Here is a 55660-nt window from a genome sequence, read left to right as displayed (position 1 = left end):
GGCCTGCGCCTGCTCGCGCCCCGGGTTCCAGTCGCCGTCGCCGAACATCAGGATGTTGGGCCGCGCCAGCGCGCCGCAGTGCGGGCAGCGCGGCGGCGCGTTCAGCAGCCGGCAGTGCGCCTCGTCGACCTCGGGCTGCACCGCGTCGGCCGGCCAGATCGCGCCGCGGCAGTCGTGCAGGCACTGCAGGTGGTGGATCGAGCCATGGCATTCCAGCAGCGCCGCGGGGCGGCAGCCGGCCTGCTGGAAATGCCCGTCCACGTTGCTGGTGAACACGCTCCAGCCGGCCCGCATGCGCGCGCCCCAGCGGTCCAGCAGCGCGAAGCCGGGATGCGGCGGCGTGCGCCGGTACAGCGCCAGCCGGTGGCCGTAGAAGCCCCAGGCCAGCGCCGGGTCGCGCTCGAAGGTGGCCGGCGAGGCGACGCTGTAGAAGTCCAGCCTGGCGCGGCGCAGCGCCGGGTAGGCGCGCCAGAAGCCTTCGGGCCCGCGGAAGTCCGGCAGGCCGGAATCCACGCCCATGCCGGCGCCGGCCGCCACCAGCAGTGCGTCGGCACCGGCCAGCAGTTGGGCGGCGCGCTGGTAGGCGGGGTCGAGATCGTTCATGCGTGAACTCTACCGGACCGAAGGCCTGCGGCCAGCAGGGTCGTTACGCCACCGTCACACACGCTGCCTACACTCATGGCATGCACAAAGGCATCGTGATTGCGGTCGCCGCCGGAGCCGGCCGGCTGGTTCTGGAACTGGAAGACGGGCGCTGCGCCATCCTGCAGTTCATCAAGGGCGCCAGGGCGCGCGCCGGCGACGTGCTGTCGGGCCGCTTCTTCAACGTCGGCGGCGCCAGGTTGCGGCACCTGGACGGCCAGGCCGTCGTCTGCGCGATGCTGGGCTTTCGCTCGCGCAGCGCTGCGCTGCAGCTGCTCGCACAGGGCTGACCTACCCACGGCTGCCTGCCGTTCAGGCGGCCGCCTCTTCCGTGCCCCCGCGCGTGTTCTCCGTGTGCGCAACGCGCATGTCGCGCGACAGCGGCACGCCGTTCTTCACGGCCAGGATCTCGGCCATCACGCTGACGGCGATCTCCGCCGGCGCCCTGCTGCCGATGGGGATGCCGATCGGGCCGCGCAGCCGGGCCAGCGACGCCGCGTCCAGGCCGAAGTGCTCGGCCATGCGCTGGCGGCGCGCCGCATCGTTGCGGCGCGAGCTGATGGCGCCGACGTAGAAGGCCGGACTGTCCAGCGCCTCCAGCAGCGCCAGGTCGTCGAGCTTGGGATCGTGCGTCAACGCCACCACGCAGCTGCGTGGGTCGGGCCGGAACGCGCGCACCACGTCGTCCGGCATGCCGGACAGCAGCGCGACGCCGGGCACGGCCCAGGCGCCGCGGTATTCCTCGCGCGGGTCGCAGACCGTGACGGCGAAGCCGGTGAAGCGCGCCATGGTCGCCAGGCACTCGCCGATCTGGCCGGCGCCGATCAGCAGCATGCGGCGGGCGGGGCCGAAGGTGCAGGCCAGTTGCGCGCCGTCCACCTGCAGCCCGTCCGGCGCGTCGTCGGCCGGCGCGATCGTCACGCCGCCGTCGGCCAAGCGCACGGTGCGGCGCACCAGCCGGCCGGCGTCCAGCGCCTGCACCAGTGCGGCCAGGCTGGCAGCGTCGGGGTCGTGCTCCAGCAGCAGTTCCAGCGTGCCGCCGCAGGGCAGGCCGAAGCGGTGCGCCCGGTCGGCCGTGACACCGTACGTCACGAAAGCCGGCGGGGGCGGGGGCGCAGCGCAGGCCTGCGCGTAGCGCTGGGCCAGGTCGTCCTCGATGCAGCCGCCCGAGACCGAGCCGAGCACCAGCCCGTCTTCACGCAGGGCCATGATGGCGCCGGCGGGCCGCGGCGCGGAGCCCCAGGTGCGCACCACGGTGGCCAGCAGCGCGCGCCGGCCGGCCGCGCGCCAGTCGTGCAGGCCGCGCAGCACCGCCAGGTCGAGGTTCTCCACCGCCGGCTCCGGGCGGATCAGGCCGCCTCCCGGCCTTGGTCCTTGCGCCGGCCGGCCAGGCGCGCGAGCCAGCCGGCCTTCTGCGGCGCCTGGCCTGCGGCTGGCGCTTCGTCTCCGGCCGGACCGTGGCGCCGGCGCATCTCGTCGTCGAAGCGCCTGAAGAATTCGTCCGTCAGCGACCGGGCCACGCCGTCGACCAGCCGCCGGCCGAGTTGCCCGATCCGGCCGCCGGCATGGGCGGCGACGGCGTACTGCAGCTCGCAGCCGGCGCCGTTCGGCACCAGCCTGATCCTGGCGCTGCCCGCGCCGGAGCCGGCCGCACCGCCCTGCCCTTCGAAGGCGATGGTGCAGCACTCGGGCGCCTGGACGTCCGACAGCGTGATCCGGCCGCCGAAGCGGGCCGACACCGGGCCGGCCTTCAGTGCCATGCCGACGGTATAGCAGCCCTCGCCGGCCAGTTCGACCGTGCTGCAGCCGGGAATGCAGCGCTGCAGCACGCCGGGGTCGTTCAACCCGTCCCAGGCTTGCTGCTGGGTGGCGGCGAGTGGGCGGCTGCCTTGCATCTCCATGGGGGTCGTCCTCGGGGGTTTCGGGTCTCGATGCACCGGGCCTGGCGCGGCGTGCAAAGGTCCGGCGTCCGTGGATTGTGGCGCGAGCGGCCGGGTGGCGGCCGGGGATAATCCGCCGTTCACGATCCGGCCGAATCCCTTGGCCCATTCTTCCGTACAGGAACCCCAATGAACAAAGCTGTTGCTGCTCTGCTGCTGGCTGCCGCCGCCACCCTGGCCCATGCCGAGACCAAGAAGGACCTGGTGGACAAGGTGCTGCAGCTGCAGCGCCCGTTCATCGAAAACCAGGCGCGCGCACTGGCCGAACGCCCGCTCGCGGTGATGATGCAGTCCGCCAACGTCGTCGTGCAGCAGCGCGTGCCGCTGGAAAAGCGCGAGGCGCTGCTCAAGGACATCCAGGCCGAGCTGCGCAAGTTCGCCGAGGAGTCCACGCCCATCATGCGCGACCATGCGGTGCGGCTGATGCCGCAGACCACCGGCGCCGTGCTGGACGCCAAGTTCTCCGAGGCCGAGCTCAAGCAGCTGGTCGGGATTCTGGAGTCCCCGGTGTTCCGCAAGTACCAGCAGTCCACCGACGAGATGTTCCGCCCGCTGAACGACAAGCTGCTGCAGGAGGCCCGCGTCGACCTGGAGCCGCGCCTGAAGGCGCTGGAGCAGTCCATCCGCAAGAAGCTGGACGACGCAGGGCCGGCGCCGGCCACCAAGCCCTGAGAAGCTGATTCAGAGCGCGCAGCTGCGAAAGCCGACGAAGCGCAGGTCGTCCTCCGGCAGCGCGAAGCCCCGGAAGCGCGGATCGCGCAGCCGCGCGCGCGTGGCGAACGAGGCGCCGCGCAGCGCCCGCGCCCGCCCCATCCAGGGCGCGCTGTAGTCGGCCCAGGGCCCGGGCGCGAAGCCCGGCCAGGGCTGCAGCGTGCCGGCCTGCCATTCGTGCACCTCGCCCCAGTCGAAGCCGCGCTGCGCGGCCGTGTGCGCGGCGCAGTCCCACTCCGCCTCGGCCGGCAGCCGGCGCCCGGCCCAGCGGCACCAGGCGTCGGCCTCCCACCAGCTCAGGTGCACGGCCGCGTGGTGGGGGGCCATGCGCATCGGCTGGCCGAAGCGCTGCTGCAGCACCGCGCCGCTGGCCGCGCCGATCTGCTCCACGTAGCGCGGGCCGCAGCGGCCGTCGTCCTCGGCCTGGCGCTGCTCCAGCCAGGCCCGGCCCCGCGGATGCCAGTACGCCGGCTGGTCGTAGCCGCCGTCGTCGACGAACTCGACGAACTGGGCCCAGCTGACCGGCTGGGCGTCGATCTCGAACGCGGGGATCTCGACCTCGTGCGCCCAGCGCTCGTTGTCCAGCACCAGGCCGCCGGGCTCGGCGCCGAGCCGCCAGCGCGTGGCCGGCACGGCCAGCGGTGGCGCCGGCCGGCGCGCGGTACGCGGCGGCAGCGGCACCGGCACGCCGAGCCACTGCATCTGCGCCAGCATGTCCTCGCCGCGCAGGTCCTCGTGCAGCACGGCGAGGCGGTAGAAGTACAGGCTGGCGTCGTCCTCGCCCGCCTTGCCGAGCAGTTCCAGCGTGCTCTCCAGTTGCTCCAGCAGGTAGGCGCGCGTGCACGCCGGATCCGGCCGCTGCGCCGGCGGGTGCTGGCGCGCCGACTCGCCCCACCAGGCATCGGCCTGCGGCTCGATCGAGGCCATGCGCGTCGGCCGCGGCGGGCAGGCCTCGCCGCGCTGGCGCTGCGCGTTGCGGCCGATCCAGGACTCGGCGAACCAGCCGGCATGCCCGGCCAGCCACAGCGGATCGCCGGCCCGCCCCTCCAGCCCGGCGCCGTGCGCCTCGCACAGGCCCAGCAGGTGCAGCGTGTGGTTGCGCGCGTCCATCAGCGCCAGCGACAGGGCATCGCGCCCGGCACGGCGGAAGGCGGGGCTGTCGGCCGCCCGGGACAGCGCCGAGGAGGATGGCGAAGGCATCGTTCCATTATGGGCGTCAGCCGCTGCGCGCTGGTGCGCCGATAGAATCCCTGCGCCTCAAGCACCCGACCCGCTGGCGCACAACGCCGGTGCGTCGGGTGCAGTCGCATCAGAGGCCGACCAACGCACAAGAGGAAGACATGCAGGGCTTGTTAAAACTCTCGCGGGCCATCGACTGGCTCAACGCCCAGGTGGGCAAGTACGTGATCTGGCTGATTCTGGCGTCCACGGCCATCAGCGCCATCAACGCCATCGTCCGCAAGGTGTTCAACACCAGCTCCAACGCCTACCTCGAAGTCCAGTGGTACCTGTTCGCCTGGTCCTTCCTGGTGGCGGCGGGCTACACCCTGCTGAACCGCGAGCACGTGCGCATCGACGTGCTCAACAGCCGGCTGTCGAAGAAGACCCAGATCTGGATCGACATCGTCGGCTTCGCGCTGTTCCTGACGCCGCTGTGCCTGCTGGTGCTGTACTACACGGTACCGATGACGATCCAGCAGTACCAGAGCGGCGAGATGTCGGGCAACCCCGGCGGCCTGATCCGCTGGCCGGTGTGGCTGGCGCTGCCGGTCGGCTTCACGCTGCTGATGGTGCAGGGCTGGTCCGAGTTGATCAAGCGCATCGCCTTCCTGACCGGTGACGGCCCGGACCCGACCGTCAAGCCCGGCGAGAAGACCGCCGAGGAAGAGCTCGCCGAGATCCTGCGCGAGCGCGAGCAAGGCAAGGCAGCCGACGCCCCCGCAGTGGCCCGCTGAGCGCCGGAGACGACCACGATGGAATTCATCACCGCCAACTTCGCCCCGATCATGTTCGTGGGGCTGATCTGCTTTTTGCTACTGGGCTTTCCGGTGGCGTTCAGCCTGGGCGCCTGCGGGCTGACCTTCGGCATCATCGGCATCGAGCTCGGGGTCTTTCCCGCGTCGGTGCTGGCCTGGCTGCCGCAGCGCCTGATCGGCATCATGGCCAACGACACGCTGCTGGCCGTGCCCTTCTTCACGCTGATGGGCCTGATCCTGGAGCGCAGCGGCATGGCCGAGGACCTGCTCGACACGGTCGGCCAGGTGTTCGGGCCGATGCGCGGCGGCCTGGCGCTGGCCGTGGTCTTCGTCGGCGCGCTGCTGGCAGCCACCACGGGGGTGGTCGCCGCGTCGGTCATCTCGATGGGGCTGATCTCGCTGCCCATCATGCTGCGCTACGGATACGACCGGAAGTTCACGAGCGGCGTGATCGCGGCCTCGGGCACGCTGGCGCAGATCATCCCGCCCTCGCTGGTGCTGATCATCATGGCCGACCAGCTCGGCCGCAGCGTCGGCGACATGTACAAGGGCGCCTTCGTGCCGGCCTTCATGCTGGTGGGCTGCTACGTGCTCTACATCGCCGCACTGGCCATCTTCCGGCCCCGCAGCGTGCCGGCGCTGCCGGTCGAGGCGCGCGTGTACCGCGAAGACAACGGCAGCGGCGGCTATCCCTCGCTGCTGGTGGTGATGGCGATCTCGTTCCTGGTGTCCGTGCTGCTCGCGCGCCACATGGCGGCGGTACACAGCTGGTGGCTGGACCGGGAGATCACCTCGGTCGCCACGGACGAGAAGGTCGTGGTGGCCATGTGCGGCGGCGCCACCGTGGCGCTGGTGATCGCGCTGGTGAACAAGGCCACGGGCCTGGGCCTGCTGTCGCGCCTGGCCGAGCGCGTGACCTTCGTGCTGATCCCGCCGCTGCTGCTGATCTTCCTGGTGCTCGGCACGATCTTCCTGGGCGTGGCCACGCCGACCGAGGGCGGCGCCATGGGCGCGATCGGCGCGCTGATCATGGCCTGGATGCGCGGCCGCCTGGACCTGGCTCTGCTCAAGCAGGCGCTGGCCAGCACCACCAAGCTCGGCAGCTTCGTGATGTTCATCCTGATCGGCGCCACGATGTTCAGCCTGGTGTTCCAGGCGGCCGACGGGCCGGTCTGGGTCGAGCACCTGCTGGCCAGCCTGCCGGGCGGCCACATCGGCTTCCTGATCTTCGTGAACGTGCTGGTGTTCTTCCTGGCGTTCTTCCTGGACTATTTCGAGCTGTCCTTCATCGTCGTGCCGCTGCTGGCGCCGGTGGCCAACAAGCTGGGCATCGACCTGATCTGGTTCGGCGTGCTGCTGGCCATGAACATGCAGACCTCGTTCATGCACCCGCCGTTCGGCTTCGCGCTGTTCTTCCTGCGCTCCGTGGCGCCCGACAAGCCCTATGTCGACCGCGTGACCAAGAAAGTCATGGAGCCGGTCACGACCATGCAGATCTACAAGGGCGCGATTCCGTTCCTGCTGATCCAGCTGACCATGGTCGGCGTCATGATCGCGTTCCCGAACCTGGTCACGGGCAGCCTGGACAAGCAGCAGGACTACGACCTGAAGGCCGTCGGCGAGCAGATGCGCGAGGGCCTGTCGCCCGAGGGCGATACCGGCTACGGCTCCGACGGCGGCTATGGCGCCGACGAGCCGCCGGCCGAGCCCGACAACGGTGCCTCCGCGCCGGCGCCGGAGGCACCGGCCGCACCCGACGACGACCCGATGAAGGCCATGGAGGACGCGCTGAAGCAGCAACCCAAGCCCTGAGCGGCCCCCCCAAAAAGAAAAAGCCCCGCGGCCTGCGCCGCGGGGCTTTTTGCATGGGCGGGGTTCAGATCTTCACGCCGTTCATGTACTGGTTGAACGGGAACTCCGAGAAGCGGTTCCACAGGATCTGGTCGCGCTGGAAGGCACGCATGTCCTGGTGGATCTTCTTGAACTCGGGCGACTTGGCCTCATGCTCGGCGAACACTTCCATGCAGGCCTTGAAACCGGCGTCGATCACGGCCTTCGGGAAGGCCACGAGCTTGGTGCCCTCGGCCACGAGCTTCTTGATCGCGATCGGGTTGTAGGCGTCGTACTTGGCCGTCATGTCGGTGGCCGCGACGGCCATAGCCGCGTTCAGGATGGCCTTGTTCTCGTCCGACAGCGCGTTGTACTTCTTCAGGTTGATGAAGAACTCCAGGTCGGCGCAGCCCTCCCACCAGCCCGGGTAGTAGTAGTACGGCGCGACCTTGTTGAAGCCCAGCTTGGCGTCGTCGTACGGGCCGACGAATTCGGCCGCGTCCAGCGTGCCCTTCTCCAGCGCCTGGTAGATGTCGCCGGCCGGCATGTTCTGCGAGACCACGCCCAGCTTGGCCATGCCTTCGCCGAACACGCCGCCGCCCATGCGCATCTTCAGGCCCTTGAGGTCGGCGACGGTCTTGATCTCCTTGCGGTACCAGCCGCCCATCTGCGTGCCGGTGTTGCCGGCGCTGGCGGTGCGGAAGTTGTACTGCGCGAAGAACGCGTCCAGCAGCTTGCGGCCGTTGCCGTATTCCTTCCAGCTGGTGTTCTGGCGCGTGGTCAGGCCGAAGGGCACGGCGCAGCTGAACGCGAAGATCGGATCCTTGCCGGTGAAGTAGTACGCGGCCGTCTGGGCCATCTCGATGTTGTCGCCCTGCAGCGCATCGACCACGCCGAAGGCGGGCATCAGTTCGCCCGCGGGGTGGACGCTGATCTCGAACTTGCCGCCCGACAAGGCCTTGACCGTCTTGGACAGCATCTCGGCGCTGCCGAAGATGGTGTCCAGCGAGCGCGGGAAACTCGAGGCGAGGCGCCAGCGCACTGCCGCCTGCGCGTGCACGGCGGGAGCGATACCCGAGGCCAGCACCCCGGCGATGCCTGCGTTCTTGATGACGGAACGACGATCCATTGAAAAGCTCTCCAAAGGTCAACAAAGAAAACCCGCTTCCCTTGCGAGAAGCGGGGGACCGACAGATTGTAGAAAGCGGTTACAAGCGCCCCGTTGCGGGTTTACCCCCGCGCGCTGTGCACTACGCCACGAGCTTCAATGCCGCCTGCGCCTGCTCGACCAGGGAGGCGAAACGCGCCGACACCGAGCGCGCAATGCCCTCGGCGTCCAGCCCCTGCAGGGCCAGGAGCCGGGCCGGGTCGCCGTGCTCGATGAAGCGGTCCGGCAGGCCCAGCTGCAACAGCGGCCGGACGATGCCGGCGGCGTTCAGCGCCTCGGCCACCGCGCTGCCGGCGCCGCCCATGACGGCGCCCTCCTCCACGGTCACCAGCGCGTCGTGCTCGGCCGCGACCTGCCGCAGCAGTTCGTCGTCGAGCGGCTTGGCCCAGCGCATGTTGACCACCGTGGCGTTGAGCTGCTCCGCGGCCTGCAGCGCCGGGTACAGCAGCGTGCCGAAGGCCAGGATGGCGATGCGCCGGCCGGCGGCGGGCTGCTGCGCGCGGCGGCGCACCTCGCCCTTGCCGTAGGGCAGCGGCTGCAGGTCGGTGGACACGGCCGCGCCCACGCCGGCGCCGCGCGGATAGCGCACGGCGACCGGATGGTCCTGCGCGAACGCGGTGGTCAGCAGCGCGCGGCATTCGTTCTCGTCGGCCGGGCAGGCGATCGCCATGTTCGGGATGCAGCGCAGGAACGGAATGTCGTAGGCGCCGGCGTGCGTGGCGCCGTCCGCGCCGACCAGGCCCGCGCGGTCCAGCGCGAACACGACCGGCAGGTTCTGCAGCGCCACGTCATGCACCAGCTGGTCGTAGGCGCGCTGCAGGAAGGTCGAGTAGATCGCGACGACGGGCTTGAGCCCTTCGCAGGCCAGGCCGGCGGCGAAGGTCACGGCGTGCTGCTCGGCGATGCCCACGTCGTGGTAGCGCTTGGGAAAGCGCTTCTCGAACTCGACCAGGCCCGAGCCCTCGCGCATCGCCGGCGTGATGCCGACCAGCCGCGGGTCGCGCTCGGCCATGTCGCACAGCCACTGGCCGAACACCTGCGTGAACGTGGGCTTGCCGGGCGCGCCGGACTTGACCAGGCCGACGCGCGGATCGAACTTGCCAGGGCCGTGGTAGGCCACGGGATCGGCTTCGGCCAGCTTGTAGCCCTGGCCCTTCCTGGTGACCACGTGCAGGAACTGCGGCCCCTTGAGGTGGCGGATGTTCTCCAGCGTCGGGATCAGCGAATCCAGGTCGTGCCCGTCGATCGGCCCGATGTAGTTGAAGCCGAACTGCTCGAACATCGTGCCCGGCACGACCATGCCCTTGGCATGCTGCTCCAGGCGCTTGGCCAGCTCCAGCAGCGGCGGCGCGGCCTTGAGCACCTGCTTGCCGACGTTCTTGGCCCGGGCGTAGAAGGTGCCGGACAGCAGCTGCGCCAGGTAGCGGTTCAGCGCGCCGACCGGCGGGCTGATGCTCATGTCGTTGTCGTTCAGGATGACCAGCAGGTTGCAGTCGATGACGCCGGCGTTGTTCAGCGCCTCGAAGGCCATGCCGGCGGTCAGCGCGCCGTCGCCGATGATGGCCACGGCGCGGCGGTCGCTGCCCTGCTGCTTGGCCGCCACGGCCATGCCCAGCGCCGCCGAGATGGAGGTGGACGAATGCGCGGTGCCGAAGGTGTCGTAGGGGCTCTCCGAGCGCATCGGGAAGCCCGACAGGCCGCCGAGCTGGCGCAGCGTGGGCATGCGGTCGCGCCGGCCGGTCAGGATCTTGTGCGGGTAGGTCTGGTGGCCCACGTCCCAGACCAGGCGGTCCTCCGGCGTGTGGAAGACGTAGTGCAGCGCCACGGTCAGCTCCACCGTGCCGAGGTTGGAGCTGAGGTGGCCACCGGTGCGCGAGACACTGTCGAGCACGTAGGCGCGCAGCTGGTCGGCCAGCGCCTTCAGCTCGTGGCGCGGCAGCCGGCGCAGGTCGGCCGGATCGTTGATGCGCATGAGCAGCGGGTAGGCCGATGCGTCCGGGTTCGCCATGGGGTTCTCTCCGTTGTGCGGTGCGTGGCCGGTCATCGGGACCGGTTCACGACCATGTCGGCCAGCGCGCGCAGCGCGCGCGCGTCGGGCAGGCCGGCGCCGTCGAGCGCGGCCAGCGCCTGGGCCAGCAGTTCCTGGGCATAGGCCTGCGAGCGCGCCAGCCCGAGCACCGAGACGTAGGTGGGCTTGTCCTGCGCCGCGTCCTTGCCGGCGGTCTTGCCCAGCGTGGCCGAATCGGCCGTCACGTCCAGGATGTCGTCGACGACCTGGAACGCCAGGCCCAGCGCGGCGCCGTAGCCAGCCAGGCCTTCGAGCATGGCCGGCCCGCACGGGCGCGCCGGGTCGCAGCAGGCCGCGCCCATCATCACGCTGCCCTGCAGCAGCGCGCCGGTCTTCAGGCGGTGCATGTCGCGCAGCTGGTCTTCGGTCAGCGCCTGGCCGATGCTGGCCAGGTCGATGGCCTGGCCGCCGGCCATGCCCTCGTAGCCGGCCGCGCGCGCCAGCAGGCGGCACAGCCGCGCCTGCACGACCGCGGGCATCGCGGCCTGCTCGGCGGTCAGCAGCTCGAAGGCCAGCGCCTGCAGCGCGTCGCCGGCCAGCAGCGCCTGCGCCTCGCCGAAGCGCACGTGCACCGTGGGCTTGCCGCGGCGCAGCACGTCGTCGTCCATGCAGGGCATGTCGTCGTGCACCAGCGAATAGGCGTGGATCAGCTCGACCGCGCAGGCCGCGCGCATCGCGCCGTCGTCCAGCGCCTGCGCGACCTCCGGCGCCTCGCCGGCGGCGACGGCCCGGCGCGCGGCCAGCACCAGCAGCGGGCGCAGGCGCTTGCCGCCGTCCAGCACGGCGTAGCGCATGGCCTCGCGCAAGGCGGCGGGCGCCTCGTGGCCAGGCGCGCCGGCCGAGGCCGCGGGCTCCGGCGCGACCCAGGCCGACAGGGCGGTCTCGACGCTGTCCAGCGCGCTGCGGCTCCAGGCCGCGAGATCGAAGCTCATTCCTGCCCCCACGGCCTGATCTGGCCCTGCTGGTCCAGCACGCGGATCTGCTCCTCCACCGCGTCGAGCCGGCCGCGGCAGAACTGCAGCAGCTCGGCGCCGCGCCGGTAGGCGGCCAGCAGGCCGTCCAGCGGCATCTGGCCCGATTCCATCTGGCCGACCAGCGCCTCCAGCTCCTGCAGGGCGGCCTCGTAGCTGGCCGGAGAAGATGGGGGCGCGGTGGCGGCCTTGGGCATGTGTGTCGGGAAATGTGACAGGCGAAGGGCGGGATTTTAGGCGCTGCTGCCCGGCCGTTGCCTTACGCCGGGTCATGGCAAGGCCCCCGGCTACAATCGCCGGTCCCATTTTCACGCCGCCGGCGGCGGCGGTTCGCAAGGAGCCTCGGCGGCACAGCCGGTCCACCCTCCCGCGCAGCTCGCTCGCGCCTACCCTGCCCCTTCATAGGGGGAGTCTCTAGGTCAGGACACCATGTCTGATTTAAGTCTTCAATTCCAGCAGGCCCAAAGCCAACTTCCCGTTTCCAGCTATTTCGACGAGGCGCTGTTCCGGCGCGAACTGGAGACGATCTTCCAGCGCGGGCCCCGCTACGTGGGGCATGAACTCCTGGTCCCCGAGATCGGCGACTACCACGTGCTGTCGCAGGAAAACGACGGCCGCGCCCTGGTGCGCACACCCGGCGGCGTGGAGCTGCTGTCCAACGTCTGCCGGCACCGCCAGGCCGTGATCCTGAAGGGCCGCGGCTCGCTGGCCGCCACGCAGAGCGGCAGCGCCGGCGGCAACATCGTCTGCCCGCTGCACCGCTGGACCTACAGCGGCGGGCGCGGCAACCCGGCCGGCACGCTGCTGGGCGCGCCGCACTTCGCGCAGGACCCCTGCCTGGACCTGAACCGCTACCCGCTGCAGAGCTGGAACGGCCTGCTGTTCGAAGGCGGCACGCCCGGCCGCGTGGCGGCCGACCTGGCGCAGCTGGGCCCGCGCGCCGACCTCGACTTCGACGGCTACGTGTTCGACCGCGCCGAGCTGCACGTGTGCGACTACAACTGGAAGACCTTCATCGAGGTCTACCTGGAGGACTACCACGTCGGCCCGTTCCACCCCGGCCTGGGCAGCTTCGTCACCTGCGACGACCTGCGCTGGGAGTTCGGCGAGCACCACTCGGTGCAGACCGTCGGCGTGGCCAACCGCCTGGGCAAGGCCGGCAGCCCGGTCTACGAGCGCTGGCAGGCGGCGCTGATGGCCTACCGCAACGGCCAGGCGCCGCGCCACGGCGCGATCTGGCTGACCTACTACCCGACCGTGATGGTCGAGTGGTATCCGCACGTGCTGACGGTCTCCACGCTGCACCCGGTATCGCCGCAGAAGACCATCAACACCGTGGAGTTCTACTACCCCGAGGAGATCGCGGCCTTCGAGCGCGAGTTCGTCGAGGCCCAGCAGGCCGCCTACATGGAGACCTGCATCGAGGACGACGAGATCGGGCTGCGCATGGACGCCGGCCGCAAGGCCCTGCTGGACCGCGGCGACGACGAGGCCGGCCCCTACCAGAGCCCGATGGAAGACGGCATGCAGCACTTCCACGAGTGGTACCGCCGCCAGATGGCCGACGTGCCGCTGGCCCGGCCATTCCAGGCCGCCCTCGCCGGGCGCTGAACGCCCGCACCGGCCCTGCCGGCCGCGGGCGGCCCTGCCCGCGGCCGTTTTCATTGCCCCACCGGAACCAGAAGGACCCGACTTCCCATGCAAGCCCTGTGGATGGTGCTGTCGGCCTTCTTGTTCTCCGCGATGGGCGTGTGCGTGAAGTTCGCCTCGGCCTGGTTCACCAGCGCCGAGTTGCTGTTCTGGCGCGGCGTGATCGGCATCGTGTTCGTCGGCGCGCTGGCGCGGCGCCAGGGCGTGTCGCTGGCCACGCGCTACCCCGGCATGCACCTGTGGCGCAGCGTGATCGGCACCTTCTCGCTGGGCGCCTGGTTCTACGCCATCGCCCACATCCCGCTGGCCACGGCGGTGACGCTGAACTACATGAGCAGCATCTGGATCGCCACCTTCCTGGTCGGCGGCGCGCTGCTGGCCTGGGTACCGCTCCCCGGCCGCGACGGCCGCGTGCCGCTGCCGCCGCTGCAGCTGGCGCTGGCGGCGACCGTGCTGGCCGGCTTCGCCGGCGTGCTGCTGATCCTGAAGCCCGACGTGCACCCGGACCAGGGCTTCGCCAGCGTGGTGGGCCTGATCTCGGGGCTGACCGCCGCCTTCGCCTACCTGCAAGTGATCGCGCTGTCGCGCATCGGCGAGCCGGAGACGCGCACGGTGTTCTATTTCGCGGTCGGCGCGGCCGTCATGGGCGGGCTGTGGATGCTGCTGACCGGCACCTCGCCCTGGAACGGCTGGCACGCGCTGTGGCTGCCGCCGATCGGCATCCTGGCCGCGCTCGGCCAGCTGACGATGACGCGCGCCTACGCCCGCGCCAGGACGCAGGCCGGCACGCTGGTCGTCGCCAACCTGCAGTATTCGGGCATCGTGTTCGCCTCGGTCTTCGGCGTGCTGCTGTTCGGCGACGTGATCGACGCCGCCAGCTGGACCGGCATGGCGATGATCATCGCCAGCGGCGTCTGCGCCACCGTGCTGCGCCAGCGCGCCGTGCCCAGGGCCCCGGCCGAGGAGCACTGACGCACCCGCCCCGGCGCGCCACAATCGCACGTTCACGACCCGAGGGAGCGCCATGTACACCACCCTGATCTCCGCAGAACAGCTGCAGGCCCTGCAGCACGAGGGCCGACGCCTGATGGTGTTCGACTGCAGCTTCGAGCTGGCGCAGCCCCAGGCCGGCGATGCGCAGTACCGCGAGGCCCACATCCCCGGTGCCGTGCGCGCCGACCTCGACCGGCACCTGAGCGCCCGGCACGGCGCGCCCGGCCGGCACGGGACGCCGGTGGCCGCAGACGCCCCGGCCTCTGGCGGCCGCCACCCACTGCCGAACCGCGAGAAGTTCGCGATCTGGCTGTCCGACGCCGGCTTCGCCAACGACATGCAGGCCGTGGTCTACGACCGCCAGGGCACCAACTACTGCGGGCGCCTGTGGTGGATGCTCAAGTGGGCCGGCCACGAGGCCGCCGCCGTGCTGGACGGGGGCCTGCAGGCCTGGCAGGCCGCCGGCGGCGACGTCGCCGCCGGCCAGGAGCCCACCCATTTCCGCAGCAACTTCGAGCTGAAGCCACCCCTGGCGCGGCTGGCCGATGCCGACGAGGTGCTGGCGCATCTGGACGATGCGGCCCAGACCGTGCTGGACGCGCGCGCGCCGGCGCGCTACCGCGGCGAGACCGAGCCGCTGGACCCGGTCGCCGGCCACATCCCGGGCGCGTTGAACCGCCCGTTCAGCGCCAACCTCGGGCCGGACGGACGCTTCAAGCCGCCCGCGCAGCTGCGCGCCGAATTCGAGGAACTGCTGGCCGGCCGCGACCCGGCCGGCGTGGTGCACCAGTGCGGCAGCGGCGTCAGCGCCGTGCCGAACCTGCTGGCCATGGAGATCGCCGGCCTGCCCCGCGCCACCCTGTACGCGGGCAGCTGGAGCGACTGGTGCAGCGATCCCTCGCGGCCCGTCGCGCGCGGCTGAGCGGCTGGACGGCTGCGGACAGCCAACGGCCGCGCCGGCACCCCGGCGCAGCGGACTGCTGCGCTCAGCCCTGCTTCGCGCGCTCGGCGTCGCGCAGTCGTCGGATCTCGTCGTGGCTGCGCCGGGTGCCCTGCAGCAGGCGCTCGACCAGCGCACGCAGGTCCGCGGGCAGCGGCTGCTCCAGCGCCCGGCGGCAGCGGGCCAGCGCCGCGTCCTCGGCGCGTTCGCCCTCCTCCAGCAGGTCGAGGTCGGTCAAGGCGCCCACGCTGCCGCGCAGGCCGAGCCAGCCGCGGTGCAGCGCACCGCTCGCGCTGCCATGGTCGTGCACCGCGCCGCCCAGGCGGGTGACGGCCGCGGCGAGCTCCTCCGCGCCCTGCGCGCAGGCGTCGGCGCGCTCGCGCAGCACCTGCGCCAGTGCCGCCGTGCGCGTATGCCCGGCCGCTTCGGCGAAACCCTTCTGGCCGTCCCGGCTGCTCTTCAGCAGGTCGTCCAGCACCTCCAGCACGGCGTCCCGGTCGGCGGACTCGTCCGCGGGCTCGCGCGCCTGCACGCGGCTCCAGGCCGCGCGCGTGGCCGGGCGCGCCTGCGCCCAGGCCAGCGAGGACGTGCCGCGCTGGCGCTCCCATTCGCTGGCCAGCGCGGGCTCGATCTCGTCGAAGGCGCCGGGATAGGCGACCGAGGCATACCAGCCGTAGGCATAGGCCGGCCCGTAGTCGTCGTAGCCGCGGCCGGCCTCGTAGTAGGGCTCGCGCGTGTAGCTCTCGCGCCAGTAGGCCTCCTCGATGGTCGGATTGATGCGCTCGGCCGTGGCCTTGCCGGCCAGTCCGCCGACCACCGCGCCGGCCACCAGGCCGACCGCGGCGCCGAGCGGCCCGCCGACGGCGCCGATGGCGGCGCCCGCGACGCCGCCGCCGGCAGCGCCCACGCCGGTGCCGACCGGGTGCGCGCCGGGCGCCAGGGTGATGGGATCGAGGTTGCGGTAGGCACGTTCGTCGGCGTCGACCATGGTCAGCTCCTTGTCGATGGTTGCAGCGGCCCGTTCACGGGGCATGCCCCGATGCTGGCCGGCGCGCCCCGCGCGCGGCGTCGTCCGCACCCGGCGCATGGCGTAGGAGCAAGCCGGCGACTACCATGGCCGTTCCACCCGACGTACAGGAGACTTGCATGAACGACCACGTCTACAAGCACATCGAGCTGACCGGCTCGTCCAGCCTCGGCAGCGACGACGCGGTGAAGAACGCGATCGCCAAGGCCGGCGAATCGATCCGCCACATCCAGTGGTTCCAGGTGATCGACACGCGCGGCCACGTGAAGGACGGCAAGGTCGCGCACTGGCAGGTGACGCTGAAGGTCGGCTTCACGCTGGAATAGCCCGCGCCGGCGGCCCGGCGGCGTCAGAAGGTGTGCATGAATCGATCGCACCCACGACGCGGTGCGGCGGGTCGCAGGCGTAAGCGCTGGCCGCCGCCCTGGCCCGTGCCAGGGCAAGCACTGCAACGCCCGCATACGGCCTGGCGCATCCCGGCCCCAGGGGCAAGGCCCCGGGAGCACGCGCGATGCGAGAAGCAGGTGGTCATCGGGCCGCGCGTGGGTGTGAGCGGTTCGCGCACACCTTCAGTGCGCCTGTTCCCAGTTCGGCCCGACGCCGACCTCGGCCACCAGCGGCACCTTCAGCGCGGCCACGCCGGCCATCAGGCGCGGCACCTCGGCGCGCAGCCAGTCCACCTCGTCCTCGGGCACCTCGAACACCAGCTCGTCGTGCACCTGCAGGAGCATCTTCGTCCCGCGGCCCTCGGCGTCCAGCACCCGCTGCACCGCGTTCATGCTGAGCTTGATCAGGTCGGCCGCCGTGCCCTGCATCGGCGCGTTGATGGCCGCGCGCTCGGCCGCGCCGCGGCGCGGGCCGTTGGGCGAGTTGATCTCGGGCAGGTACAGGCGCCGGCCGAACACGGTTTCCACGAAGCCGCGCTCCTTGGCGCTGGCGCGCGTTTCGTCCATGTAGCGCTTGACGCCGGCGAAGCGCTGGAAATAGCGCTCGATGTAGTTCTTGGCGGCGGTGTTGTCGATCGAGAGGTTGCGCGCCAGGCCGTAGCTGCTCATGCCGTAGATCAACCCGAAGTTGATGACCTTGGCATAGCGCCGCTGCTCGGCGGACACCTCGGCCGGCGCCAGGCCGAACACCTCGGCCGCGGTCGCGCGGTGCACGTCCATGCCTTCGTGGAAGGCGCGCAGCAGGGCCTCGTCCTCCGACAGGTGGGCCATGATGCGCAGCTCGATCTGGCTGTAGTCGGCGCTGGCGATCAGCCGGCCCGCGGGCGCGACGAAGGCCTCGCGCACGCGCCGCCCCTCGGGCGTGCGGATCGGGATGTTCTGCAGGTTCGGGTCGTTGGACGCCAGCCGCCCCGTGACGGCCACCGCCTGGGCGTAGTGCGTGTGCACGCGGCCGGTGCGCGGATTGGCCAGCTGGCCCAGCTTGTCAGTGTAGGTGCCCTTGAGCTTCGACAGGCCGCGGTGCTCCAGGATGCGCGCCGGCAGCGGGTAGTCCTCGGCCAGCTTCTCCAGCACCTCCTCGTCGGTGCTGGGCGCGCCGCTGGGGGTCTTCTTGACCACCGGCAGCCCGAGCTTGCCGAAGAAGATCTCGCCGATCTGCTTGGGGCTGCCGAGGTTGAAAGGCTGGCCGGCCAGGGCGTGCGCCTCCTGCTCCAGCGCCAGGATGCGCTTGCCCAGGTCGTGGCTCTGCTGGGCCAGCCGCTCGGCGTCGATCAGCACGCCGTTGCGCTCCATGCGGTAGAGCGTCTCGCTGCTGGCGATCTCCAGTTCGTAGATGAAGCGCAGCCGCTCGTCGGCCTGCAGCTTCGGCCACAGCGCGCGGTGCACGTCCAGCGTCTGGTCGCTGTCCTCGCAGGAATATTCGGCGGCCTTGTCGATCGCGACCTGGCTGAACGGGATCTGGTGCACGCCCTTGCCGCACAGGTCCTCGTAGTCGATGCCGCTGCGGCCGAGGTGCCGCTCGGCCAGGCTGGCCAGGCCGTGCGGCTTGTGCACCTCCAGCACGTAGCTCTGCAGCATGGTGTCGTGGGCGTAGCCCTGCACCTCGATGCCGTGGTTGGCGAACACGTGACGGTCGTACTTGACGTGCTGGCCGAGCTTGTGGCGCGTGCCGTCCTCCAGCCAGGGCTTCAGGCGGGCCAGCACCTCTTCGCGCGGCAGCTGGGCCGGGCAGTCGGGGTAGTCGTGCATCAGCGGCACGTAGGCGGCCTCGCCCGGCTCCACCGAGAAGCTGACGCCGACGATCTCGGCGCGCATCTCGTCCAGCGAGGTGGTCTCGGTGTCGATGGCGACGAGCTCGGCGGCCTGCAGCCGGGCGAACCAGCGCTCGAACAGCTCCCAGTCGAGGATGGTGTCGTAGCGCAGGTTGGAGACGCGGGCCGCGGCGGCCACGGCCATGGATTCGGCCGCGGCCGGGGCGTCGCTGCCGGCCTGGCGCTCCGGCAGCTCGGGCGCCGCCGCATGGGCCTGCAGCGCCTTGGCCAGGCTCTTGAAGCCGTAGGCCTCGTAGAAGGCCTGCAGCGCCTCGGTCTGCTGGCCGCCGATGGCCAGCGCGTCCAGCGCCGGCAGGCCGGCCACGTGGGCGGCCAGGTCGCAGTCGGTCTTGATGGTGACCAGGCGCCGGCCCTGCGGCAGCCAGTCCAGCGCACGGCGCAGGTTGTCGCCGGCCTGGCCCTTGATCTCGGCCGCGTGGGCGATCAGCCCGTCCAGCGAGCCGTACTGCGCGAGCCACTTGGCGGCCGTCTTGGGGCCGACCTTGTCCACGCCGGGCACGTTGTCCACCGCGTCGCCGACCAGCGCCTGGTAGTCCACCATCAGCGCCGGCGGCACGCCGAACTCGGCCGTCACGCCGGCCACGTCGCGGCGCTTGCCGCTCATCGTGTCGATGATGGTGATGTGCTCGTTGACCAGCTGCGACAGGTCCTTGTCGCCGCTGGAGACGATGACCTCCACGCCCTGGCCGGCGGCCGCGGCGGCCAGCGTGCCGATCACGTCGTCGGCCTCGACCTCGGGCACACACAGCACGGTCCAGCCCAGCAGCCTGACGACGTCGTGGATCGGCTCGATCTGGCTGCGCAGGTCATCCGGCATCGGCGCGCGGTTGGCCTTGTAGTCCGGATACCAGTCGTCGCGGAAGGTCTTGCCCGGCGCGTCGAACACGCAGGCCGCGTAGTCGGCGCGGACCTCCCGGCGCAGGCTCTGCAGCATGTTGACCATGCCGCGGATCGCACCGGTCGCCGGGCTCCTGGGATCGCCCGGCACGGCGCGCAGGTCCGGCATGGCGTGGAACGCACGGTACAGGTAGCTGGAACCATCGACCAGCAGCAGGGTTTTGGGGTCGCTCATGCGGGCATTGTGCCCGCGCGTTCCGGGCATGGCGGCCCACCTACAATGCCTGTATGCGTGCCATCGCCCTTCCCTGCCTCTGCCTCGCCGCCACGGCCGCCGCCTGGGCGCAGGCCCCCGCGGCCGAGGGGCCGTCCGCCCCCGGCATCGACAAGCGCATCGAGCGCATCCACGTCGAGGACGAAGGCGCGCGCATCGACGAACTGCGCGTCGGCGGCGAGGCGCAGAGCCTGCGCGTGGAGCCGCGCAACAGCGCGCTGCCGGCCTACGAGATCGTGCCGAACAACGGCGCCCGCGTGCGCCCGGGCAACGAGCGCGATGCGGCGCCCGGCAACGCCGGGCAGCGCGTCTGGAAAGTCCTCGGCTTCTGACCCCGTGGCTGTCTTCACCGAGGTCTCCGACGACGATGCCCAGGCCCTGCTGAACACCCTGGGGCTGGGCCGGTTGCGCGCGCTGCGCGGCATCCAGGGCGGCATCGAGAACACCAACTACTTCGTCGACAGCGACAGCGGCCGCCACGTGCTGACGCTGTTCGAGCGGCTGACGTTCGAGCAGCTGCCCTTCTACCTGTACCTGATGCAGCACCTGGCGCACCACGGCATCCCGGTGCCCGATCCGGCGCCGGACGCCGACGGCCGCATCCTGCATGCCGTCCGCGGCAAGCCGGCCGCGCTGGTGAACCGGCTCGAAGGCCGCAGCGAGCTGGCGCCGCAGCCGGTGCACTGCGCCGCCGTCGGCGCCATGCTGGCCCGCATGCACCTGGCCGGACGCGACTACGCCCGCCACCAGCCCAACCTGCGCGGCCTGCCCTGGTGGAACGAGACCGCGCCGGTGGTCCTGCCCTTCCTCGACCCCGACCAGGCAGCGCTGCTGCAGAGCGAGCTGGCCTACCAGAACCACGTGGCCGCCTCCTCCGCCTATGCCGCGCTGCCGCGCGGGCCGGTGCACGCCGACCTGTTCCGCGACAACGTGATGTTCACCGGCCTGGACGAGGGCCGGCCCGTGCTGAGCGGTTTCTTCGACTTCTATTTCGCCGGCATCGACACTTGGCTATTCGACGTCGCCGTCTGCCTGAACGACTGGTGCATCGATCTGCCCAGCGGCCTGGCGGACGCGCCGCGCAGCGCCGCCTTCCTCGACGCCTACCAGGCCGAGCGGCCGCTGGCCGCGGCCGAGCGCCAGCTGCTGCCGGCCATGCTGCGCGCCGGCGCGCTGCGCTTCTGGATCTCGCGGCTGTGGGACTACCACCTGCCGCGCCAAGCCGCGCTGCTGACGCCGCACGACCCCAGCCACTTCGAACGCGTGCTGCGTGCGCGCGCCACGCGCTTCGACACGGTGGCCGCATGAACCGGCGCCCGCACCCGTCGCCGGCCCAGCAGAGGGCCGCCTCCACCACGCCTTCGAGCCACCGGGCGGCACGGCCATGAACCTGAACATCGTCCCGGCCCGCACCGGCGTGCAGTGGGTGCGCGAGGGCATCCGCACCTTCTTCCGCCAGCCACTGGCGCTGATCGGCCTGTTCTTCATGTACATGGCGGCGATGCTGATCATCTCGCAGCTACCGGTGGTCGGCATGCTGCTGGCCGGCGTGCTGGTGCCGGCCAGCACGCTGGGCCTGATGGCGGCCACGCGCGAGGCGGCGCAGGGCCGCATCCCGCTGCCCTCGGTGCTGGCCAGCGCGTTCCGGGCCGGCCAGCAGCGGCTGCAGGCCATGCTGGTGCTGGGCGTGGTCTACACGGCGCTGTCCCTGGCGGCCTCGCTGCTGGTGTCCGCGCTGCTGCCCGAGGCACCGGCCACGCCGGCCGCGGCGGATGCGGTGCAGCAGCATCTCGGCGGCGCCGCGCTGCTGACGCTGCTGCTGCACCTGCCGCTGTTCCTGATGTTCTGGCACGCGCCCGCGCTGGTGCACTGGCACGGCGTGACGCCGGCCAAGAGCCTGTTCTTCAGCTTTGTGGCCTGCCTGCGCAACGCGCGCGCCTTCCTGGTCTACGGGCTGGTCTGGACCGGCCTGATCATGGCCGCCGGGATGGTGATCGCGCTGTTCGCCTCGCTCGCAGGCAGCGCGCAGACGGCGAGCATGGTCATGATGCCGTTCGCCTTCGTGATGGCGGCGATGATGTCGACCTCGGTCTACTTCACGTTCCGCGACTGCTTCGTCGCCGGCGACGCACCGGCCGCGCCGCCGGCACTGCCGTAGGTCCGCCAGCCGGCGCGCCGCGCACTGGCCGCAGCCGCAGCCGCAGCCGCAGCCGCAGCCGCAAGCCCGATCCTCAACCGGCGGGCGCCCCGCCGGCATCCTGGGCCTCGCCGATGGCATAGAAGTGCCCGCCGGCGACGTAGTGCAGGCTGCGCCAGGCCGGGTCGGCCGTCTCGAAATGCCAGTGGCCGTCACGGAACACCCGGGCATCGGCCCAGGCGCCGACGATCTCGGCGATGAACAGGTCGTAGCGTTCCTGGTTGTGCGGCTCGGGCACCACGCAGCAGGCGAGCCAGGCCGAGCACCCTGCCACGAAGGGCAGGTCATGGCCGTCGAGGCCGAACAGCTCGACGCCGCAGCGCGCGAGCTTGTCCGGCTGTTCGGCCAGGCTGCGGTGCCCCACCTGGTAGGTGAGGTCGAGCTGGGCCACGGTCGGCACCTGGACCACCAGTTGCCCGCTGCGCTCCACCAGTTCCCGGGTCCTGGCGGCCTTGTCCAGCACCACGGTCAGCTTGGGCGGCGCGTAGTCCAGCGCGCAGGCCCAGGCCGCGGCCATGACGTTGTCGACGCCGCCGTGGCGGGCGGAGACCAGGACGGTGGGACCGTGGTTGATCAGGCGGAACGCCTTTTCCAGCGCCACGGGCGCGATGTGTGGGTTCATGACGGAGTCTACGGGCCCGCAGGGGGCATCCGGCCGCGGGCAAGCCATCATGCCTCGTCCGCCGCCCGGCCCAGCAGCATGCGCTGCAGGCGCCGATGCAGCGGCGGCACCGGCACCGGGCGCACGCCCGTCAGCGCCTGCTGGGCCAGCGCCGCCTGCGTGCCTGCCCGCAGGTCCACGCGGCGCACGATCCGGCCGTCCTCGTAGACGAATGCCACCTCGGCCAGCGCCAGCACGTCCTCCACGTCGTGGGTGATCATCAGCGCCGGAATGCCGGCACGCCGGCAGATGCTGCGCAGCTCGGCCCGCAGCTCGGCCCGCAGCTGCGGGTTCAGCGCCGCGAACGGCTCGTCCAGCAGCAGCAGTTCGGGTTCGCTGGCCAGCGCGCGGGCCAGCGCCACGCGCTGGCGCTGGCCGCCGGAGAGCGTGCCCGGCCGGCTGCCGGCCAGCGCGGCGAGGCCGAAGCCGTCCAGCAGGCCGTCGATGCGCACCTGCTGCGCCTGCGTCAACCGGCGGCGGCGCCAGGAGGTCAGGCCGAACGCCAGGTTCTCGCGCACCGTCAGGTGCGGAAACAGCGCGTAATCCTGGAACAGGTAGCCGATGCGCCGGGCGGCCGGCGGCAGGTCGATGCCGGCGGCCCGGTCGAACAGCGCGCGCCCGCCGATGCGCACGTGGCCGGCCTGCGGCCGGAGCAGGCCGGCGATGGCCTGCAGCGTCAGCGACTTGCCGGCGCCCGAGGGCCCGTACAGCGCGGTGAACGCGGCTTCGGTCGCGAACGCCGCGTGCAGTTCGAAGCGGCGATGCGCGTCGCCCACCGACAGGTGCACGTCGACGTCGATCAGCGGCGCGCCGCCCACTGGACGACCTTCGCCGTGGCGAGCTGCGGTGCGAGCCTCTTCGGGCGGCCGGGCGAGGCTCATGGGCGCCGCGCCAGCAGGCGGTTGGACAGCACCAGCACCGTGATCGACAGCACCGAGGTGATCAGCACCAGCAGCAGCGCCAGATCGTCCTGGCCGGCCTGGCTGGCGTCGTAGATGGCCATGGACAGGGTCTGCGTCTGTCCCGGGATCGACCCGGCCACCATCAGCGAGGCGCCGAATTCGCCCATCGCGCGCGCATAGGCCAGCAGCGTGCCGGCCAGGATGCCGGGCCAGGCCAGCGGCAGCGTCACGCGCAGGAACACCGACCACGGCGATTGCCGCAGCGTGGCCGCGGCGGCTTCCAGCGACCGGTCGACCCCCTCGAAGGCCGCGCTGGCCGAGCGGATGACCAGCGGCAGCGCCACCACGGCCGAGGCCACCACCGCGCCGTGCCAGCTGAAGATGATGGAGTAGTCGAAGTGCGCGCGCAGCCAGGCCCCCAGCGGGCTGCGGCGCCCGGCCAGCACCAGGATGCCGTAGCCGACCACCGTCGGCGGCAGCACCATCGGCAGCATGCACGCCGCCTCCAGCCACTGCCGGCCCGGAAAGCGGCAACGGCCGAACAGCCAGCCGAGCGCGATGCCCAGCAGCAGCGCGACCGCCGTGGCCCAGGCCGCCACCTTCAGCGAAAGCGCCAGCGGGAACCAGTCCATGCCGGCCAGGAGTGCACGCGTCGTGTCCATGGAGATACAGCGCGATTCTGGCACGCGCCGCCATCCCGCGCCCCGCCGGGGGCGTGAGCGGCTCGTTCACTCCATCTCTAGTTCTCCACGGCGCTGGCACGCTGCCTGCGTCGCACGGAACAGGGCTGCAAACAGCGGTTCGAACGGCCGCGGAGCAGACCATGCCAGCGGGCGCCGCGGGCCGGCTTGGCCGGACCGCAGGCGTGCCTTGCAGGACCGCGACTGCGCCCGAGGAGCAGCCTCGTCGGGTCGTCCAGGCCTGCGCAGGCAGGCCTGGAGCCGCGGCCCTCCGCCCCCGGGAGGGCGTTGGCGCAGCGCGCAGCGCACAGACCGGGGTACTTCATTTCAACCGGTCAGGGTGCCAGCAGCCGGGTCAGGGCGGCGATGTCGGTGGCGGCGGCCAGGCGCGCCGTGTTCTCGATCGCCCGGTAGCGGGTGACCAGTTCGCGGCCCACGTCGGTCAGCGCCGTGCCGCCGCCGTGCGCGCCGCCTGCGGCCGTGTTGACCGCGGGCTGTGCCAGCGCGCGGTTGGTCTCGTCGATCAGTACCCAGGCGCGCCGGTACGACATGCCCAACTGCCGCGCCGCGGCCGAGATCGAGCCGGTTTGCGCCACCGCTTCCAGCAGGGCTACCTTGCCGGGACCGATGGCGATCACGTCGTCGCGGTAGATCCGCAGGCGGAACAGCACTCTGGATTTCATGGGCCGCGATTGTGCCGGCGGCCGCGGCGCAGGGCCCGCCGCTCAGCGTCGCGCGCCGAGGCGGCCGACCAGCCAGCCCAGCGCCAGCGCGGCCGCCACGGCCTTCAGCGGGCGAGCGGCGACGTAGCCGCGCGCGCAGGCCAGCAGTTGCTCCGGCGTGTCGCGGACCCGGCCGAGCCGCCGGTCCACCTGCCCGGCGGCGGCGGCCACGCCGCCGGCCAGGCGGTCCACCGCCTGGTGCGCCGAAGCGGACGCGCGGTGGACCGCGCCGTGCGCCGGTGCGCTGACGCGGTCGATGGTGGAATGCAGCGATTCGCCGACCTGGTGCACGCCCCGCTGCACCGGGCCGTCGGCCGCGGAAAAGGTGGAAGTCGATCCGTTGTGCACGACATGCTCCTTTCGTCCCTGTGTCGCCGCGGGGCGTCGGGCCCCGGGAACGGCAAGCCTAGGGCACGGCCGGCGGCCCGGCTGTGGGACGCCATGGATACGGCTGTAGGACAAGGTGCAGTGCCGGGTGGAGTGGAGCCCGGCCGGCACCACGTGCGCCGCCGCCGTGAACGCATCGGTCGCGCCCGCGGCGGGATGCGCCGGGCCACGGGCGCAGGCCGCCGCCCTGGCCGATGCCAGGGCACGGACGGCAACGCCCCCATGCGGCCTGGCGTGCCCCGGCGCGAAGGGCGAGGCCCCGGGCACGGCGATGGCGCCACACGCGCAGGCGCAGCGGCGACCTCGCCGGAAGTGCGGGGAATTCGCTCCCGGCGTCTCAGGGCACCGGCGTCAGCTTGGCCACCGACAGCGCCAGCCACTTGACGCCGTGGCGGGGAAAGTCGATCTGCGCGCGCGCATCGTCGCCCTGGCCTTCCAGCAGCTTGACCGTGCCTTCGCCGAACTTGTTGTGGAACACCTTCATGCCGGCCCGCAGCCCGTGCGCCGGCGCCTGCTTGCGCGCCGGCAGCGGCGCCGCGGCGCCCGGGAAGTTGCCGGCCTCCACGCCGAAGCGGCCGCCGGCCTGCGGCAGGCCGCCGCGCAGGCCGAAGCCCGCCTGGCGCGGCGTGATCCACTTCAGCGCGCCCTCCGGCAGTTCCTCGAAGAAGCGGCTGCGCGGGTTGTAGCGGGTCTGCCCGTGCAGCAGCCGGGTCTGCGAAAAGCTCAGGTACAGCCGGTCGCGGGCGCGCGTGATGGCCACGTACATCAGCCGGCGCTCCTCCTCCAGGCCGTCGCGCTCGGTCATGCTGTTCTCGTGCGGGAACAGGCCCTCCTCCATGCCGCCGATGAACACGCAATCGAACTCCAGGCCCTTGGCCGAGTGCACGGTCATCAGCTGCACGGCGTCCTGGCCGGCCTGGGCCTGGTTGTCGCCAGCCTCCAGCGCGGCATGGGTCAGGAAGGCCGCCAGCGGCGACAGCGTCTCGCCCGTCTCCGGCGCGACGTCCGGCAGCGGCGCATCGACCACCGGCTGCGACGGGTCCAGCCCCTGGCTGGCCGGCGACTGGCGCAGCGCGCCGGCCTGCTCGTCCAGCGGCAGCGCCACGGCGTCGCGGCCGAAGCCCTCCTGCGTCACGAAGCTCTCGGCCGCGTTGACCAGCTCCTCCAGGTTCTGGATGCGGTCCTCGCCTTCGCGGTCGGCCTTGTAGTGCTCGACCAGGCCGCTGCCGTCGAGCATCTGCTCGATGATCTCGCGCAGCGTGAGGCCGGTGGTCTGCTCGCGCAGCACGTCGATGCGCGCGACGAAGGCGCCGAGGTTGGCGCCGGCCTTGCCGCCGAGGCTGCTGACGGCGTCGTGCAGCGAGCAGCCGAGCTGGCGCGCGGCGTCCTGCAACTGTTCGACGCTGCGCGCGCCGATGCCGCGCGGCGGGAAGTTCACGACGCGCAGGAAGCTGGTGTCGTCGTGCGGGTTCTCCAGCAGCCGCAGGTAGGCCAGCGCATGCTTGATCTCGGCGCGCTCGAAGAAGCGCAGCCCGCCGTACACGCGGTACGGCATGCCGGCGTTGAACAGCGCGGTCTCGATCACGCGGCTCTGCGCGTTGCTGCGGTAGAGCACCGCGATCTCCCTGCGCGCCACGCCCCCGGCCACCAGCTGGCGGATCTCGTCCACCATCCACTGCGCCTCGGCGAAGTCGCTGGCCTGCTCGACCACGCGCACCGGCTCGCCGGGCCCCTGGTCGGTGCGCAGGTTCTTGCCCAGACGGCGGCTGTTGTGCTCGATCAACGCGTTGGCGGCGTCCAGGATGTTGCCGTGGCTGCGGTAGTTCTGCTCCAGCTTGATCTGCCGGCGCACGTCGAACTCGCGCACGAAGTCGGCCATATTGCCCACGCGCGCGCCGCGGAAGGCGTAGATGCTTTGGTCGTCGTCGCCCACGGCCAGCACGCTGCCGGCATGCAGGTCGGGCCGGTCCCGGTCGACCTCGCCCTTGCCGGCCAGCAGCTTGATCCAGGCGTACTGCAGCGTGTTGGTGTCCTGGAACTCGTCGATCAGGATGTGGCGGAAGCGCCGCTGGTAGTGCTCGCGCACCGGGTCGTTGTCGCGCAACAGCTCGTAGCTGCGCAGCAGCAGCTCGGCGAAGTCGACCACGCCCTCGCGCTGGCACTGCTCCTCGTACAGGCGGTACAGCTCGATCTTCCGGCGCGTGTCCTCGTCGCGGCCGTTCAGGTGGTGCGGGCGCAGGCCCTCCTCCTTGTTGCCCGAGATGTACCACTGCATCTGCTTGGGCGGAAAGCGCTCGTCGTCCACGTTCAGTTGCTTGAGCAGGCGCTTGATCGCCGACAGCTGGTCCTGCGTGTCCAGGATCTGGAAGCCCTGCGGCAGGTTGGCCAGCTTGTGGTGCGCGCGCAGGAAGCGGTTGCACAGGCCGTGGAAGGTGCCGATCCACATGCCGCGCACGTTGACCGGCAGCAGCGCCGCCAGCCGCGTCATCATCTCCTTGGCGGCCTTGTTCGTGAAGGTCACGGCCAGCACGCCGCCCGGCGAGACCTGGCCGGTGGCCAGCAGCCAGGCGATGCGCGTGGTCAGCACGCGCGTCTTGCCGGAGCCGGCGCCGGCCAGGATCAGCGCGTGCTCGTTGGGCAGGGTGACGGCAGCCAGCTGCTCGGGGTTGAGCTGGCGCAGCAGCGGCGAGGCGTCGCCGCCGGCGGGAACTTGCGAGAACATCCGGGGATTGTAGGAAGGCGCCCCCGGGGCCGGCCGCCGGCCCGCGCGGCGGACTTCACTGCAGCGTCAGCGAGCGCGCGCCCTTGCACTTGCCGGCGCGCGCCGGCGGGCGGCACAGGCCGCAGACGTAGCGGCGCGGATCCTCGTACGGCTCGGTCACGAACTTGCCGCCGCAGCGGCTGCACCCGGTCATGGCCAGCATGCCGGCGTCGACGAACCTGACCAGGCGCCAGGCCCGCGTGAACGACAGCAGCGGGTCGATATCGGCCGCGCCCACCTGCTCCAGGTACAGCCGGTAGGCCTTGGCCAGGCAGTCGACCGGGTCGATCTCCATGCCCTTGGACAGGTACTCGTGGACGTTCAGGAACAGCGAGGCGTGGATGTTCTCCTGCCAGGACAGGAACCAGTCCATGGAGAACGGCAGCTGGCCCCGGGACGGCGACCTGCCCGCCACCTCCTTGTACAGGCGCAGCAGCCGCTCGTAGGACAGGTCGGTCTCGGCCTCCAGCAGTTGCATGCGGGCGCCCATGCGGATCAGCATCGCGGCGCGCTCGATCTGGCGCGAGTGGTCCAGGACACTCTTGGCGGCGGCGGCCATGGGGCGTGCTCCGGATGTGGTGGCGGGGATCAGACGACTTCGGCGACGCGGCCGGCCATCAGGATGCCGGCGTGCAGCCTGCCGGCGGCCGCGCTGCCGGCCTTGTGCTCGGCGTCGCGGTGGGCCAGCAGTTGCCAGACCCGGTCGTCCTCCACGCGGAAGCGGCACAGCAGCAGGCTGCTGGAGGCCAGCCGGAGGAGCTGCGTCGCCGACAGCGCACCCAGCAGGTCGGCGGCCCGCTCGCTCAGGCCGAGCCGGAACAAGGCCTCGGCCTTGTCCTGGCGGATCAGGCTCTGCGCCAGCATCAGATAGGTGAGGTTGGCTTCGCGGATCTCGGCGGCGATTTGTTCGGTGTCCATGTTCATGGCGGCAACTCCTGTGCGCATGCCCCGCGCGGGTCGCGCATCGCACTGCGCGCCGCGTCGTGAAGCATGGAAAAGGATTGTGATGGCCGCCCTTTTCACCGGCGAGTCGGGGATCGGATGGACGCCGTGTCCCCGCGCCGGGCCGGCCGCGTCGGAAATCGGCTGACAGCGCCGCTGCACGCCGGCGTACCGGCCCGCCGCGGCCGGGCTCAGGCCGCCGGCTTGTCCGGGTGCGGCGGACGGCCGCCACCCCTGTCCTGGCGGTCCTGCTCGTCGTCGTCGAGCAGGAAGCGGTTGATCAGCAGGAACAGGCGGTCGTAGAAATCTTCCGACGAGATGGTCTCGCTGCCCACCCGCACCAGCGAATCGTCGCTGGCCGCGAACGGCAGCGACAGCGAGCCGACCGCGCCCACGCCCACGCTGGCCGCCGTGGCGCTCTTCTTCAGCGCGAAGCGGTCCTGCTGCGCCGTCACGAAGCCCAGCGTGGTCTTGCCGCTGTTCGTCTCCGGCGCGCAGACCACGCGGATCTCCATCTGCACGTGGGTGTCCACGCTGGGCTGGAAGTTCTTGCGGCCGTCCACCAGGTCCTTGGTGGCGGTGTTGATCAGGTAGCCCTGGCTCAGCAGCGCACGCCGCGCGGCCTCGCAGGTCTGCTCGGGCGTGGCGTCGAACACGCGCGAGAACGTGGAACTCGAATCGAACTGCTCCTGCGGCGGCAGCGGCTGGCGCGGCAACTGGCAACCGGCCAGCGCCAAGGCCAGGGCACAGGACGGGAGAAAGCGGGGGATCTTGAAAGGCATACGCGATGGAATGCAAAAGTGTAGGCCAGCGGCACGGCCCGCCGGTTCGCCCGTACGCGATGCCGGGGATCGCCAGGAGTTCCCGCGCGCGCCCGGTCAGCCCGCCCGCAGCGGCAACTGCACGTCCTCGTCCAGCCCGGCACAGGGCGTGGCGCGGGCCAGCGCCATCCACACGTGGAACGGCAGCGCCGCGCGCTCGCGCCGCGGCGCCGGGCGCTGCAACGCCAGGCCGCCGTCCTCGGCCAGCGCCAGCACGCCGCATTCGGGCGGCACGTCGTCGGCATCGCCGATGGCGCGTCCGCGCGCGTCGCGGCCCAGCACGTACCAGCATTGCCCGCCCAGGTCCAGGTAGGCGGCCCGCTTGGCCGGCTGGCGCAGGTCGGCCAGCAGGTCGGCGCGGCTGACCTTGATCTCGTGCACGACCGGCTCGACGTAGTGCGCCACCGAGGTGTTGCGGATCGAGAACACGTCCGGGCAGGCCAGGCACCAGCGCGGCGCCGCCGCGTCCGAGCCGGGCAGCAGCGCGCGCAGCATCAGCCCGCGCCAGGCGATGCGGCCGGCGCGCCCCATGTCGCGCGCCACGCGCTCGACCAGTTGCTCGTGCGCCGAGCGCGCGCGCTGCTGCCGCTGCACGTTCTGCGCCGCGGCCTGGACGCCGGCGTCGGTCAGCCGCACGGTTTCGCGGCCGTCGCCGGGCACGCGCTCCAGCAGGCCCAGGGCCAGCAGTTCGAGCTCCACCGCGTCCTGCCAGGGCCAGCCGGCCGAACGGTAGACCTCGCGCAGGCGCCGCGCGTGCGGGCGGGAAAGCGGTGTGGCGGGTGGCATGCGGGCGGTGCGGCAGGCGATGCGGAAGGCGCTGGCGGAGCGCCGATTGTGCCGCCGCCCCCGCCTGCCGGCGCGCGCCGGCGGCAGTGCATACTGTGCGCCTCACGCAAGGACGGACGGAGCACCGCATGCCCCATACCCATGACGATTCGGCGGGATCGCAGCTGGCGCTGCTGGCTGCCGTGAAGCTGCTGCTGGCCCCGCACCGCGGCGACCTCGACGCCATCCGCGGCCTGCGTCACGAGCTGGACCTGACGCGCGACCTGCTGGCCTCGCTGCCGGGCACCGAGCGCAAACTGCTGTCCTTCGAAGTCACCGCCGAAGCCCTGATGTCCGTGCTGGCGCCGCCCAGCCAGAGCCAGTATTGATGCCCATGAAGCACTGCCGACCCCTTGCGCGCGCGCTGGCGCCGCTCCTGCTGACGCTGCTGGCCGCGTGCGGCAGCACCCCGCTGCCGCCGTGGCCCGACCGGGCGGCGGACGGTGCCGCGCTCCGGAGCACGGCGCCGCCCGTGGTCGACCTGGGCACGGCCGCGCCGCCGGCCGGCGCGGCGTCGGCCCCGGCGGAGGCGGGCATCGTCGTGCTGCCCGTTCCGGCCTCGCCGGAAGCTGCCGCCGAACCACCAGCCCCGGCCATGCCCTACGGGCCGGAGGTGGCGGCCCGCTTCCCCGATCCCACCACCGTCTACCGGACGCCGGGCCTGGCGCCCGGGCGCGACAGCTTCAGCAGCGCGCAGGAAATCTCCGGCTGGCTGCACGATGCCGCCGCCAGCGCCGGCAGCCAGACGCGCACCGGCGTGCTGCCGCTGGGCACCTCGCAGGGCGGCGTGCCGCTGGAAGCCCTGGTGCTGACGCGCGCCGGCGGCACCGACCCGGCCGCGCTGGCCGCCAGCGGCCGGCCCACGGTACTGCTGGTCGGCCAGCAGCACGGCGACGAGCCGGCGCCGGCCGAGGCCCTGCTGGTGGTCGCGCGCGAACTCGCACGCGGCCGGCTGTCGCCGCTGCTGGACCGCATCAACGTGCTGCTGGTGCCGCGCGCCAACCCCGACGGCGCCGCCGACGGCAAGCGCGTGACGGCGGGCGGCATCGACATGAACCGCGACCACCTGCTGCTGCGCACCCCCGAGGCGCGCGCGCTGGCCCGGCTGCAGCGCGACTACCAGCCCACCGTGACCGTGGACGCGCACGAGTACACCGTGGTCGGCCGCTTCCTCGAGAAATACGGCGCGATCCAGAAGTTCGACGCGCTGCTGCAATACGCCACCACGGGCAACCTGTCCGAGTTCATGCCGAAGGCCTCCGAGGAATGGTTCCGCCGCCCGCTGGTGGCGGCCCTGAACCGCGAGGGCCTGAGCAGCGAGTGGTACTACACCACCTCCAGCGATCCGGCCGACCTGCGCATCTCCATGGGCGGCACGCAGCCGGACACCGGGCGCAACGTCTACGGCCTGCGCAACTCGATCAGCCTGCTGGTCGAGACGCGCGGGGTCGGCATCGGCCGGCTGCACATCCAGCGCCGGGTGCACACCCAGGTCACCGCCATCGCCAGCGTGCTGCAGAGCACCGCGCAGCGCGCCGACAACCTGCTCAAGGTGCGCTCGTACATGGACCGCGAGGCCGCCGGCCACGCCTGCCGCGGCGACATGGCCACGCTCACCGGCCAGACGCCGCAGCGCCGCACGCTGGTGATGCTGGACCCGGCCACCGGCGCGGACCGCCCCATCGACGTGGACTGGAATTCGGCGCTGGAACTGCGCACGCTCCAGTCGCGCGCCCGCCCCTGCGGCTACTGGCTGGCGGCCTCGGCCACGCAGGCGGTCGAGCGGCTGCAGCAGCTGGGCGTGCAGGTGATGCGCGTGGCCGAGCCGGGCGCCGTGCTCGGCGAGAGCTACCGCGAGACCGCGCGCGCGAGCGGCGCGCGCAGCGACGTGCGCGGCAGCATCGCCGATGCCGCGCCGGTGGTGCGGGTCGAGGTCGCGCTGATGCGCGGCGTGCTGGACACGCCGATGGGCAGCTACTACGTCCCGCTGTCCCAGCCGCTGGCCAACCTGATCGTGGCGGCGCTGGAGCCGGACACGCAGAACAGCTTCTTCGCCAACGGCCTGGTGGAAGGGCTGCAGAGCCAGGGCCGCGTGGTCGGCGATCCCACGATGCGGCTGGAACCGCTGCCCGCGGCGGCCTTCTAGTCCTACAGCCGGCCGCCACCGCGGCCGACAGCGCCGGCGCGGCCGCACCGCTGCAATGCAGGGAAGACCCTGGAGGCTTCCCATGCAACCCTTCTCGCTGCAACCCGGCATGCAGACGCTGTCCGGTGTGTTCTATCCCACCGGCTACGTCTTCGCGATGTTTCCCACCGAGGCCGACGCGCGCCGCGTCGGCGAGCGGATCGAACGGGACCGCCTGTCCAGAGAGCCGGTGATGCTGCTGCCGCCGCAGCAGATCCTGGAGCAGGTGGTGCGCACCGTCGGCAGCTCGGACATTCCGCTGCCGTCCACCGGCACCGAGGCGGCCACCGTGCGCCAGTACGCGACACTGGCCGGCCAGGGGCACTGGGCGTTGATGGTGCACGCGCCCGATGCCGGGGAGACCGAGGCCGTCATGCAGGTGGTGCGGCAGGCCCCGTTCTCGTTCGCCGAGAAGTACCGCCGGCTCGTGATCGAAGACCTGGCGTGATCAGGGCTGCGGCGGCAATGGCGCCGCCTTGCTGGGATTGGCGGCATTGCGCTCCTGCACGCGCTGCCTGCGTTCTTCGGCCGCGCGCACGCGGTCCTGGTGGCGGCGGGCGTCATCGGCGGCTTGCGCCGCCCGCTCGCTGCGCCGCGCGGCGTCCTCGGCGTGCTGCTCCTGCTTGCGCTGCATGCGCTGCTGGTGCTGCTCGACCTGGGCCGCGTCGGGCGTGCGCACGGGCTTGTCGTCGCGCGGCAGCTTGCCACCGGCCGGGCGCGGAGCCTGCCTGGTTTCGTGCCCGGACGCGGCGCCGTCCGGCGCGGGCACGCCCTGCTGCTCGCGCGCCTTCTCGTCCAGCTTCTCCAGCCGCTCCGCCCCCCGGCGCTGGCGTTCGCTGTCGTTCAGCAAGATCTCCTGGCGCCGCAGCGCGCCCAGCGCCTCGCGCTGCCACGCCAGGTTGCGCGCCAGGCAGTCGTTGACCGCGAACCGCTGGTAGCAGGCGCGCTCTTCGGCCTGGAAGCGTTGATCGATGCGTACCCGTTCGGCGGCGATGCGCGCGCGCTCGGCCGCCATCTGCTCCGGTCCGGTGGGCGTCGTGCCTTGCGCCCAGCTGGCCATGGCCAGCCCCAGCCATCCACCGGCCACCGCCCAGGCGCGCACGCTGCGTCCGCTGCTCACGTGAGCCCCGTGTCGACGGTGCGCCGTTCCAACGCCAGGAATTCGACCGATTGCATTTCGGTCAAGCGTGACACGGTACGCGGAAACTCGTGGGCCAGGGGGCCTTCGGTATACAGCTGCTCGGGCGGCGCCTCGGCCGAGATGATCAGCTTGACGCGCCGGTCGTACAGCACGTCCACCAGCCAGGTGAAGCGCCGCGCCTCCGACGCCATGCGCACCGGCATGACCGGCACGTCCGACAGCAGCACGGTGTGGAACTGGGTGGCCAGCTCCAGATAGTCGTTCTGCGAGCGCGGGCCGCCGCACAGCGTGCGGAAGTCGAACCAGACCACGCCGCCGGCCTTGCGCCGAGCGCGGATCTCGCGCGCTTCGATGTGCAGCACCGGATCCTCGTCGGCCGTCTCGGCCAGCCGGTCGAAGGCCTCGTTCATCTCCGCGTCGGCCTGCGCGCCCAGCGGCGTGTGGTAGAGCTTGACCTGCTCCATCGTGCGGCGGCGGTAGTCGGTGCCGTTGTCCACGTTGACGACTTCCATGCGCTCGTTCAGCAGCGCGATGGCCGGCAGGATGCGGTCGCGGTGCAGGCCGTCCGGGTACAGGCCGTCCGGTTCGAAGTTCGACGTGGTCACGAAGCCCACGTGGTTGTCGAACAGCGCCTGCAGCAGCCGGTGCAGGATCATCGCGTCGGTGATGTCGGCGACGTGGAACTCGTCGAAGCAGATCAGCTTGTGGCGCTTGGCGATGCGCCGGCCCAGCTCGTCCAGCGGGTTCACCGTGCCCTGCAGCTCGGCGAGTTGGCGGTGCACCTCGCGCATGAACTCGTGGAAGTGCAGCCGCGTCTTGCGGCGGATCGGCACGGCGTTGAAGAAGCAGTCCATCAGGAAGCTCTTGCCGCGCCCGACGCCGCCGTACATGTAGACGCCCTTGGGGACGGCCGGGTGGTTGATCAGCTTCTTCAGCGCGTTGGAGCGCTGGATCTTGTAGTGCGCCCACTCGGCCGCGCAGCGGTCCAGCGCGGCCACCGCGCGCAGCTGCGCGGGGTCGCTCTGGAAACCGCGGGCCCGGAGCTCCGCGTCATAGGCCGCGCGAACCGGCCCCGCCTGCGTCATCCGGCGACCGGTCAGAAGTTCAGCGTGCGCTTGTCGACGGCCAGCGCGGCTTCCTTGACGGCTTCGGACAGCGTCGGGTGCGCGTGGCAGATGCGCGCGATGTCCTCGCTGCTGGCCTTGAACTCCATGGCCACCACGGCCTCGGAGATCAGCTCGCTGGCCATCGGGCCGACGATGTGCACGCCCAGGATCTCGTCGGTCGCGGCGTCGGCCAGGAACTTGACCATGCCGGTCGTGTCGCCCAGCGCGCGCGCCCGGCCGTTGGCCAGGAACGGGAAGGTGCCGGCCCGGTAGGCCACGCCCTGCTGCTTGAGCTGCTGCTCGGTGCGGCCGACCCAGGCGATCTCCGGCGTGGTGTAGATCACCCACGGGATGGTGTCGAAGTTCACGTGTCCGTGCTGGCCGGCGATGCGCTCGGCCACGGCCACGCCCTCCTCCTCGGACTTGTGCGCCAGCATCGGGCCGCGCACCACGTCGCCCACCGCCCAGACGTTGGGCAGGTTGGTGCGGCACTCGCCGTCCACCGCGATGAAGCCGCGCTCGTCGAGCTGCAGGCCCACGGCCTCCACGTTCAGCCCGGTGGTGTTGGGCACGCGGCCGATGGAGACGATCAGGCGGTCCACCTCCAGCGTCTTGGCCGCGCCCTGGGCGTCGGTGTAGGCGATGCTCACCTGCTTCTTGCCCACCTGCACCTCGCCGACCTGCACGCCGAGCTGGATGTTCAGGCCCAGCTTGTCGAAGGACTTCCTCGCCTCCTTGGCGATCTGCTCGTCGGCCGCGCCCAGGAACGTGGGCAGGCCTTCGAGGATCGTGACCTCCGCGCCCAGGCGGCGCCAGACCGAGCCCATCTCCAGGCCGATCACGCCGGCGCCGATCACGCCCAGCTTCTTGGGCACGGCCGGGATGCGCAGCGCACCGTCGTTGGACAGGACCTTGTCCTCGTCGAACGGCACGCCGGGCAGCGCACGCGCGTTGGAGCCGGTGGCGACGATGACGTGCTTGCCGACCAGCGTCTCGGGCTTGTCGCCGTCGACCTGGATCTCGTAGCCACCGTCCACGGCCCGGGCGAAGGCGCCGCGGCCGTGGAAGAAGCTGACCTTGTTCTTCTTGAACAGGTACAGGATGCCGTCGTTGTTCTGCTTCACGACGGCGTCCTTGCGGCCGATCATCTTCGCCAGGTCCAGGTCCACGCCCTTGACCTCCACGCCGTGGTCGGCCAGGTGGTGGCGGGCCATCTCGTAGTGCTCGGAAGACTGCAGCAGCGCCTTGGACGGGATGCAGCCCACGTTGGTGCAGGTGCCGCCCGGCGCCGGGCCGCCCTTGCCGTTCTTCCATGCGTCGATGCAGGCGGTATTGAAGCCCAGCTGGGCTGCGCGAATGGCGGCGACATAGCCGCCGGGGCCACCACCAATGACGATGACGTCGAATTGTTTACTCACGAAATTCTCCAGTTAGCTTGCGCCCGAACGCTGACCCAGCCACGTACTCACCGCCACGAAGGCCATGAGCAGGTAGACGACCGAGAACCATTGCATCGGCACTCCGAGAATGCGGTGCTCGGCCCGGTCGCCCATCAGCCGCCCGAACAGGCCGCGGCGGTTCAGGTGGCGACCCAGAAGCCAGTTCAGGACCGCCGCCAGTGCCGCCCCGCACCCGAACGCCAGAGTCGGGTCCAGCAGCGGAATCCAGGCCACCGCGCCCCAGCTGCCAAGAAACACGAACACGGTCAGGAAGCCGGACCCTTCAAAGGGCGGGGCGGAGGGCGTCACGAGGGATGGACCCTCAGATGTCGAACAGCAGGCGCGAGGGATCTTCCAGCGCCTCCTTCATCGCGACCAGGCCCAGCACGGCCTCGCGGCCGTCGATGATGCGGTGGTCGTAGCTCATCGCCAGGTAGTTCATCGGGCGCACCACGATCTGGCCGTTCTCGACCACGGCGCGGTCCTTGGTCGCGTGCACGCCCAGGATCGCCGACTGCGGCGGGTTGATGATGGGCGTGGACAGCATCGAGCCGAAGGTGCCGCCGTTGGAGATGGAGAAGGTGCCGCCGGTCATCTCCTCGATGCCCAGCTTGCCTTCCTGCGCCTTCTTGCCGAACTCGGCGATCTTCTTCTCGATGTCGGCGAAGCTCATCTGGTCGGCATTGCGCAGGATCGGCACCACCAGGCCGCGCGGCGAACCCACGGCGATGCCGATGTCGAAGTAGCCGTGGTAGACGATGTCGTTGCCGTCCACGCTGGCGTTGAGCACCGGGAACTTCTTCAGCGCATGCACCGCGGCCTTCACGAAGAAGCTCATGAAGCCGATCTTGACGCCGTGCTCCTTGGTGAATGCGTCCTGGAACTTCTTGCGCATCTCCATGACCGGGGCCATGTTGACTTCGTTGAAGGTGGTCAGGATCGCGTTCGTGGCCTGCGACTGCAGCAGGCGCTCGGCGATGCGCGCGCGCAAGCGGCTCATCGGCACGCGCTGCTCGGGACGGTTGCCCAGGTCCGGCGCGATCGGCGCGGCCACCTGCGGCAGCACCGTCTTCGGCGCGCCGGTCGGGATCGCGGCCGGCGCGGCGGCCGCCTTGGCGCCTGCAGCCACGGCCGCCAGGGCATCGCCCTTGGTCACGCGGCCGTCCCTGCCGGTGCCGGCGACGTCGCTGGGCGACAGCTTGTTCTCGGCCAGCACCTTGGCGGCGGCCGGCATGGCCACGTCGCCCTTGCTCGCGCCGGCGGGGGCCGCCGCTGCCGGCGCGGCGGCAGGCGCCGGTGCCGCGGCGGGAGCCGGCGCAGGCGCGGCGGCACCGGCCGCGCCCTCGGTGTCGATCTTCGCGATCAGCTGGTCGGCCACCACCGTGGCCCCATCGGCCTGCACGATCTCGGCCAGCACGCCGGCGGCGGGCGCCGGCACTTCCAGCACCACCTTGTCGGTCTCGATCTCGATCAGGATCTCGTCCACCGCCACGGCCTCGCCGGCCTTCTTCTTCCACTGCAGCAGCGTAGCTTCTGCCACCGATTCCGACAGCTGCGGAACCTTCACTTCAACGATCGCCATTTCTCTGCTTCCGTTTGTTCTGTTTCAGTCGATGGATCACTTGGTCAGCACGAAGCCCTTGAGCTTGCCGAAGGCGGCGTCGACCAGCGCCTTCTGCTGCTCCTGGTGCAGGTGGGCGTAGCCGACGGCCGGCGAGGCCGAGGCGGCGCGGCCGGCATAGCCGAGCTTCTGGCCGTCGAGCATGTTCTCGTGGATGTAGTGCTGCACGAAGAACCAGGCGCCCTGGTTCTGCGGCTCGTCCTGGCACCACACCACGTCCGCCGCGTTCGGGTACTTCTTGAGCTCGGCGGCGAAGGCCTTGTGCGGGAACGGATAGAGCTGCTCCACGCGCAGGATGGCCACGTCGTCGGCGCCCTTCTCCTCGCGCTTCTTGGCCAGGTCGTAGTAGACCTTGCCCGAGCAGGCGACCACGCGCTTGACCTTGTCGGCCTTCTTGGCCACGGCCTCGCTCTGGTCCGGGATCACGGTCTGGAAGCCGCCCTTGGTGAACTCGGACAGCGGCGAGGTCGCGTCCTTGTTCCGCAGCAGCGACTTGGGCGTCATGATGATCAGCGGCTTGCGCAGGTTGCGGACCTGCTGGCGGCGCAGCACGTGGAAGATCTGGCTGGCCGTGGTCGGCTGCACGATCTGCATGTTGGTGTCGGCCGCCAGCTGCATGAAGCGCTCCAGGCGCGCCGAGCTGTGCTCCGGACCCTGGCCTTCGTAGCCGTGCGGCAGCATCAGCGTGATGCCGTTGACGCGGCCCCACTTGACCTCGCCGGAGGCGATGAACTGGTCGATCACGACCTGCGCGCCGTTGGCGAAGTCGCCGAACTGGGCTTCCCAGATCACCAGCGTGCTCGGGTCGTTCGACGCATAGCCGTACTCGAAGCCCAGCACCGCCTCCTCGGACAGGATGGAGTCGATCACGACGAACGGCGCCTGGCCGTCGGCCGCGTTCTGCAGCGGCACGTAGGTGCCGGTGTCCCACTTCTCGCGGTTCTGGTCGTGGATCACGGCGTGGCGGTGCGTGAACGTGCCGCGACCGCAGTCCTCGCCGGACAGGCGCACCGGGTAGCCGCTGGCCACCAGCGACGCGAAGGCCATGTGCTCGCCCATGCCCCAGTCCACGTTGATCTCGCCACGGCCCATGGCGGCGCGGTCGTCGTAGACCTTCTTGACCAGCGCGTGCGGCGTGATGTTGGACGGAATCGTCGTGATGCGCTCGGCCAGGCGCTTCCACTCGGCCAGCGGGATCGCGGTGTCGGCCGCATCGGTCCAGCGCCGGTTCAGGTACGGCGACCAGTCGACCGCGTACTTGCTCTTGAAGTTGCTGATCGTGATGGCCTCGGCGTGCTTGCCGGCGTCCATGGCGGCGCGGTAGGCCTTGACCATCTCGTCGCCCAGCGTCGCGCCCAGGCCCTGGGCCGCCAGCTTGTCGGCATACAGCTTGCGCGTGCCGGGGTGCTGGGCGATCTTCTTGTACATCAGCGGCTGCGTCAGGCTGGGCGTGTCCTGCTCGTTGTGGCCCAGCTTGCGGAAGCAGACGATGTCCACGACCACGTCCTTGTTGAACTCCTGGCGGTAGTCCAGCGCCAGCTGCGTGCACAGCACCACGGCCTCGGGATCGTCGCCGTTCACGTGCAGCACCGGCGCCTCGATCATCTTGACCACGTCGGTGCAGTACAGCGTGGAGCGGCTGTCGCGCGGGTCGCTGGTGGTGAAGCCGATCTGGTTGTTGATGACGATGTGCACCGTGCCGCCGGTGTAGTAGCCGCGCGTCTGCGCCAGCGCCAGCGTCTCCATGATCACGCCCTGGCCGGCGAAGGCCGCGTCGCCGTGCACCAGCACGGGCAGCACGCTGTCGCCCTCGGTGTCGCCGCGGCGGTCCAGCCGGGCCTTGACCGAGCCTTCGACCACCGGGTTCACGATCTCCAGGTGCGAGGGGTTGAACGCCAGCGACAGGTGCACCGGGCCGCCGGGCGTGGACACGTCGCTGGAGAAGCCCTGGTGGTACTTCACGTCGCCGGCCGGCAGATCTTCCGGCGCGGTGTGGTCGAACTCGGCGAACAGGTCGGCCGGCATCTTGCCCAGGATGTTGACCAGCACGTTCAGGCGGCCGCGGTGGGCCATGCCGATCACGACTTCCTGCACGCCGCGCTTGCCGGCCTCCTGGATCAACTCGTCCATGGAGGCGATGAAGCTCTCGCCGCCTTCCAGCGAGAAGCGCTTCTGGCCCACGTACTTGGTGTGCAGGAAGCGCTCCAGGCCCTCGGCCGCGGTCAGGCGGTCCAGGATGTCCTTCTTCTTGTCGGCATTGAAGTTCGGCTTGCTGCGGATGTTCTCCAGCCGCTGCTGCCACCAGCGCTTTTCCGTCTGGTCGGTGGTGTGCATGAACTCGGCGCCGATGGTGCCGCAGTAGGTCTCGCGCAGCGCGTTCAGCAGCTCGCGCAGCGTCATGGTCTCGCCGGGGAAGAAGGTGTTGCTGGTGTTGAACACCGTTTCCAGGTCGGCGTCGGCGAAGCCGTAGAACGACAGCTCCAGCTCGGGGATGTCGTCGCGCACGTCGCGCTTGAGGGGATCGAGGTCGGCCCAGCGGGCGCCGACGTTGCGGTAGGCGGCGATCAGCTGCTGCACCGCGGTGCGCTTGCGGCCCAGCTCGGAGTCGGCGCCAGCCACGACCACCTTGGTCGTGCCCTGCTTGGCCATTTCGGAGAAGGCGTTGACGACCGGCAGGTGCGGCACGTCGCGCATGTTGCTGCCATCCACGGCCGGCACGTGCTGCAGCGCGTCGAAGTACTCGCGCCAGTTGTCGGGCACGCTGCCGGGGTTGGCGAGGTAGTTCTCGTACAGCTCTTCGACGTAGGGCGCGTTGCCCCCGAAGAGGTAGGTATTGTTGCGGTACGCCGTGTAGATCGACGGTGGCGTGGCACTCATCTTGCGCTGACCTCCGTTCCCCTCTGGGGAACATTAGCTGGTGTGAAAAACCTTCCGCGACACGGCTGAACCGTTTGGCGGATGCGACTGTGGCTGGGAAGGGCCGAAGTGGGGCGGGATTATCACACCGAAATCCCTGGGGATGTCCTGAGTCGTTGGCGGATGGATGGCGCAGCATGCGTCGCGATCGCGCGCCGCTGCGCAGGTCTCCTCGGGTTCGTCGCTGCAGAGGGTCCAGGGCCTTGCGGCACCGCCGGCGGCGGCATCGCGGCCCCTACCCTGCTGGGCCGCGATTCTAGAGAAAGAACATGCCGCGCTTCAGCGGCCGGCCGCGTCCCGGATTTGCTGCAGTGCAGCAGGATCTTCCATGGTCGTCAGGTCGCCCGGATCGCGGCCTTCGCAGACGGCCTGGATCGCGCGGCGCAGCAGCTTGCCGCTGCGCGTCTTGGGCAGGGCGGAGACGATCTGCACGCGGGCCGGCCGCGCCAGCGCGCCGAGCTGGCCGTCGACGACCTTCATGATCTCGCCTTCGAGCGCGGTCCTGGCCGCGTCGTCCGCCAGGCCACTGGCATCCTTGGCGACCACGAAGGCCACCGCGACCTGCCCCTTCAGCGCATCGGCCACGCCGACCACGGCGACCTCGGCCACGTTCGGATGGCTGGAGATGCTCTCCTCGATCTCGCGCGTGCCCAGGCGGTGGCCGGCCACGTTGATCACGTCGTCCGTGCGGCCCAGGATGAAGTAGTAGCCGTCGGCATCGCGCACGCCCCAGTCGAAGGTGCTGTAGACCTGCTTGCCGGGAATGCTCTGCCAGTAGGTCCGCACGAAGCGCTCGTCGTCGCGCCAGACGGTCTGCATGAAGCCCGGCGGCGTCGGCCCCTGCACCACGACCACGCCCTTCTGGCCGGGCTGCGTCAGCTCCTCGCCAGTGCTCTCGTCGAGCAGGCGCACGTCGAAGCCGTAGACCGGCACGCCGGGGCTGCCGAACTTGCTGGGCTTCTTCTCCACGCCGTTGGCGATCGTCATCAGCGGCCAGCCGGTCTCGGTCTGCCAGTAGTTGTCGATGATGGGCACGCCCAGCGCATCGGCGATCCAGCGGCCGGTCGGCTCGTCCAGCGGCTCGCCGGCCAGGAACAGCGCGCGCAGGCTGGAAACGTCGTACTTCTTCAGGTAGGCCGGGTCCTGCTTCTTCAGCACGCGCACGGCCGTGGGCGCGCTGAACATCACGGTGGCCTTGTACTTCTCGACCAGCGACCACCAGATGCCCGGGTCGTCCCGGCCGTCCAGGCCGCGCGTGGGCAGGCCCTCGTACAGCACGGTGGCCATGCCGCCGATCAGCGGGCCGTAGACGATGTAGCTGTGGCCCACCACCCAGCCGATGTCGCTGGTGCACAGGAAGGTCTCGCCGGGCTTGCCCATGAAGATGTGCGGCAGGCTGGCGGCCAGCGCCACGGCGTAGCCGCCGGTGTCGCGCTGCACGCCCTTGGGCTTGCCCGTCGTGCCGCTGGTGTAGAGGGTGTAGCTGACGTGGCTGGACTCGACCCAGGCGCAGGGCACCTGGGCCTCCAGGTGCTGCGCACGCAGCGCCGCGTAGTCGTGGTCGCGGCCGGGCACGCGCTCCATCGGCGCCAGGCCGCGGTCGACCAGCAGCACGGCGTCGGGCTTGTGGGCGGACAGGCGGATCGCCTCGTCCAGCAGCGGCTTGTACGGGATCACCTTGCCGCCGCGCGAGCCGGCGTCGGCGCTGACGACCACCTTGGGGCTGGCGTCCTCGATGCGCGAGGCCAGCGAGCCCGAGGCGAAGCCGCCGAACACCACCGAATGGATCGCGCCGATGCGCGCGCAGGCCAGCATCGCGAACACGGCCTCGGGAACCATCGGCATGTAGATCTGCACCCGGTCGCCCTGCCCCACGCCCAGCGACTGCAGCACAGCGGCCATGCGCTGCACCTCGGCCAGCAGTTCGCCGAAGCTGTAGGTCTTCTCGACGCCGGTCTCGGTCGACACATGGATCAGCGCGGCCTGGTCGGGGCGCGCGGCGGCGTGGCGGTCCACCGCGTTGTGGCACAGGTTGGTCGTGCCGTCGGTGAACCAGCGCGTGAACGGCGCCCGGCTGTTGTCGCAGATGACCGTCGGCGGGCGCTGCCAGTCGATCAGGCGCGCCTGCTCGGCCCAGAAGGCGTCGCGGTCGTCGATCGAACGGCGGTAGAACTCGGCATAGGTGGGCATGTGTCTTCCTCTCCTTGGTGGTCGTGTCCGGATCGGGCCGGGCGCGGCGCAGCATGCCCGTCGTCCCCTTCCGGTGCAAGGGAGGTGTTGCACTCGGATACATGGCTGGCACAATTTGCCGATGCCCGCCGCCTCCCGCCCTGCCGCCGCCCCGCACCGGAAACCCAGGACGTGAGCGCCCGCGTCAAGCCCGTCTTCGACCTGCTGGCCCTGCTGGAGGCCCGCTACGCGATGCGCGTGCTCTGGGCGCTGCGCGACGGCCACGCCCAGACCTTCCGGCTGCTGCAGGACAGCGTCGGCGGCGTCACGCCGAACACGCTGAACACCCGCCTGAAGGAACTGCGCGCAGCCGGCCTCGTCACGCACGGCGCCGAGGGCTACCTGATCACACCGTCCGGCGCCGACCTGGCCCGGCGGCTGGGCGAACTGCAGGCCTTCGCGCTCAAGTGGGCGGCCAGCCGCAGCCGCAAGCCACCTTCCCCCGCACCAGGAGACGACCATGAACCACCACCTGCAGCCTGAGTCCGTGCTGCCCGAGGACCATGCCGACGCCGTGCTGGTCGGCCGCGTCTGGCGTGCCGGCCAGGGCGCCGTGCTGGTGCGGGTCGGCGCCGAAGGCGTGTTCGACCTGTCACACCTGGCGCCGACCAGCAGCACGCTGCTGGAGCTGCCCGACCCGGCCGCGGCCGTGCGCGCGCACCCCGGCCAGCGCATCGCCGACACCGCCGCGGTGCTGGCCAACAGCGCCTGGAACGCGCGCGACCCGGCCCTGCCGTGGCTGCTGGCGCCGTGCGACCTGCAGGCCGTCAAGGCGGCGGGCGTGACCTTCGTGGCCTCGATGCTGGAGCGCGTGATCGAGGAGCAGGCGCGCGGCGACGCGGCCCGCGCCGAGAGCGTGCGCCGGGCCGTGGCCGGCGTGATCGGCGACGACCTGGCCGGCGTGCGGCCCGGCTCGCCCGAGGCGCTGCGGCTCAAGGACGTGCTGATCGCCCAGGGCGCCTGGTCGCAGTACCTGGAGGTCGGCATCGGGCCGGACGCCGAGATCTTCACCAAGTCGCAACCCATGAGCGCGGTCGGCACCGGCGCCGAGGTCGGCATCCACCCCGCCAGCGCCTGGAACAACCCCGAGCCGGAAGTCGTGCTGGCCATCGCCAGCGACGGCCGCGTCAAGGGCGCGGCGCTGGGCAACGACGTGAACCTGCGCGACTTCGAGGGCCGCAGCGCGCTGCTGCTCGGCAAGGCCAAGGACAACAACGGCTCCTGCGCGATCGGCCCATTCATACGGCTGTTCGACGCCGGCTTCGGCATCGACGACGTGCGGCGCTGCGAGCTGTCCATGCAGGTAGCGGGCGAAGACGGCTTCGCCATGGAAGGCGCCAGCAGCCTCGCGAAGATCAGCCGCGACCCGTTGGACCTGGCCGGCCAGGCGATCGGGCCGCACCACCAGTACCCGGACGGGCTGCTGCTGTTCCTCGGCACCATGTTCGCCCCCACACAGGACCGCCACGGCCCGGGCCAGGGCTTCACGCATGCCGTCGGCGACCTCGTCACGGTGGCCACGCCGCGCCTCGGCCGGCTGTGCAACCGCGTGAACCACTGCGACCGGATCCCGCGCTGGACCTATGGCGCCGGCGCCCTGATGCGCGACCTGGCGCGCCGGGGCCTGCTGGCATAATCGCTGGCTTTGCGCGCGGCCGCCGGCAGCGCCGAAACCCGAGGAGCCCGCATGACCACCACCACCGCCTCCGGCCTGCAATACCTCGACACGAGCGTGGGCTCCGGCGCCGAAGCCACGGCTGGCCAGCATGTCACCGTGCACTACACCGGCTGGCTCTACCAGGACGGCCAGCAGGGCGCCAAGTTCGACTCCAGCCGCGACCGCAACGAGCCGTTCGCCTTCCCGCTCGGCGCCGGCATGGTGATCCGCGGCTGGGACGAAGGCGTGGCCGGCATGAAGATCGGCGGCCAGCGCACGCTGATCATCCCGCCCGCGCTGGGCTACGGCGCGCGCGGCGCCGGCGGCGTCATCCCGCCCAACGCCACGCTGAAGTTCGACGTGGAACTGCTGGCCGTGTCCTGAGCGCGCGGCCCACGCCCACCCCAGGCCGGCTGATCGCCGGCTTTTTTTCGCGCGGCCGGCCGAACGCCCCTTGAAACGACAGGGTCACTCCCCACCTGCCAGCCGTCGTGAATTCCAACCCGAACCAGAACCGCATGACCGAGCCGACCCAACCGACCGACAAGTCCGCCGACCCGGCGCCCCCCGGCGCAGAGGAATCCGAGGCCGCCGCCTTCGCCGCCGAGGCCGATCTGCTGGCCCAGACCCAGGCCGAGCTGGCCACGCTGAAGGCCAAGAGCGCCGAGCTGGCCGACCAGTTCCTGCGCGCCAAGGCTGAGGCCGAGAACGCCCGCCGCCGCGCCGAGGAGGAAATCGCCAAGTCCCGCAAGTTTGCGATCGAAGGCTTCGCCGAGAGCCTGCTGCCCGTGCTGGACAGCCTGGAAGCCGGCCTGCAGCATGCCGACGCCACGGCCGCCCAGGTACGCGAAGGCGCCCAGGCCACGCTGCGCCAGCTGCAGCAGGCGCTGGAGCGCAACAAGGTGGTGCAGATCAACCCGGCCGCCGGGGAAAAGTTCGATCCGCACCGCCACCAGGCCATCAGCATGGTGCCCGGCACCCAGCAGGAGCCCAACACCGTGGTCGGCGTCCTGCAGAAGGGCTACCTGATCGCCGAACGCGTGCTGCGCCCGGCCCTGGTGACGGTGGCCGCGCCCCAGTGAGGCAGCGACCGGTCCACCGCGCATCCACTTGAATCCCACCCGGTTATCCACACGTTAGCAACAGCCGGCGGCCACCACGGCCCGCCGCCCCCAACAATCCAGGAGTAAGACATGGCAAGAATCATCGGCATCGACCTCGGCACCACCAACAGCTGCGTGTCCGTGATCGAAGGCAACACCCCCAAGGTCATCGAGAACTCGGAAGGCGCGCGCACCACGCCGTCCATCGTCGCCTACCAGGAAGACGGCGAAGTGCTGGTCGGCGCCTCGGCCAAGCGCCAGGCCGTGACCAACCCCAAGAACACGCTGTACGCGGTCAAGCGCCTGATCGGCCGCAAGTTCACCGAGAAGGAAGTGCAGAAGGACATCGACCTGATGCCCTACAAGATCGTGGCCGCCGACAACGGCGACGCCTGGGTCGAGGTGCGCGGCAACAAGATCTCGGCCCAGCAGGTCTCGGCCGACATCCTGCGCAAGATGAAGAAGACCGCCGAGGACTACCTGGGCGAGCCCGTGACCGAGGCCGTCATCACCGTGCCGGCCTACTTCAACGATGCCCAGCGGCAGGCCACCAAGGACGCCGGCCGCATCGCCGGCCTGGAAGTCAAGCGCATCATCAACGAGCCCACCGCGGCGGCGCTGGCCTTCGGCCTGGACAAGCAGGACAAGGGCGACCGCAAGATCGCCGTGTACGACCTGGGCGGCGGCACCTTCGACGTGTCCATCATCGAGATCGCCGACGTCGACGGCGAGAAACAGTTCGAGGTGCTGTCGACCAACGGCGACACCTTCCTGGGCGGCGAGGACTTCGACCAGCGCATCATCGACTACATCATCGGCGAATTCAAAAAGGAACAGGGCGTGGACCTGTCCAAGGACGTGCTGGCCCTGCAGCGCCTGAAGGAAGCCGCCGAGAAGGCCAAGATCGAGCTGTCCAACAGCGCCTCGACCGACATCAACCTGCCCTACATCACGGCCGACGCCTCGGGCCCCAAGCACCTGAACATCAAGCTCAGCCGTGCCAAGCTCGAAGCCCTGGTGGAAGAGCTGATCGAGCGCACCATCGCGCCCTGCCGCACGGCCATCAAGGACGCCGGCATCTCCGTGTCCGACATCAACGACGTGATCCTGGTCGGCGGCCAGACCCGCATGCCCAAGGTGCAGGAGAAGGTCAAGGAGTTCTTCGGCCGCGAGCCGCGCAAGGACGTGAACCCCGACGAGGCCGTGGCCGTGGGCGCGGCGATCCAGGGCCAGGTGCTGTCCGGCGACCGCAAGGACGTGCTGCTGCTGGACGTGACACCGCTGTCGCTGGGCATCGAGACCCTGGGCGGCGTGATGACCAAGATGATCAGCAAGAACACGACCATCCCGACCAAGTTCGCGCAGACCTTCTCGACCGCCGACGACAACCAGCCGGCCGTGACGATCAAGGTCTACCAGGGCGAGCGCGAGATGGCCAGCGGCAACAAGCTGCTGGGCGAGTTCAACCTGGAAGGCATCCCGCCAGCGCCGCGCGGCCTGCCCCAGATCGAGGTGAGCTTCGACATCGACGCCAACGGCATCCTGCACGTGGGCGCCAAGGACAAGGGCACGGGCAAGGAAAACAAGATCACGATCAAGGCCAACTCCGGCCTGAGCGAGGCCGAGATCCAGCAGATGGTCAAGGACGCGGAACTCAACGCGGCCGAGGACAAGAAGAAGCTGGAGTTGGTGCAGGCCCGCAACCAGGCCGAGGCCTCGGTGCACAGCGTGCGCAAGAGCCTGGCCGAGCACGGCGACAAGCTCGAAGCCGGCGAGAAGGACGCGATCGAGGCCGCCGCCAAGGCCCTGGAAGAAGCCGTCAAGGGCGAGGACAAGGCCGCGATCGAGGAAAAGACCACGGCGCTGATGACGGCGTCCGCCAAGCTGGGCGAGAAGGTCTACGCCGACATGCAGGCCAAGCAGGCCGCCGAAGCCGGTGCGGCAGCCCCGGGCGCGGCAGGCGCCGGCGAGCAGCAGGCTTCGGCCAAGGCCGGCGATGACGACGTGGTCGACGCCGAGGTCAAGGAAGTCAAGAAGGGCTGATCCGCCTCCCCCGCTCGCCGCGCCGCAGCCGCTCACGGGCTGCGGCGCGGCGTTCCTGTTGGATGCCTAGCCGTGTAGCCGAACCATGTCCAAACGCGATTACTACGAAATCCTCGGGGTGCCCAAGAACGCCTCGGAGGACGAAGTCAAGAAGGCCTATCGCAAGCTGGCGATGAAATACCACCCCGACCGCAACCAGGGGGACAGCGCCAAGAATGCCGAAGAGAAGTTCAAGGAAGCCAAGGAGGCCTACGAGATCCTGACCGACTCGCAGAAGCGGGCCGCCTACGACCAGTTCGGCCATGCCGGCGTGGACCCGAACATGCGCGGCCCCGGCGGCGGCGACGGCTTCGGCGGCTTCGCGGAGGCGTTCGGCGACATCTTCGGCGACATGTTCGGCGGCGGCAGCGGCCGTGGCCGCGGCGGACGGCAGGTGTTCCGTGGCAGCGACCTGTCCTACGCGATGGAGATCACGCTGGAGGAAGCCGCGCGCGGCAAGGACGCGCAGATCCGCATCCCCAGCTGGGAGGCCTGCGACGCCTGCCACGGCAGCGGCGCCAAGCCCGGCACCCAGCCCAAGACCTGCAGCACCTGCCACGGCCAGGGCGCGGTGCAGATGCGCCAGGGCTTCTTCAGCGTGCAGCAGACCTGCCCGACCTGCCGCGGCACCGGCAAGATCATCCCCGACCCCTGCACCGCCTGCCACGGCCAGGGCAAGATCAAGAAGCAGAAGACGCTGGAGGTGAAGATCCCCGCCGGCATCGACGACGGCATGCGCATCCGCTCGGTCGGCAACGGCGAGCCAGGTTCCAACGGCGGCCCGCCGGGCGACCTGTACATCGAGATGCGCATCAAGAAGCACGAGATCTTCGAGCGCGACGGCGGCGACCTGCACTGCACCGTGCCGATCAGCTTCATCACGGCGGCGCTGGGCGGCGAGATCGAGGTACCGACGCTGACCGGCAAGGCCGCCATCGACATCCCCGAGGGCACGCAGGCCGGCAAGCAGTTCCGCCTGCGCGGCAAGGGCATCAAGGGCGTGCGCGACAGCTACCCCGGCGACCTGTACTGCCACATCGCCGTGGAAACGCCGGTCAAGCTGACCGAGCACCAGCGCAAGCTGCTGCGCGAGCTGGAGGAATCGCTGCAGAAGGGCGGCGGCAAGCATTCCCCGACCGGCGACAGCTGGACCGACCGCCTGAAGAAATTCTTCAGCGCTTGAACGACGCGGGCCTCCAGCCCGCGTTTTTCATTCAGAACAGGCTGCCCTGCCCGTCCGCCGACGGACGGCGGAACCGCGAGAAATCCTCCTCGGCCCGCTCGCGGTTGAAACCCAGCCGCGCGCAGGCCTTGTGGAAGCGCTGGCGGATCAGGTCTGCCCAGATGCCTGCGCCCTGCATGCGCGTGCCGAAGCGGCTGTCGTTGTCGCGGCCGCCGCGCATGTCCTGCACCCGAGCCATCACACGCTCGGCCCGGTCCGGCAGATGCAGCGCCAGCCATTCGCGGAACAGCGGCGCCACCTCCCAGGGCAGGCGCAGCACGGTATAGAAAGCGCTGCGCGCGCCCGCCTCCCAGGCGGCGGCCAGCACCTGCTCCATGTCTTCCGTGACGAACGGGATCTGCGGCGCCACGCTGACGCCGACCGGCACGCCGGCATCCGCCAGCGCGCGGATCGTCCGCAGGCGCCGCTGCGGCGATGCGGCACGCGGCTCCAGCGTGCGCGCAATGCCGGCGTCCAGCGTCGTCACGGTCACGTAGACGGCGGCCAGGCGCTGCGCGGCCATCGGCGCCAGCAGGTCCAGGTCGCGCTCCACCCCGCTGGACTTGGTGATCAGCGAGAACGGGTGCCGCGCCTCGTGCAGCACCTCGACCACGCCGCGCATGATCCGCAGTTCGCGCTCCACCGGCTGGTAGCAGTCGGTCGCCACGCCGACCACGAGGCTGCGCGGCACATAGCGCGGCCGCGCCAGCTCGGCCTGCAGCACGGCGGCGATGTTGCGCTTGGCGATGATCCTGGTCTCGAAGTCCAGCCCTGGCGAGAGGTTCAGGTAGCTGTGCGTGGGCCGGGCGAAGCAGTAGATGCAGCCGTGCTCGCAGCCGCGGTAGGGATTGACCGACTGCTCGAAATAGATGTCGGGCGACTGCTGCCGGGTGATGGCGCTCCTGGCGTCCTCGAAGATCACCTCGGTCGGCACCGGCGCGCCCGCCGCGGCGCCCTGCTCCGCCAACGAGCCCCAGCCGTCGTCGAACGCCTCGCGCGTGTCCCGCGCGAAGCGGTGCGCGAGGCGCGTGGCCGCGCCGCGGCCGCGCAGGGCAGACAGGGGGATCAGGGTGTGGGTGGGCATGGGCGAACGATACTGTAATTCGATACAGCATCCGGCGCTCGTCCTCGCAGTCCGGGAATGGCTGCGCCGAGACGTTCTGCATGTACCCAACGCCAGCCACACGAGGCTCGCGTAGGGAGACATTCGTCGCGGGAGAAATGGTCGATCCATTCAGTGGCGACATTTGCGTCTCGGATTAAGGAAGGTCTGCGCAATGCGCTTTGAGATGTGCTGATGCGGAGCCGCCAAGCCAATTGGCCTTCTCAGCTTCGCCAGCACGCGGGGCGACGCCGTTTTCGGCCCATTTCCTGGCCGTTGGGCTGTTTGCAGACGCACTCATGCCTGCGCTCCCATCAGAGTGCTCCGCGCCATCCACAGGTTGGACAGGGCGAACAGCGTGTGCAACTGCGCGGTGTTCTTCACCAGCCCGCGGTAGCGCACCTTGACGTGGCCGAACTGGCGCTTGATAACCCGAAATGGGTGCTCGACCTTGGCCCGGATGCTGGCCTTGAGGCGTTCGAGTTGGTCGGTCAGCTTGTCGACCGGACGAGCCTTGTCCAGCAGCTTGCGCTTGCCTGGGCGCATGGCGATGTTCCAGCGCACCCCGTCGTGGGCATCAGCTCGCTTACCAGCACCCTGGTAGCCGGCATCGCCCCAGGCCTCGGTTTCCTCGCCGTGCAGCAGCGTGTTGGCTTGGACCACGTCGTTGACGTTGCCTGCCGTGCCGCGCACCGTGTGTACCAGGCCCGAGTCCGCATCCACACCAATGTGGGCCTTCATGCCGAAGTACCACTGCTTGCCTTTCTTGCTCTGCTTCATCTGCGGGTCGCGTTCGCCCGAGGCGTTCTTGGTCGAGCTGGGCGCGGCGATCAGCGTGGCGTCCACCACCGTGCCGGCACGCAGCATCAAACCTTTGGCGACCAGCAATTCGTTGACCAGCGCAAGGACCTGCGGGGCCAGCTTGTGTTCCTCCAGCAGCCGGCGCAATCGCAGGATCGTGGTCTCGTCGGGCAGTGGTGTGTCCCAGTTCAGACCCGCAAACTCGCGGAACAGCGGCACGTCGTGCAGCGACTCTTGCATGGCCGGATCGCTCAGCGTGAACCACTGCTGCATGAAGTAGATGCGCAGCATCGTCTCCACGGCAAACGGCGGGCGACCGCGTTTGCCTTCGGGCGCGTACGGCGTGATCAGACCGACCAGGGCTGCCCACGGCACCACGCGCTCCATCTCGGCCAGAAACTCGCGCTTGGTCGTCAGGTTCAGGCCCAGGTCCGCTTGCTTCATGGCGTCGATTGTCTTTGCTCGCATGTGCCCATCAGCACATCGCGGCGCGATTTACGCAGACCTTCCCTAATATCACCGTTGTTGCGACGCCTTCTCTTCGCTGGAATTCGGCTGCATCAGCGTCGGTGAAGACCGGCAGGCTCCCTGGATTTGCAGCGTCAGCCGCCAATACCCGCAATTCGAACTGGTTGAGCTCGTAGGCTCGAGCATGATTGCGGTAGTTGCGCGCGCGACCCGGATTTTGTGTATCCGCAGCCAACTTGAGCAGCCGCTCGTACTCCACCTTCTTGTCCTTGATCTCGCGAATCAGTTGCTGCTTTTCCATTCTGGTACGCGGACCAAGCAACCAGAATCCCGCGTGCGAATCATGGACATAGCGGTCGAAGAAGTCACTTACCGAGGCTGGAACATCCGGTGCTCGCGCAACTTCTTCAAGAATCTTCAATTGCAACGGCGTTGCATGACTGGCTTTCTTGGAGGATCGGGCTGGCCCAGATATCGCCGGCACATGGTCGTCAGTAGGCTGCATCGCCTCTCGCGCTGCCTGAACGTCTCGGCGCCAATCGAGTTCGGACTCCCATAGATCCGTTCTGTCCTGTGCGTTGGCGTTCTGGTAGCTGCTCAGCGCCTTGAAGCTGTTGTCCGCCGAAACGCTGGCACGCCAACGCCAGTACAACTGCGTGTGGTAGCGCATCCGATCCTCTGGCGCATTCCCGGCCTTGGCCACGTCCTGACGCTCGTCGAACTTGTCGGTCCATCGTGCGTAGTCACTGAAGGCCTTGTCGAGTGCCGGCGCCACTGTGAAATCCGCTTTGATTCGAGGTTCCAAGCGGTCTTTCGTCAGCACCTTGACTCCCGCGTTCAAGGCCTCATGGTACATGTCGTTCAACGGAATCTGGGCAAGCAGCGACGCTCGTCCCGACATGGCCTTGCCCTGCTCGCCCGGGCTATATCCCCCACCCACGTCGGAGTGAGCACCTGGGAAGACGAACTCCTTCATGCCGACCGGCCAAGTCCCTCCGGCACGCGCGGTCGAAAGTGGGAAGGAGCGTCGAATCTCATGCGCCGCAACGAAATGCACACCATGCTCCATGCCGTCGATTCCCATGCTGCCGTCAGCCCAATCCATGAAGCCGCTGCCGCCCACTGGCGACGAATCGGCCAGTGCCACGGATGCCACCGTATCGAAGATGCCCAAGAACCGAAGATTGAAGGCCGCGCCGCCGACCGAACCACCGGTAGCGAGTCGAATCCAGCGAGAGAACGCACGCGCTTGGGCTGCTCCACGCGAAAAACCGATGACCGAGACATTTACCTTGGTCACCTTGGGACGCCTGCCTTCCACCGCCTTCAGCAAGCGCGCATCGAGCCATCGGAAGATGGAAATCATCTTGCTGTCACTCCAGCGCCATAAGGTACCCAGCCCAACCAGTGTAGAGTTAACCAGCCCCTTCATCTCCGACGGCGTCAATAGATCGGACTGAGTCGATGCACTGCAGACAGCGTTGAAGACTTGCAGCATGCCATAGTGGATGCGAGCCTCCCCGCCCTTGGCAAACGTGTTTCCGCTTGGATTGGACTCGGCATCTTCTCCGATTTCTGGAAAATGAGTACCTACGCCCGGAATGTAGTACCGGAAAAATGTTATCTTGTCTTCAATGTGCGCATCGAACAGTGTCACCACGTTCGAGTGGCCCCTGTCGGGGCGGTCGCGCATCATGTTGTTGTTGGTGCCATCGAAAAAGATCCCGACGTGAATTTCCTTGGTGCAGCACAATCCGTTGGCTGCCGCCGCATCGATGGCCGATGCACGCTGCGCGAGTTCCCTGGCCGTCGGTTGGCGATTGGCACGCGAGAATGCGCCCGGATTCTCCGGATCGGCCTTCGCGGAACTGCGCGGGTTGTCCCACCAGTCGCCGGCCGGGGCGAACGCCAGACGCGCATAGCTCGGCTGCCAACGTCCTGCCCGACCAGTGCCATTGATGCCTTGCGGATCCTGCCAAAGCAGGATCTGTCGACCATTGGGGTCGATCGTGCATCTGGCGGTGTAGGCCTCGGTACTGCGGAAGTACAGGCACGAGGTACTGCCGTTGCTCTGCTTGGCGACGGCATACCAACCGGGCGTGAAACTTGACATAAGGATGATTCCTGCAGTCAGTCGACCATGTCAATACGGAAAGCTGGCCGGCTTCTCCGGTGCCTTCGGACCGGGATAATTCGGATGGCCAGCGCGCATGCTGCTGATTACCAAGCGGACCTCACCCTGCGGCAGGAAGTGGACATTCAGGGTCGTTCCCGGTTCGTCGTACCGATCGATGGGGACGACCTTCTCATGCCACTTTTCAATGGTATCGTCGCCCGTGGCGTTCGGGTCGGAGCTCGACGTCGTCCATCGAACCTGCGCAGTCAGTCCGGGACGCCACTGTTTCGGGTAAGCGATGCAGCAGACAAAGCTGCCACCGCCGCCATAGGCGCGTGAATTACCGCCCCCTTGACCATCCACGTAGAACTGATGGATGTAGTCCGGCGTATGGTTGTAGGGGCTGATAGTGGCGATCATCTGATCGGGCTTGGTCTTTCCGTCCCCGGAGGACTTGGAACAGGCGACGAGCGGCAGGACTGCAAATGCAGCCATCACCAGCCAGAATTTGGATTTGGATTTGGATTTCATGGTCGTGCTCAACGGGGCGGAATTTCGTGTCGGGACTGCAACCGATCCCACAGTGCGTCACTCCACCCCTTCATTGCCTTCACCAAGGTGGTTTCGCCGCGTTCGATATCGTGCCACGTTGCTTGAAGCTCGGGGGTCCGGTCAAAATCCGGCCCACAGGAAAGGGCGAGGATCGCGAACTGCAAACGATCGTTCGGCGACGTGACGCCGCGCGCATCAGCCCGGCCGAGCACGGCATCGAGGTGATCCCTGAACGGGCCGAAGCCGTCGGCGGGAACAAGTTCCGGCGTGCTTTCGTTCAGCAAGCCGAACAGCGTATCGGGTTCGCTGGCGCGCAGCAGCGCGGAAAACTGTATTTTGTCGAGCTCCAGATGGGGCGCCATGTCGGCGTGCTCGGCCATGTCGACGTGACTTTCCCTTGACCAGAATCGGGCGCTGGCGTGGTGGTCGAACCAGGCCCATGCATTGACTGCATGCGACACCCGGGTCCGTTGCGCGGGGGTCAGATTCGACAGCAATTCGGGCAACACGCGTGTGTCCGCGAATCGGCAGTGCGCCAGCATGTCGCCGTCGATCAGCACTCGCGACAGATACGCGCCCAGCGCCAGAAGATCGGCTTGCGGAGCTGCGGTTTGCACGAGGCTCAGCGCAGATGCCCGTGCATCGAGTGCGAGAAGGCGCATCAAACCCTGAGCGGCCCGATCCTCGTCTGTTGGCAACGCAATCCATAGCGGCGCATGCTCGCCGTACACCTCGAGCGGGCTGCCCTGAAGCGCATTGATTGCGGACCAACCCAACGACACCAGAATCGATCTCAGCCGTTTGCCGTCGAGCAGTGCTGGATCGACGAGGGCCCAGAGTGGGCGTTCGTCAGGCTCGCGCAAGCCTTTCTGCATTTCACGCAGTGCCTCGGGTGAAGCCGCGTCTCTGGCGAAATCCATGACAGCCGACTATTGCAGCGCGGCAAACGGCGCACCCGCCTTGGCGGCCTTGAGAAGGCAAGGCACGCACACGCTCGAAGGCATTAAGGAAGGTCTGCGTAAATCGCGCCGCGATATGCTGATGGGCACATGCGAGTAAAGACAATCGACGCCATGAAGCAAGCGGACCTGGGCCTGAACCTGACGACCAAGCGCGAGTTTCTGGCCGAGATGGAGCGCGTGGTGCCGTGGGCAGCCCTGGTCGGTCTGATCATGCCGTACGCGCCCGAAGGCAAACGCGGTCGGCGGGAGAGTCCGAATTTCTGTGTTCGAGGCGCTGAGACTTTTGCACGGCGGCGGTCGGCGCTTGCGACGAGGCGAGCGACGCGGTGGGAAAGTCGGTCTTGATCCTACGCGACGGTCCTGGTGAACCGGTCTTCGTAGAGGATCGCGAACTGGTTCATCGCCTCCTTCCAGTTGTGCGCAGCACGACCCCAGTCGGCCGTGATGTTGCGCAGGGCCAGCCAGATCAGTTTGCTGGCCGCGTCGTCACCGGGGAAGTGCCCGCGGGTCTTGATGATCTTGCGCAGCTGCGCGTTGATGCTCTCGATGGCGTTGGTCGTATAGATCACCCGGCGCACTGGCGGCGGGAACGCGAAGAACGGGATCACGCGATCCCAGGCCCGGCGCCAGGCCGCCGCGACGGTTGGAAACTTCTGCCCCCAAGGGCCCTGCTCGAACGCATCGAGTTCGGCCTGCGCCGCCTCGGCGCTGGCCGCGGTGTGGATCGGCTTGATGGCCGCGGCCAGCAGCTTGCG

The 55660-nt window shown here is 70.0% G+C and carries 53 protein-coding genes and 1 pseudogene (2 of these 54 only partly in view); 21 read left to right on the top strand and 33 right to left on the bottom strand.

Annotated elements, in window-relative coordinates:
* A protein-coding gene (locus tag QM782_RS19550; RefSeq protein ID WP_415204552.1) for an SIR2 family NAD-dependent protein deacylase crosses the window boundary here: on the bottom strand, positions 1-603 show its 5' portion. Its footprint begins 273 nt before the window's first position; 603 of the gene's 876 nt are visible here — the first part of the coding sequence; the start codon lies at positions 601-603; its stop codon lies off the left edge, out of view.
* 80 nt (positions 604-683) lie between these two features.
* Between QM782_RS19550 and QM782_RS19545 the strand changes: the two genes are divergently transcribed.
* On the top strand, positions 684-932 hold the full coding sequence (locus QM782_RS19545) for a hypothetical protein (protein WP_415204551.1): 249 nt from the start codon (positions 684-686) through the stop codon (positions 930-932).
* 22 nt (positions 933-954) lie between these two features.
* On the opposite strand, the gene QM782_RS19540 is transcribed toward QM782_RS19545, so the two are convergent.
* Both QM782_RS19540 and QM782_RS19535 read right to left on the bottom strand, forming a co-directional pair.
* A complete protein-coding gene (locus QM782_RS19540) occupies positions 955-1974 on the bottom strand; it encodes an XdhC family protein (protein WP_415204550.1) in 1020 nt (339 codons plus the stop codon).
* Positions 1975-1991: 17 nt separating this feature from the next.
* The gene (locus QM782_RS19535) at positions 1992-2543 is read right to left on the bottom strand and encodes a CoxG family protein (protein ID WP_415204549.1); all 552 of its coding nucleotides are present in this window, start codon (positions 2541-2543) and stop codon (positions 1992-1994) included.
* A 168-nt stretch (positions 2544-2711) separates the two neighbouring features.
* Here QM782_RS19535 and QM782_RS19530 point away from each other — a divergent pair, with 168 nt between their 5' ends.
* Positions 2712-3254, top strand: coding sequence for a hypothetical protein (locus QM782_RS19530; protein WP_415204548.1), 543 nt, complete (start codon positions 2712-2714; stop codon positions 3252-3254).
* Positions 3255-3263: 9 nt separating this feature from the next.
* On the opposite strand, the gene QM782_RS19525 is transcribed toward QM782_RS19530, so the two are convergent.
* Positions 3264-4493 (bottom strand): SUMF1/EgtB/PvdO family nonheme iron enzyme, encoded by a 1230-nt coding sequence (locus QM782_RS19525; RefSeq protein WP_415204547.1) that lies wholly within the window; start codon positions 4491-4493, stop codon positions 3264-3266.
* 140 nt (positions 4494-4633) lie between these two features.
* Between QM782_RS19525 and QM782_RS19520 the strand changes: the two genes are divergently transcribed.
* Both QM782_RS19520 and QM782_RS19515 read left to right on the top strand, forming a co-directional pair.
* On the top strand, positions 4634-5248 hold the full coding sequence (locus QM782_RS19520; RefSeq protein ID WP_415204546.1) for a TRAP transporter small permease subunit: 615 nt from the start codon (positions 4634-4636) through the stop codon (positions 5246-5248).
* 18 nt (positions 5249-5266) lie between these two features.
* Complete coding sequence (locus QM782_RS19515) at positions 5267-7081, top strand: TRAP transporter large permease (protein ID WP_415204545.1); 1815 nt, start codon at positions 5267-5269, stop codon at positions 7079-7081.
* A 64-nt stretch (positions 7082-7145) separates the two neighbouring features.
* On the opposite strand, the gene QM782_RS19510 is transcribed toward QM782_RS19515, so the two are convergent.
* From QM782_RS19510 to xseB, 4 genes are all read right to left on the bottom strand, one after another.
* A complete protein-coding gene (locus tag QM782_RS19510) occupies positions 7146-8228 on the bottom strand; it encodes a TRAP transporter substrate-binding protein (protein ID WP_415204544.1) in 1083 nt (360 codons plus the stop codon).
* Between the two features lie 121 nt (positions 8229-8349).
* Positions 8350-10275, bottom strand: coding sequence for a 1-deoxy-D-xylulose-5-phosphate synthase (gene dxs / locus QM782_RS19505; RefSeq protein ID WP_415204543.1), 1926 nt, complete (start codon positions 10273-10275; stop codon positions 8350-8352).
* A gap of 32 nt (positions 10276-10307) precedes the next feature.
* Positions 10308-11267 carry a polyprenyl synthetase family protein gene (locus QM782_RS19500; protein WP_415204542.1) on the bottom strand — a complete coding sequence of 320 codons (960 nt, stop codon included), beginning with the start codon at positions 11265-11267 and terminating at the stop codon, positions 10308-10310.
* Positions 11264-11503, bottom strand: coding sequence for an exodeoxyribonuclease VII small subunit (gene xseB, locus QM782_RS19495; protein WP_415204541.1), 240 nt, complete (start codon positions 11501-11503; stop codon positions 11264-11266). Before xseB ends, QM782_RS19500 begins: the two co-directional genes overlap by 4 nt.
* 232 nt (positions 11504-11735) lie before the next feature.
* Between xseB and QM782_RS19490 the strand changes: the two genes are divergently transcribed.
* The 3 genes from QM782_RS19490 to QM782_RS19480 all read left to right on the top strand — a co-directional run bounded on the left by QM782_RS19490 (position 11736) and on the right by QM782_RS19480 (position 14871).
* Positions 11736-12917: an aromatic ring-hydroxylating oxygenase subunit alpha gene (locus QM782_RS19490; protein ID WP_415204540.1), complete on the top strand. Its 1182-nt coding sequence runs from the start codon at positions 11736-11738 to the stop codon at positions 12915-12917.
* A gap of 87 nt (positions 12918-13004) precedes the next feature.
* The gene (locus QM782_RS19485) at positions 13005-13928 is read left to right on the top strand and encodes a DMT family transporter (protein WP_415204539.1); all 924 of its coding nucleotides are present in this window, start codon (positions 13005-13007) and stop codon (positions 13926-13928) included.
* Between the two features lie 52 nt (positions 13929-13980).
* Positions 13981-14871: a sulfurtransferase gene (locus QM782_RS19480; protein WP_415204538.1), complete on the top strand. Its 891-nt coding sequence runs from the start codon at positions 13981-13983 to the stop codon at positions 14869-14871.
* A 64-nt stretch (positions 14872-14935) separates the two neighbouring features.
* On the opposite strand, the gene QM782_RS19475 is transcribed toward QM782_RS19480, so the two are convergent.
* On the bottom strand, positions 14936-15922 hold the full coding sequence (locus tag QM782_RS19475) for a PA2169 family four-helix-bundle protein (protein ID WP_415204537.1): 987 nt from the start codon (positions 15920-15922) through the stop codon (positions 14936-14938).
* Between the two features lie 113 nt (positions 15923-16035).
* Between QM782_RS19475 and QM782_RS19470 the strand changes: the two genes are divergently transcribed.
* Positions 16036-16242, top strand: coding sequence for a dodecin (locus QM782_RS19470; RefSeq protein WP_415204536.1), 207 nt, complete (start codon positions 16036-16038; stop codon positions 16240-16242).
* Between the two features lie 243 nt (positions 16243-16485).
* On the opposite strand, the gene polA is transcribed toward QM782_RS19470, so the two are convergent.
* Positions 16486-19266 carry a DNA polymerase I gene (gene polA / locus QM782_RS19465; RefSeq protein ID WP_415204535.1) on the bottom strand — a complete coding sequence of 927 codons (2781 nt, stop codon included), beginning with the start codon at positions 19264-19266 and terminating at the stop codon, positions 16486-16488.
* A gap of 53 nt (positions 19267-19319) precedes the next feature.
* Here polA and QM782_RS19460 point away from each other — a divergent pair, with 53 nt between their 5' ends.
* The 3 genes from QM782_RS19460 to QM782_RS19450 all read left to right on the top strand — a co-directional run bounded on the left by QM782_RS19460 (position 19320) and on the right by QM782_RS19450 (position 21463).
* The gene (locus QM782_RS19460) at positions 19320-19637 is read left to right on the top strand and encodes a hypothetical protein (RefSeq protein WP_415204534.1); all 318 of its coding nucleotides are present in this window, start codon (positions 19320-19322) and stop codon (positions 19635-19637) included.
* A gap of 4 nt (positions 19638-19641) precedes the next feature.
* Complete coding sequence (locus QM782_RS19455) at positions 19642-20613, top strand: homoserine kinase (RefSeq protein WP_415204533.1); 972 nt, start codon at positions 19642-19644, stop codon at positions 20611-20613.
* 76 nt (positions 20614-20689) lie between these two features.
* Complete coding sequence (locus QM782_RS19450; protein ID WP_415204532.1) at positions 20690-21463, top strand: BPSS1780 family membrane protein; 774 nt, start codon at positions 20690-20692, stop codon at positions 21461-21463.
* Between the two features lie 73 nt (positions 21464-21536).
* Here QM782_RS19450 and QM782_RS19445 read toward each other — a convergent pair whose 3' ends face one another.
* The 10 genes from QM782_RS19445 to QM782_RS19400 form a co-directional block, all read right to left on the bottom strand.
* Positions 21537-22124 carry a flavin reductase family protein gene (locus QM782_RS19445; protein WP_415204531.1) on the bottom strand — a complete coding sequence of 196 codons (588 nt, stop codon included), beginning with the start codon at positions 22122-22124 and terminating at the stop codon, positions 21537-21539.
* A 47-nt stretch (positions 22125-22171) separates the two neighbouring features.
* Positions 22172-22966: an ABC transporter ATP-binding protein gene (locus tag QM782_RS19440; protein ID WP_415205691.1), complete on the bottom strand. Its 795-nt coding sequence runs from the start codon at positions 22964-22966 to the stop codon at positions 22172-22174.
* 74 nt (positions 22967-23040) lie between these two features.
* A complete protein-coding gene (gene modB, locus QM782_RS19435; RefSeq protein WP_415204530.1) occupies positions 23041-23727 on the bottom strand; it encodes a molybdate ABC transporter permease subunit in 687 nt (228 codons plus the stop codon).
* A gap of 353 nt (positions 23728-24080) precedes the next feature.
* Positions 24081-24428: a winged helix-turn-helix domain-containing protein gene (locus QM782_RS19430; RefSeq protein ID WP_415204529.1), complete on the bottom strand. Its 348-nt coding sequence runs from the start codon at positions 24426-24428 to the stop codon at positions 24081-24083.
* Positions 24429-24470: 42 nt separating this feature from the next.
* Positions 24471-24815 carry a hypothetical protein gene (locus QM782_RS19425; protein WP_415204528.1) on the bottom strand — a complete coding sequence of 115 codons (345 nt, stop codon included), beginning with the start codon at positions 24813-24815 and terminating at the stop codon, positions 24471-24473.
* A gap of 376 nt (positions 24816-25191) precedes the next feature.
* Positions 25192-27576, bottom strand: coding sequence for a UvrD-helicase domain-containing protein (locus QM782_RS19420; RefSeq protein ID WP_415204527.1), 2385 nt, complete (start codon positions 27574-27576; stop codon positions 25192-25194).
* Between the two features lie 55 nt (positions 27577-27631).
* Positions 27632-28174, bottom strand: coding sequence for a flagellar transcriptional regulator FlhC (gene flhC, locus QM782_RS19415; RefSeq protein ID WP_415204526.1), 543 nt, complete (start codon positions 28172-28174; stop codon positions 27632-27634).
* 29 nt (positions 28175-28203) lie between these two features.
* On the bottom strand, positions 28204-28533 hold the full coding sequence (gene flhD / locus QM782_RS19410) for a flagellar transcriptional regulator FlhD (RefSeq protein ID WP_415205690.1): 330 nt from the start codon (positions 28531-28533) through the stop codon (positions 28204-28206).
* Between the two features lie 215 nt (positions 28534-28748).
* Positions 28749-29339, bottom strand: a complete 591-nt coding sequence (locus QM782_RS19405; protein ID WP_415204525.1) for a DUF2242 domain-containing protein — start codon at positions 29337-29339, stop codon at positions 28749-28751.
* 96 nt (positions 29340-29435) lie between these two features.
* Entirely contained in the window at positions 29436-30164 is a 729-nt protein-coding gene (locus tag QM782_RS19400) for a hypothetical protein (RefSeq protein ID WP_415204524.1), read from the bottom strand.
* A 128-nt stretch (positions 30165-30292) separates the two neighbouring features.
* Between QM782_RS19400 and QM782_RS19395 the strand changes: the two genes are divergently transcribed.
* From QM782_RS19395 to QM782_RS19385, 3 genes are all read left to right on the top strand, one after another.
* Positions 30293-30532, top strand: coding sequence for a hypothetical protein (locus tag QM782_RS19395; RefSeq protein WP_415204523.1), 240 nt, complete (start codon positions 30293-30295; stop codon positions 30530-30532).
* A gap of 5 nt (positions 30533-30537) precedes the next feature.
* Entirely contained in the window at positions 30538-32349 is a 1812-nt protein-coding gene (locus QM782_RS19390; RefSeq protein WP_415204522.1) for a M14 family metallopeptidase, read from the top strand.
* An 82-nt stretch (positions 32350-32431) separates the two neighbouring features.
* Positions 32432-32836, top strand: a complete 405-nt coding sequence (locus tag QM782_RS19385; protein WP_415204521.1) for a hypothetical protein — start codon at positions 32432-32434, stop codon at positions 32834-32836.
* Here QM782_RS19385 and QM782_RS19380 read toward each other — a convergent pair whose 3' ends face one another.
* The 7 genes from QM782_RS19380 to QM782_RS19350 form a co-directional block, all read right to left on the bottom strand.
* The gene (locus tag QM782_RS19380) at positions 32837-33508 is read right to left on the bottom strand and encodes a hypothetical protein (RefSeq protein ID WP_415204520.1); all 672 of its coding nucleotides are present in this window, start codon (positions 33506-33508) and stop codon (positions 32837-32839) included.
* Positions 33505-34614 carry a cell division protein ZapE gene (gene zapE, locus QM782_RS19375; protein ID WP_415204519.1) on the bottom strand — a complete coding sequence of 370 codons (1110 nt, stop codon included), beginning with the start codon at positions 34612-34614 and terminating at the stop codon, positions 33505-33507. Before zapE ends, QM782_RS19380 begins: the two co-directional genes overlap by 4 nt.
* A gap of 11 nt (positions 34615-34625) precedes the next feature.
* Positions 34626-36053 (bottom strand): dihydrolipoyl dehydrogenase, encoded by a 1428-nt coding sequence (gene lpdA, locus QM782_RS19370; RefSeq protein WP_415204518.1) that lies wholly within the window; start codon positions 36051-36053, stop codon positions 34626-34628.
* A 12-nt stretch (positions 36054-36065) separates the two neighbouring features.
* Positions 36066-36383, bottom strand: a complete 318-nt coding sequence (locus tag QM782_RS19365) for a hypothetical protein (RefSeq protein WP_415204517.1) — start codon at positions 36381-36383, stop codon at positions 36066-36068.
* A gap of 13 nt (positions 36384-36396) precedes the next feature.
* On the bottom strand, positions 36397-37656 hold the full coding sequence (odhB, locus tag QM782_RS19360; protein ID WP_415204516.1) for a 2-oxoglutarate dehydrogenase complex dihydrolipoyllysine-residue succinyltransferase: 1260 nt from the start codon (positions 37654-37656) through the stop codon (positions 36397-36399).
* A gap of 36 nt (positions 37657-37692) precedes the next feature.
* A complete protein-coding gene (locus tag QM782_RS19355; protein ID WP_415204515.1) occupies positions 37693-40572 on the bottom strand; it encodes a 2-oxoglutarate dehydrogenase E1 component in 2880 nt (959 codons plus the stop codon).
* Between the two features lie 318 nt (positions 40573-40890).
* On the bottom strand, positions 40891-42801 hold the full coding sequence (locus tag QM782_RS19350) for a propionate--CoA ligase (RefSeq protein ID WP_415204514.1): 1911 nt from the start codon (positions 42799-42801) through the stop codon (positions 40891-40893).
* A 171-nt stretch (positions 42802-42972) separates the two neighbouring features.
* On the opposite strand from QM782_RS19350, the gene QM782_RS19345 reads away from it, so the two are divergent.
* The 6 genes from QM782_RS19345 (at position 42973) to dnaJ (ending at position 48865) form a co-directional block, all read left to right on the top strand.
* Entirely contained in the window at positions 42973-43323 is a 351-nt protein-coding gene (locus tag QM782_RS19345) for a winged helix-turn-helix transcriptional regulator (RefSeq protein WP_415204513.1), read from the top strand.
* Positions 43301-44476, top strand: a complete 1176-nt coding sequence (locus QM782_RS19340) for a fumarylacetoacetate hydrolase family protein (protein WP_415204512.1) — start codon at positions 43301-43303, stop codon at positions 44474-44476. The genes QM782_RS19345 and QM782_RS19340 overlap by 23 nt, the downstream gene beginning before the upstream one ends.
* A 51-nt stretch (positions 44477-44527) precedes the next feature.
* On the top strand, positions 44528-44881 hold the full coding sequence (locus QM782_RS19335) for an FKBP-type peptidyl-prolyl cis-trans isomerase (RefSeq protein WP_415204511.1): 354 nt from the start codon (positions 44528-44530) through the stop codon (positions 44879-44881).
* Between the two features lie 134 nt (positions 44882-45015).
* On the top strand, positions 45016-45579 hold the full coding sequence (gene grpE, locus QM782_RS19330) for a nucleotide exchange factor GrpE (protein WP_415204510.1): 564 nt from the start codon (positions 45016-45018) through the stop codon (positions 45577-45579).
* Between the two features lie 111 nt (positions 45580-45690).
* The gene (gene dnaK, locus QM782_RS19325) at positions 45691-47643 is read left to right on the top strand and encodes a molecular chaperone DnaK (RefSeq protein ID WP_415204509.1); all 1953 of its coding nucleotides are present in this window, start codon (positions 45691-45693) and stop codon (positions 47641-47643) included.
* A gap of 85 nt (positions 47644-47728) precedes the next feature.
* Positions 47729-48865, top strand: a complete 1137-nt coding sequence (gene dnaJ, locus QM782_RS19320) for a molecular chaperone DnaJ (protein ID WP_415204508.1) — start codon at positions 47729-47731, stop codon at positions 48863-48865.
* Between the two features lie 31 nt (positions 48866-48896).
* Here the strand turns inward: dnaJ and QM782_RS19315 are convergent, their stop codons facing one another.
* The 5 genes from QM782_RS19315 to QM782_RS19295 all read right to left on the bottom strand — a co-directional run bounded on the left by QM782_RS19315 (position 48897) and on the right by QM782_RS19295 (position 54863).
* Positions 48897-49988: a PA0069 family radical SAM protein gene (locus QM782_RS19315; protein WP_415204507.1), complete on the bottom strand. Its 1092-nt coding sequence runs from the start codon at positions 49986-49988 to the stop codon at positions 48897-48899.
* A 315-nt stretch (positions 49989-50303) separates the two neighbouring features.
* Positions 50304-51251: an IS5 family transposase gene (locus QM782_RS19310; protein ID WP_415204506.1), complete on the bottom strand. Its 948-nt coding sequence runs from the start codon at positions 51249-51251 to the stop codon at positions 50304-50306.
* 31 nt (positions 51252-51282) lie between these two features.
* Positions 51283-53388 carry a T6SS phospholipase effector Tle1-like catalytic domain-containing protein gene (locus QM782_RS19305; protein ID WP_415204505.1) on the bottom strand — a complete coding sequence of 702 codons (2106 nt, stop codon included), beginning with the start codon at positions 53386-53388 and terminating at the stop codon, positions 51283-51285.
* A gap of 30 nt (positions 53389-53418) precedes the next feature.
* Positions 53419-53922: a DUF3304 domain-containing protein gene (locus tag QM782_RS19300; protein WP_415204504.1), complete on the bottom strand. Its 504-nt coding sequence runs from the start codon at positions 53920-53922 to the stop codon at positions 53419-53421.
* An 8-nt stretch (positions 53923-53930) separates the two neighbouring features.
* Complete coding sequence (locus tag QM782_RS19295; RefSeq protein ID WP_415204503.1) at positions 53931-54863, bottom strand: DUF4123 domain-containing protein; 933 nt, start codon at positions 54861-54863, stop codon at positions 53931-53933.
* A 153-nt stretch (positions 54864-55016) separates the two neighbouring features.
* Here QM782_RS19295 and QM782_RS19290 point away from each other — a divergent pair.
* A pseudogene (locus tag QM782_RS19290) lies at positions 55017-55160 on the top strand (IS5/IS1182 family transposase); the annotation flags it as partial.
* A 92-nt stretch (positions 55161-55252) separates the two neighbouring features.
* On the opposite strand, the gene QM782_RS19285 reads toward QM782_RS19290, so the two are convergent.
* Positions 55253-55660: the end of an IS256 family transposase gene (locus tag QM782_RS19285; RefSeq protein ID WP_415203341.1), read on the bottom strand. Its footprint extends 867 nt past the window's final position; 408 of the gene's 1275 nt are visible here — the last part of the coding sequence; its start codon lies off the right edge, out of view; it ends in the stop codon at positions 55253-55255.

Source organism: Pseudorhodoferax sp. (assembly GCF_047601025.1).
GTDB lineage: Bacteria > Pseudomonadota > Gammaproteobacteria > Burkholderiales > Burkholderiaceae_C > Pseudorhodoferax.
The sequence above is the reverse complement of the archived record's forward strand: the minus strand, read 5'-3'. Positions and strand labels throughout refer to the sequence as shown.

Excerpts from the sequence above, each read along its gene's own strand:
- QM782_RS19545 (WP_415204551.1), top strand. The coding sequence starts at position 684 with ATGCACAAAGGCATCGTGATTGCGGTCGCCGCCGGAGCCGGCCGGCTG.
- QM782_RS19535 (WP_415204549.1), bottom strand. The coding sequence starts at position 2,543 with ATGGAGATGCAAGGCAGCCGCCCACTCGCCGCCACCCAGCAGCAAGCC.
- QM782_RS19530 (WP_415204548.1), top strand. The coding sequence starts at position 2,712 with ATGAACAAAGCTGTTGCTGCTCTGCTGCTGGCTGCCGCCGCCACCCTG.
- QM782_RS19525 (WP_415204547.1), bottom strand. The coding sequence starts at position 4,493 with ATGCCTTCGCCATCCTCCTCGGCGCTGTCCCGGGCGGCCGACAGCCCC.
- QM782_RS19520 (WP_415204546.1), top strand. The coding sequence starts at position 4,634 with ATGCAGGGCTTGTTAAAACTCTCGCGGGCCATCGACTGGCTCAACGCC.
- QM782_RS19515 (WP_415204545.1), top strand. The coding sequence starts at position 5,267 with ATGGAATTCATCACCGCCAACTTCGCCCCGATCATGTTCGTGGGGCTG.
- QM782_RS19510 (WP_415204544.1), bottom strand. The coding sequence starts at position 8,228 with ATGGATCGTCGTTCCGTCATCAAGAACGCAGGCATCGCCGGGGTGCTG.
- dxs (WP_415204543.1), bottom strand. The coding sequence starts at position 10,275 with ATGGCGAACCCGGACGCATCGGCCTACCCGCTGCTCATGCGCATCAAC.
- QM782_RS19500 (WP_415204542.1), bottom strand. The coding sequence starts at position 11,267 with ATGAGCTTCGATCTCGCGGCCTGGAGCCGCAGCGCGCTGGACAGCGTC.
- xseB (WP_415204541.1), bottom strand. The coding sequence starts at position 11,503 with ATGCCCAAGGCCGCCACCGCGCCCCCATCTTCTCCGGCCAGCTACGAG.
- QM782_RS19490 (WP_415204540.1), top strand. The coding sequence starts at position 11,736 with ATGTCTGATTTAAGTCTTCAATTCCAGCAGGCCCAAAGCCAACTTCCC.
- QM782_RS19485 (WP_415204539.1), top strand. The coding sequence starts at position 13,005 with ATGCAAGCCCTGTGGATGGTGCTGTCGGCCTTCTTGTTCTCCGCGATG.
- QM782_RS19480 (WP_415204538.1), top strand. The coding sequence starts at position 13,981 with ATGTACACCACCCTGATCTCCGCAGAACAGCTGCAGGCCCTGCAGCAC.
- QM782_RS19475 (WP_415204537.1), bottom strand. The coding sequence starts at position 15,922 with ATGCCCCGTGAACGGGCCGCTGCAACCATCGACAAGGAGCTGACCATG.
- QM782_RS19470 (WP_415204536.1), top strand. The coding sequence starts at position 16,036 with ATGAACGACCACGTCTACAAGCACATCGAGCTGACCGGCTCGTCCAGC.
- polA (WP_415204535.1), bottom strand. The coding sequence starts at position 19,266 with ATGAGCGACCCCAAAACCCTGCTGCTGGTCGATGGTTCCAGCTACCTG.
- QM782_RS19460 (WP_415204534.1), top strand. The coding sequence starts at position 19,320 with ATGCGTGCCATCGCCCTTCCCTGCCTCTGCCTCGCCGCCACGGCCGCC.
- QM782_RS19450 (WP_415204532.1), top strand. The coding sequence starts at position 20,690 with ATGAACCTGAACATCGTCCCGGCCCGCACCGGCGTGCAGTGGGTGCGC.
- QM782_RS19445 (WP_415204531.1), bottom strand. The coding sequence starts at position 22,124 with ATGAACCCACACATCGCGCCCGTGGCGCTGGAAAAGGCGTTCCGCCTG.
- modB (WP_415204530.1), bottom strand. The coding sequence starts at position 23,727 with ATGGACACGACGCGTGCACTCCTGGCCGGCATGGACTGGTTCCCGCTG.
- QM782_RS19430 (WP_415204529.1), bottom strand. The coding sequence starts at position 24,428 with ATGAAATCCAGAGTGCTGTTCCGCCTGCGGATCTACCGCGACGACGTG.
- QM782_RS19420 (WP_415204527.1), bottom strand. The coding sequence starts at position 27,576 with ATGTTCTCGCAAGTTCCCGCCGGCGGCGACGCCTCGCCGCTGCTGCGC.
- flhC (WP_415204526.1), bottom strand. The coding sequence starts at position 28,174 with ATGGCCGCCGCCGCCAAGAGTGTCCTGGACCACTCGCGCCAGATCGAG.
- flhD (WP_415205690.1), bottom strand. The coding sequence starts at position 28,533 with ATGGACACCGAACAAATCGCCGCCGAGATCCGCGAAGCCAACCTCACC.
- QM782_RS19405 (WP_415204525.1), bottom strand. The coding sequence starts at position 29,339 with ATGCCTTTCAAGATCCCCCGCTTTCTCCCGTCCTGTGCCCTGGCCTTG.
- QM782_RS19400 (WP_415204524.1), bottom strand. The coding sequence starts at position 30,164 with ATGCCACCCGCCACACCGCTTTCCCGCCCGCACGCGCGGCGCCTGCGC.
- QM782_RS19395 (WP_415204523.1), top strand. The coding sequence starts at position 30,293 with ATGCCCCATACCCATGACGATTCGGCGGGATCGCAGCTGGCGCTGCTG.
- QM782_RS19390 (WP_415204522.1), top strand. The coding sequence starts at position 30,538 with ATGAAGCACTGCCGACCCCTTGCGCGCGCGCTGGCGCCGCTCCTGCTG.
- QM782_RS19385 (WP_415204521.1), top strand. The coding sequence starts at position 32,432 with ATGCAACCCTTCTCGCTGCAACCCGGCATGCAGACGCTGTCCGGTGTG.
- zapE (WP_415204519.1), bottom strand. The coding sequence starts at position 34,614 with ATGACGCAGGCGGGGCCGGTTCGCGCGGCCTATGACGCGGAGCTCCGG.
- odhB (WP_415204516.1), bottom strand. The coding sequence starts at position 37,656 with ATGGCGATCGTTGAAGTGAAGGTTCCGCAGCTGTCGGAATCGGTGGCA.
- QM782_RS19355 (WP_415204515.1), bottom strand. The coding sequence starts at position 40,572 with ATGAGTGCCACGCCACCGTCGATCTACACGGCGTACCGCAACAATACC.
- QM782_RS19350 (WP_415204514.1), bottom strand. The coding sequence starts at position 42,801 with ATGCCCACCTATGCCGAGTTCTACCGCCGTTCGATCGACGACCGCGAC.
- QM782_RS19340 (WP_415204512.1), top strand. The coding sequence starts at position 43,301 with ATGAACCACCACCTGCAGCCTGAGTCCGTGCTGCCCGAGGACCATGCC.
- QM782_RS19335 (WP_415204511.1), top strand. The coding sequence starts at position 44,528 with ATGACCACCACCACCGCCTCCGGCCTGCAATACCTCGACACGAGCGTG.
- grpE (WP_415204510.1), top strand. The coding sequence starts at position 45,016 with ATGACCGAGCCGACCCAACCGACCGACAAGTCCGCCGACCCGGCGCCC.
- dnaK (WP_415204509.1), top strand. The coding sequence starts at position 45,691 with ATGGCAAGAATCATCGGCATCGACCTCGGCACCACCAACAGCTGCGTG.
- dnaJ (WP_415204508.1), top strand. The coding sequence starts at position 47,729 with ATGTCCAAACGCGATTACTACGAAATCCTCGGGGTGCCCAAGAACGCC.
- QM782_RS19315 (WP_415204507.1), bottom strand. The coding sequence starts at position 49,988 with ATGCCCACCCACACCCTGATCCCCCTGTCTGCCCTGCGCGGCCGCGGC.
- QM782_RS19310 (WP_415204506.1), bottom strand. The coding sequence starts at position 51,251 with ATGAAGCAAGCGGACCTGGGCCTGAACCTGACGACCAAGCGCGAGTTT.
- QM782_RS19305 (WP_415204505.1), bottom strand. The coding sequence starts at position 53,388 with ATGTCAAGTTTCACGCCCGGTTGGTATGCCGTCGCCAAGCAGAGCAAC.
- QM782_RS19300 (WP_415204504.1), bottom strand. The coding sequence starts at position 53,922 with ATGAAATCCAAATCCAAATCCAAATTCTGGCTGGTGATGGCTGCATTT.
- QM782_RS19295 (WP_415204503.1), bottom strand. The coding sequence starts at position 54,863 with ATGGATTTCGCCAGAGACGCGGCTTCACCCGAGGCACTGCGTGAAATG.